Annotated in this window: 62 protein-coding genes (2 of these 62 cut by a window edge); 35 read left to right on the plus strand and 27 right to left on the minus strand. The window is 30.9% G+C overall.

What is annotated here, in order from left to right:
* From WHD54_RS05970 to WHD54_RS05980, 3 genes are all read right to left on the minus strand, one after another.
* Window positions 1–182 carry the 5' end (the start) of a hypothetical protein gene (locus WHD54_RS05970; protein ID WP_088324317.1) on the minus strand. 493 nt of this gene lie to the left of the window's left edge, so only the first 182 of its 675 coding nucleotides appear in the window; it begins with the start codon at window positions 180–182; its stop codon lies beyond the left edge, outside the window.
* A 111-nt stretch (window positions 183–293) separates the two neighbouring features.
* Window positions 294–1,130 (minus strand): ZIP family metal transporter, encoded by an 837-nt coding sequence (locus tag WHD54_RS05975; RefSeq protein WP_088324316.1) that lies wholly within the window; start codon window positions 1,128–1,130, stop codon window positions 294–296.
* Complete coding sequence (locus WHD54_RS05980) at window positions 1,127–1,783, minus strand: metal-dependent transcriptional regulator (RefSeq protein ID WP_088324315.1); 657 nt, start codon at window positions 1,781–1,783, stop codon at window positions 1,127–1,129. Before WHD54_RS05980 ends, WHD54_RS05975 begins: the two co-directional genes overlap by 4 nt.
* A gap of 112 nt (window positions 1,784–1,895) precedes the next feature.
* Between WHD54_RS05980 and WHD54_RS05985 the strand changes: the two genes are divergently transcribed.
* The 4 genes from WHD54_RS05985 to WHD54_RS06000 all read left to right on the plus strand — a co-directional run bounded on the left by WHD54_RS05985 (window position 1,896) and on the right by WHD54_RS06000 (window position 9,006).
* Window positions 1,896–4,130 carry a TonB-dependent receptor gene (locus tag WHD54_RS05985; RefSeq protein ID WP_088324314.1) on the plus strand — a complete coding sequence of 745 codons (2,235 nt, stop codon included), beginning with the start codon at window positions 1,896–1,898 and terminating at the stop codon, window positions 4,128–4,130.
* Window positions 4,131–4,134: 4 nt separating this feature from the next.
* On the plus strand, window positions 4,135–4,617 hold the full coding sequence (locus WHD54_RS05990) for a thioredoxin family protein (RefSeq protein WP_088324313.1): 483 nt from the start codon (window positions 4,135–4,137) through the stop codon (window positions 4,615–4,617).
* Between the two features lie 107 nt (window positions 4,618–4,724).
* Complete coding sequence (mfd, locus tag WHD54_RS05995) at window positions 4,725–8,069, plus strand: transcription-repair coupling factor (protein WP_088324312.1); 3,345 nt, start codon at window positions 4,725–4,727, stop codon at window positions 8,067–8,069.
* A gap of 76 nt (window positions 8,070–8,145) precedes the next feature.
* A complete protein-coding gene (locus tag WHD54_RS06000; protein ID WP_088324311.1) occupies window positions 8,146–9,006 on the plus strand; it encodes a DMT family transporter in 861 nt (286 codons plus the stop codon).
* 12 nt (window positions 9,007–9,018) lie between these two features.
* Here the strand turns inward: WHD54_RS06000 and WHD54_RS06005 are convergent, their stop codons facing one another.
* Entirely contained in the window at window positions 9,019–10,086 is a 1,068-nt protein-coding gene (locus WHD54_RS06005; RefSeq protein ID WP_088324310.1) for a hypothetical protein, read from the minus strand.
* A 34-nt stretch (window positions 10,087–10,120) separates the two neighbouring features.
* Window positions 10,121–11,221, minus strand: a complete 1,101-nt coding sequence (dprA, locus tag WHD54_RS06010; RefSeq protein WP_088324309.1) for a DNA-processing protein DprA — start codon at window positions 11,219–11,221, stop codon at window positions 10,121–10,123.
* A 95-nt stretch (window positions 11,222–11,316) separates the two neighbouring features.
* On the opposite strand from dprA, the gene WHD54_RS06015 reads away from it, so the two are divergent.
* The 3 genes from WHD54_RS06015 (at window position 11,317) to WHD54_RS06025 (ending at window position 13,392) form a co-directional block, all read left to right on the plus strand.
* Window positions 11,317–12,213 (plus strand): SPOR domain-containing protein, encoded by an 897-nt coding sequence (locus WHD54_RS06015; protein ID WP_088324308.1) that lies wholly within the window; start codon window positions 11,317–11,319, stop codon window positions 12,211–12,213.
* Window positions 12,214–12,367: 154 nt separating this feature from the next.
* Complete coding sequence (locus WHD54_RS06020) at window positions 12,368–12,877, plus strand: acyl-CoA thioesterase (protein ID WP_088324307.1); 510 nt, start codon at window positions 12,368–12,370, stop codon at window positions 12,875–12,877.
* 11 nt (window positions 12,878–12,888) lie between these two features.
* Window positions 12,889–13,392, plus strand: coding sequence for a mechanosensitive ion channel domain-containing protein (locus WHD54_RS06025; protein WP_088324306.1), 504 nt, complete (start codon window positions 12,889–12,891; stop codon window positions 13,390–13,392).
* Window positions 13,393–13,399: 7 nt separating this feature from the next.
* On the opposite strand, the gene WHD54_RS06030 is transcribed toward WHD54_RS06025, so the two are convergent.
* From WHD54_RS06030 to WHD54_RS06045, 4 genes are all read right to left on the minus strand, one after another.
* Window positions 13,400–14,605 carry a murein hydrolase activator EnvC family protein gene (locus WHD54_RS06030; protein WP_088324305.1) on the minus strand — a complete coding sequence of 402 codons (1,206 nt, stop codon included), beginning with the start codon at window positions 14,603–14,605 and terminating at the stop codon, window positions 13,400–13,402.
* A gap of 26 nt (window positions 14,606–14,631) precedes the next feature.
* Window positions 14,632–15,402: a DUF4292 domain-containing protein gene (locus WHD54_RS06035; RefSeq protein WP_088324304.1), complete on the minus strand. Its 771-nt coding sequence runs from the start codon at window positions 15,400–15,402 to the stop codon at window positions 14,632–14,634.
* Window position 15,403: 1 nt separating this feature from the next.
* Window positions 15,404–16,306, minus strand: coding sequence for a tetratricopeptide repeat protein (locus WHD54_RS06040; protein WP_143744264.1), 903 nt, complete (start codon window positions 16,304–16,306; stop codon window positions 15,404–15,406).
* 76 nt (window positions 16,307–16,382) lie between these two features.
* Complete coding sequence (locus tag WHD54_RS06045) at window positions 16,383–17,399, minus strand: sugar nucleotidyltransferase (protein WP_340766471.1); 1,017 nt, start codon at window positions 17,397–17,399, stop codon at window positions 16,383–16,385.
* A 156-nt stretch (window positions 17,400–17,555) separates the two neighbouring features.
* Between WHD54_RS06045 and WHD54_RS06050 the strand changes: the two genes are divergently transcribed.
* Window positions 17,556–19,430, plus strand: a complete 1,875-nt coding sequence (locus tag WHD54_RS06050; protein WP_088324301.1) for an ABC-F family ATP-binding cassette domain-containing protein — start codon at window positions 17,556–17,558, stop codon at window positions 19,428–19,430.
* A gap of 72 nt (window positions 19,431–19,502) precedes the next feature.
* Here WHD54_RS06050 and pyk read toward each other — a convergent pair whose 3' ends face one another.
* From pyk to WHD54_RS06075, 5 genes are all read right to left on the minus strand, one after another.
* Entirely contained in the window at window positions 19,503–20,930 is a 1,428-nt protein-coding gene (gene pyk, locus WHD54_RS06055; RefSeq protein ID WP_088324300.1) for a pyruvate kinase, read from the minus strand.
* Window positions 20,931–20,932: 2 nt separating this feature from the next.
* Window positions 20,933–21,403: an IPExxxVDY family protein gene (locus WHD54_RS06060; protein WP_088324299.1), complete on the minus strand. Its 471-nt coding sequence runs from the start codon at window positions 21,401–21,403 to the stop codon at window positions 20,933–20,935.
* Window positions 21,404–21,494: 91 nt separating this feature from the next.
* Window positions 21,495–22,232: a ribonuclease III gene (gene rnc / locus WHD54_RS06065; RefSeq protein WP_088324298.1), complete on the minus strand. Its 738-nt coding sequence runs from the start codon at window positions 22,230–22,232 to the stop codon at window positions 21,495–21,497.
* Window positions 22,233–22,235: 3 nt separating this feature from the next.
* On the minus strand, window positions 22,236–23,489 hold the full coding sequence (gene fabF / locus WHD54_RS06070) for a beta-ketoacyl-ACP synthase II (protein ID WP_088324297.1): 1,254 nt from the start codon (window positions 23,487–23,489) through the stop codon (window positions 22,236–22,238).
* A 7-nt stretch (window positions 23,490–23,496) separates the two neighbouring features.
* Window positions 23,497–23,733, minus strand: a complete 237-nt coding sequence (locus tag WHD54_RS06075) for an acyl carrier protein (protein WP_004569249.1) — start codon at window positions 23,731–23,733, stop codon at window positions 23,497–23,499.
* A gap of 170 nt (window positions 23,734–23,903) precedes the next feature.
* On the opposite strand from WHD54_RS06075, the gene WHD54_RS06080 reads away from it, so the two are divergent.
* The 15 genes from WHD54_RS06080 (at window position 23,904) to tsaB (ending at window position 36,393) form a co-directional block, all read left to right on the plus strand.
* Complete coding sequence (locus WHD54_RS06080; RefSeq protein ID WP_088324296.1) at window positions 23,904–24,476, plus strand: phosphoribosylglycinamide formyltransferase; 573 nt, start codon at window positions 23,904–23,906, stop codon at window positions 24,474–24,476.
* Complete coding sequence (locus WHD54_RS06085; protein ID WP_088324295.1) at window positions 24,469–25,104, plus strand: viroplasmin family protein; 636 nt, start codon at window positions 24,469–24,471, stop codon at window positions 25,102–25,104. Before WHD54_RS06080 ends, WHD54_RS06085 begins: the two co-directional genes overlap by 8 nt.
* 151 nt (window positions 25,105–25,255) lie before the next feature.
* Complete coding sequence (gene deoC / locus WHD54_RS06090; RefSeq protein ID WP_317043154.1) at window positions 25,256–26,044, plus strand: deoxyribose-phosphate aldolase; 789 nt, start codon at window positions 25,256–25,258, stop codon at window positions 26,042–26,044.
* Window positions 26,045–26,046: 2 nt separating this feature from the next.
* Complete coding sequence (locus WHD54_RS06095; RefSeq protein WP_088324293.1) at window positions 26,047–26,628, plus strand: acyltransferase; 582 nt, start codon at window positions 26,047–26,049, stop codon at window positions 26,626–26,628.
* Entirely contained in the window at window positions 26,621–28,699 is a 2,079-nt protein-coding gene (locus WHD54_RS06100; RefSeq protein WP_088324292.1) for a gliding motility protein RemB, read from the plus strand. Before WHD54_RS06095 ends, WHD54_RS06100 begins: the two co-directional genes overlap by 8 nt.
* Before the next feature lie 408 nt (window positions 28,700–29,107).
* On the plus strand, window positions 29,108–30,010 hold the full coding sequence (cyoE, locus tag WHD54_RS06105; RefSeq protein WP_088324291.1) for a heme o synthase: 903 nt from the start codon (window positions 29,108–29,110) through the stop codon (window positions 30,008–30,010).
* Window positions 30,011–30,021: 11 nt separating this feature from the next.
* A complete protein-coding gene (locus tag WHD54_RS06110) occupies window positions 30,022–30,624 on the plus strand; it encodes a cytochrome c oxidase subunit 3 (RefSeq protein ID WP_088324290.1) in 603 nt (200 codons plus the stop codon).
* A 58-nt stretch (window positions 30,625–30,682) separates the two neighbouring features.
* A complete protein-coding gene (locus WHD54_RS06115; RefSeq protein WP_088324289.1) occupies window positions 30,683–31,666 on the plus strand; it encodes a cytochrome c oxidase subunit 3 in 984 nt (327 codons plus the stop codon).
* A gap of 19 nt (window positions 31,667–31,685) precedes the next feature.
* Entirely contained in the window at window positions 31,686–32,027 is a 342-nt protein-coding gene (locus WHD54_RS06120) for a cytochrome C oxidase subunit IV family protein (protein WP_088324288.1), read from the plus strand.
* 80 nt (window positions 32,028–32,107) lie between these two features.
* Complete coding sequence (locus WHD54_RS06125) at window positions 32,108–32,761, plus strand: hypothetical protein (protein WP_088324287.1); 654 nt, start codon at window positions 32,108–32,110, stop codon at window positions 32,759–32,761.
* A gap of 5 nt (window positions 32,762–32,766) precedes the next feature.
* Window positions 32,767–33,411, plus strand: a complete 645-nt coding sequence (locus WHD54_RS06130) for an SCO family protein (protein ID WP_088324286.1) — start codon at window positions 32,767–32,769, stop codon at window positions 33,409–33,411.
* On the plus strand, window positions 33,404–33,946 hold the full coding sequence (locus WHD54_RS06135; protein ID WP_088324285.1) for a DUF420 domain-containing protein: 543 nt from the start codon (window positions 33,404–33,406) through the stop codon (window positions 33,944–33,946). Before WHD54_RS06130 ends, WHD54_RS06135 begins: the two co-directional genes overlap by 8 nt.
* Entirely contained in the window at window positions 33,939–34,172 is a 234-nt protein-coding gene (locus WHD54_RS06140) for a hypothetical protein (protein ID WP_088324284.1), read from the plus strand. Before WHD54_RS06135 ends, WHD54_RS06140 begins: the two co-directional genes overlap by 8 nt.
* A 115-nt stretch (window positions 34,173–34,287) precedes the next feature.
* A complete protein-coding gene (locus WHD54_RS06145; protein WP_088324283.1) occupies window positions 34,288–35,619 on the plus strand; it encodes a TolC family protein in 1,332 nt (443 codons plus the stop codon).
* A gap of 87 nt (window positions 35,620–35,706) precedes the next feature.
* A complete protein-coding gene (gene tsaB, locus WHD54_RS06150; protein ID WP_088324282.1) occupies window positions 35,707–36,393 on the plus strand; it encodes a tRNA (adenosine(37)-N6)-threonylcarbamoyltransferase complex dimerization subunit type 1 TsaB in 687 nt (228 codons plus the stop codon).
* Here tsaB and WHD54_RS06155 read toward each other — a convergent pair.
* The 3 genes from WHD54_RS06155 to WHD54_RS06165 form a co-directional block, all read right to left on the minus strand.
* Window positions 36,383–37,183 (minus strand): mechanosensitive ion channel family protein, encoded by an 801-nt coding sequence (locus tag WHD54_RS06155; protein WP_088324281.1) that lies wholly within the window; start codon window positions 37,181–37,183, stop codon window positions 36,383–36,385. The two genes, tsaB and WHD54_RS06155, sit on opposite strands and share 11 nt — an antisense overlap.
* A gap of 108 nt (window positions 37,184–37,291) precedes the next feature.
* On the minus strand, window positions 37,292–38,044 hold the full coding sequence (locus WHD54_RS06160; protein ID WP_088324280.1) for an energy transducer TonB: 753 nt from the start codon (window positions 38,042–38,044) through the stop codon (window positions 37,292–37,294).
* Between the two features lie 101 nt (window positions 38,045–38,145).
* On the minus strand, window positions 38,146–38,721 hold the full coding sequence (locus WHD54_RS06165) for a DUF3109 family protein (RefSeq protein ID WP_088324279.1): 576 nt from the start codon (window positions 38,719–38,721) through the stop codon (window positions 38,146–38,148).
* An 85-nt stretch (window positions 38,722–38,806) separates the two neighbouring features.
* On the opposite strand from WHD54_RS06165, the gene WHD54_RS06170 reads away from it, so the two are divergent.
* The 3 genes from WHD54_RS06170 (at window position 38,807) to WHD54_RS06180 (ending at window position 40,255) form a co-directional block, all read left to right on the plus strand.
* A complete protein-coding gene (locus WHD54_RS06170) occupies window positions 38,807–39,394 on the plus strand; it encodes a MarC family protein (protein ID WP_088324278.1) in 588 nt (195 codons plus the stop codon).
* A gap of 1 nt (window position 39,395) precedes the next feature.
* Window positions 39,396–40,013 carry an FAD-dependent oxidoreductase gene (locus tag WHD54_RS06175; protein ID WP_088324277.1) on the plus strand — a complete coding sequence of 206 codons (618 nt, stop codon included), beginning with the start codon at window positions 39,396–39,398 and terminating at the stop codon, window positions 40,011–40,013.
* Window positions 40,014–40,096: 83 nt separating this feature from the next.
* Window positions 40,097–40,255, plus strand: a complete 159-nt coding sequence (locus WHD54_RS06180) for a hypothetical protein (RefSeq protein WP_158211822.1) — start codon at window positions 40,097–40,099, stop codon at window positions 40,253–40,255.
* Between the two features lie 137 nt (window positions 40,256–40,392).
* Here WHD54_RS06180 and WHD54_RS06185 read toward each other — a convergent pair whose 3' ends face one another.
* On the minus strand, window positions 40,393–41,049 hold the full coding sequence (locus WHD54_RS06185; RefSeq protein ID WP_088324276.1) for a hypothetical protein: 657 nt from the start codon (window positions 41,047–41,049) through the stop codon (window positions 40,393–40,395).
* Between the two features lie 437 nt (window positions 41,050–41,486).
* On the opposite strand from WHD54_RS06185, the gene WHD54_RS06190 reads away from it, so the two are divergent.
* Window positions 41,487–42,239 (plus strand): hypothetical protein, encoded by a 753-nt coding sequence (locus tag WHD54_RS06190; protein WP_088324275.1) that lies wholly within the window; start codon window positions 41,487–41,489, stop codon window positions 42,237–42,239.
* A gap of 159 nt (window positions 42,240–42,398) precedes the next feature.
* Here the strand turns inward: WHD54_RS06190 and WHD54_RS06195 are convergent, their stop codons facing one another.
* The 6 genes from WHD54_RS06195 to WHD54_RS06220 all read right to left on the minus strand — a co-directional run bounded on the left by WHD54_RS06195 (window position 42,399) and on the right by WHD54_RS06220 (window position 47,825).
* Window positions 42,399–42,584: a helix-turn-helix domain-containing protein gene (locus tag WHD54_RS06195; RefSeq protein ID WP_088324274.1), complete on the minus strand. Its 186-nt coding sequence runs from the start codon at window positions 42,582–42,584 to the stop codon at window positions 42,399–42,401.
* Entirely contained in the window at window positions 42,569–42,781 is a 213-nt protein-coding gene (locus tag WHD54_RS06200) for a hypothetical protein (protein WP_088324273.1), read from the minus strand. The genes WHD54_RS06195 and WHD54_RS06200 overlap by 16 nt, the downstream gene beginning before the upstream one ends.
* 412 nt (window positions 42,782–43,193) lie before the next feature.
* Entirely contained in the window at window positions 43,194–43,523 is a 330-nt protein-coding gene (locus WHD54_RS06205; RefSeq protein WP_088324272.1) for a hypothetical protein, read from the minus strand.
* 2 nt (window positions 43,524–43,525) lie between these two features.
* Window positions 43,526–45,382, minus strand: a complete 1,857-nt coding sequence (gene glmS / locus WHD54_RS06210) for a glutamine--fructose-6-phosphate transaminase (isomerizing) (protein ID WP_088324271.1) — start codon at window positions 45,380–45,382, stop codon at window positions 43,526–43,528.
* Between the two features lie 27 nt (window positions 45,383–45,409).
* Window positions 45,410–47,005, minus strand: coding sequence for a DUF4270 family protein (locus WHD54_RS06215; protein WP_158211821.1), 1,596 nt, complete (start codon window positions 47,003–47,005; stop codon window positions 45,410–45,412).
* Between the two features lie 10 nt (window positions 47,006–47,015).
* A complete protein-coding gene (locus WHD54_RS06220) occupies window positions 47,016–47,825 on the minus strand; it encodes a glycogen/starch synthase (protein WP_088324269.1) in 810 nt (269 codons plus the stop codon).
* Between the two features lie 97 nt (window positions 47,826–47,922).
* On the opposite strand from WHD54_RS06220, the gene panC reads away from it, so the two are divergent.
* The 4 genes from panC to radA all read left to right on the plus strand — a co-directional run bounded on the left by panC (window position 47,923) and on the right by radA (window position 51,561).
* Window positions 47,923–48,777, plus strand: coding sequence for a pantoate--beta-alanine ligase (panC, locus tag WHD54_RS06225; protein WP_088324268.1), 855 nt, complete (start codon window positions 47,923–47,925; stop codon window positions 48,775–48,777).
* Window positions 48,778–48,797: 20 nt separating this feature from the next.
* Window positions 48,798–49,148 carry an aspartate 1-decarboxylase gene (gene panD / locus WHD54_RS06230; RefSeq protein ID WP_088324267.1) on the plus strand — a complete coding sequence of 117 codons (351 nt, stop codon included), beginning with the start codon at window positions 48,798–48,800 and terminating at the stop codon, window positions 49,146–49,148.
* A gap of 32 nt (window positions 49,149–49,180) precedes the next feature.
* Window positions 49,181–50,092, plus strand: coding sequence for a lysylphosphatidylglycerol synthase transmembrane domain-containing protein (locus tag WHD54_RS06235; protein WP_233131004.1), 912 nt, complete (start codon window positions 49,181–49,183; stop codon window positions 50,090–50,092).
* A 107-nt stretch (window positions 50,093–50,199) separates the two neighbouring features.
* Window positions 50,200–51,561 carry a DNA repair protein RadA gene (radA, locus tag WHD54_RS06240; RefSeq protein WP_088324265.1) on the plus strand — a complete coding sequence of 454 codons (1,362 nt, stop codon included), beginning with the start codon at window positions 50,200–50,202 and terminating at the stop codon, window positions 51,559–51,561.
* Window positions 51,562–51,674: 113 nt separating this feature from the next.
* Here radA and WHD54_RS06245 read toward each other — a convergent pair whose 3' ends face one another.
* Window positions 51,675–52,421, minus strand: coding sequence for a uroporphyrinogen-III synthase (locus WHD54_RS06245; RefSeq protein ID WP_088324264.1), 747 nt, complete (start codon window positions 52,419–52,421; stop codon window positions 51,675–51,677).
* Between the two features lie 18 nt (window positions 52,422–52,439).
* Entirely contained in the window at window positions 52,440–53,060 is a 621-nt protein-coding gene (locus WHD54_RS11865) for a DUF4271 domain-containing protein (protein WP_143744263.1), read from the minus strand.
* 100 nt (window positions 53,061–53,160) lie between these two features.
* On the opposite strand from WHD54_RS11865, the gene WHD54_RS06250 reads away from it, so the two are divergent.
* The 3 genes from WHD54_RS06250 to WHD54_RS06260 are packed head-to-tail and all read left to right on the plus strand — an operon-like array spanning window position 53,161 to window position 55,684.
* A complete protein-coding gene (locus WHD54_RS06250; RefSeq protein ID WP_088324262.1) occupies window positions 53,161–53,889 on the plus strand; it encodes a polyprenol monophosphomannose synthase in 729 nt (242 codons plus the stop codon).
* Window positions 53,889–55,226: a dihydroorotase gene (locus WHD54_RS06255; RefSeq protein WP_088324261.1), complete on the plus strand. Its 1,338-nt coding sequence runs from the start codon at window positions 53,889–53,891 to the stop codon at window positions 55,224–55,226. The genes WHD54_RS06250 and WHD54_RS06255 overlap by 1 nt, the downstream gene beginning before the upstream one ends.
* A 2-nt stretch (window positions 55,227–55,228) precedes the next feature.
* Window positions 55,229–55,684, plus strand: a complete 456-nt coding sequence (locus tag WHD54_RS06260; RefSeq protein WP_088324260.1) for a DUF4296 domain-containing protein — start codon at window positions 55,229–55,231, stop codon at window positions 55,682–55,684.
* Window positions 55,685–55,689: 5 nt separating this feature from the next.
* Here WHD54_RS06260 and WHD54_RS06265 read toward each other — a convergent pair whose 3' ends face one another.
* The gene (locus WHD54_RS06265; RefSeq protein ID WP_088324259.1) at window positions 55,690–56,682 is read right to left on the minus strand and encodes an NAD-dependent epimerase/dehydratase family protein; all 993 of its coding nucleotides are present in this window, start codon (window positions 56,680–56,682) and stop codon (window positions 55,690–55,692) included.
* Window positions 56,683–56,782: 100 nt separating this feature from the next.
* Between WHD54_RS06265 and tyrS the strand changes: the two genes are divergently transcribed.
* Window positions 56,783–57,671 carry the 5' portion of a tyrosine--tRNA ligase gene (gene tyrS, locus WHD54_RS06270; protein WP_088324258.1) on the plus strand. Its footprint extends 404 nt past the window's final position, so only the first 889 of its 1,293 coding nucleotides appear in the window; its start codon is at window positions 56,783–56,785; its stop codon lies beyond the right edge, outside the window.

Raw genomic sequence — 57,671 nt, forward strand, 5'->3', positions numbered from 1 at the left:
GCGGTAATTATATCTGCACCATCACTTAATACAATTCCGCCCGAAACTGCGGATGTAAAAGTAATATTAGAAATTGAATAGGTTCCTACTGTTGGAAGGCTTTGTACTGGATCTAATCCACCACAAGATGTTAAAACTGCAAATAAAAATGCAGCAACTAATTTTAAAGTTGTTCTTTTCATAATAATAGTTTTTTTTTACAAAACTACTATTTTATTTCAAAAAACACATATGAAAAAGTCTGAATCTAAAAGGTGAAAAACACCTAATCTACAATATACAACTACTAATTATTAACCCAAACCAACATCTAAGCACATCATTACTATAAAACCTCCAATAAAACCTAATGTTGCAATGTCTGTGTATTTATCTCTTTGTGTTTCTGGAATAACTTCTTCTACTACCACAAAAATCATAGCGCCTGCTGCAAACGCAAGTGCATAAGGTAAAATTGGGGTAAAAAACGATACTGCTAAAGCCCCTAAAACTGCTGCTACAGGTTCTACAATTGCAGATAATTGTCCGTACCAAAAACTCTTAAACCTACTAACACCTTGTCTTCTTAAAGGCATTGCTACTGCAAAACCCTCTGGAAAATTCTGAATACCAATACCAATTGCTAAAGAAATTGCTGCTACAATCATTTCGGTTTGCTCTACGCCTACTAGTGTAGAAGCAGCCCCAAAAAGCACCCCAACTGCCAATCCTTCTGGAATATTATGTAAAGTAATTGCTAAAACCAATAACGTGGTTTTATGCCATGCTGTTTGAACTCCCTCTACTTCACTTTCTTTAAAATTGATATGTAAATGTGGTAGAATTTTATCCAATCCGAATAAAGACAATGCTCCTAAAGCAAAACCAATAGCAGCCGGAATTACTTTGATAAACCCTTCTCCAGGACTGTTTTCTATTGCTGGAGATAATAAACTCCAAAAACTTGCTGCAACCATTACACCTCCAGTAAAACCTAGCATACCGTCTAAAACTGCTCTATTAGCCTTTTTGAAAAAAAACACTAAAGCGGCGCCTGCCGCAGTTAAACCCCAGGTAAAAAGTGATGCAAATAGAGCCGCCCAAATAGGGTATTCTTTTGCAAATTCTACTAATTGATTAAATGTACTCATGCTTTTTTAATGTATAAATTATTAGCAATTTTATGTGAAATCGTTAATTTTTTTTCTCCTACTAAAATGATTAATGAAGCATCGAAATCTTCTTTTTCTATAACAGTTATTTTTTTGCCTAAAGTAATGCCCTTTTTGTCTAAAAACTGTAAAAATTCAGACGAAGAATCATTGACTCCAACACAAACTCCATGTTCATTGCTGGTTAAAGTAGATAATAAACTTTTGTCTATAGTATTTAAATTACCCTCTTTATCTGGTATAGGATCTCCATGAGGATCGTGTGTTGGAAATCCTAAAAATTGATCTAATTGATTGATTAATTTCTGTGATTTAATATGTTCTAGCTGCTCTGCAACATCATGCACCTCATCCCAAGAGAAGTTTAATTTATCTACTAAAAACACTTCCCATAAACGATGTTTTCTTACAATATTAGCGGCAGTTTTCTTACCTAGCTCGGTAAGTACTACACCTTTGTACTTTTTATAATTTAACACTTGTTTATCCGATAGCTTTTTTATCATATCTGAAACCGAAGAGGCTTTTGTGGCTAGTTTCTCTGCAATAGCATTGGTACTTATTCCTTTATTAGTCTCGTGTTCTAAATGATAAATTGTCTTTAAATAATTCTCTTCTGAGAGTGTAAACATACCCTAATATTTAGTCTTACAAATATATACTATTTATTTTTATAAAACATATTTTTAGACAAGTCTAAAAATATGTTTTATATTTGCAAAAAAGTATTATCAACTAATGTAAATGTTCAAAAAAACGATTCTTCTTTTGTTTGTTGTTACTAGTGTTTTTAGTCAAAACAATAGTATTTCTGGTACATTAACTGCCAACAATACAGTACTTCCTTTTGCTAATGTATATTTTAAAAATACACGTGTTGGAACAACAACAGACCAAAACGGATTTTATCAACTGAAAAATATCCCTCCTGGAAAATACACGTTAGTATTTAGTAGTATTGGTTTTAAAAAACTTGCTTTTGATATTACTATTGTAGCTAATGAACAAATAACAAAAAATGCTGATTTAAAAGGACAAGATTCTTTAAAAGAGATCGTAATTACTGGAACTCTAAGACCTGTTTCAAAAACAGACAGTCCTGTACCTGTAGAGGTTTACAGTAAAACTTTTTTTAAAAAAAACCCTACACCATCTATTTTCGAATCATTACAAAATATAAATGGAGTTCGCCCACAATTAAACTGTAATATTTGCAACACTGGTGATATTCATATAAACGGATTGGAAGGACCTTATACTTTTGTTTTAATAGACGGAATGCCCATTGTTAGTGGTCTTTCTACTGTGTATGGCCTTACGGGAATTCCGCAAGCATTAATAGAACGTGTAGAAATTGTTAAAGGACCTGCATCTACTTTGTATGGTTCTGAAGCTGTGGGAGGTATCATTAATATTATCACCAAAAAAACAACAAACGCCCCGATAATTTCTACAGATAATATGATAAGTTCTTGGAGTGAAACGAATACAGATGTAAGTCTTAGATATAACGTTTCTAAGAAAGTAAATGCCCTTTTAGGCATCAACTATTTTAGGTATCAGAATAGCATCGATAATAATCATGATAATTTTACCGATGTAACGCTACAGCAAAGAATTTCTATTTTTCATAAAATGAATTTCCAACGAAAAAGCAAGAAACTATTTTCTATAGCTACCAGGTATGTATACGAAGACCGATGGGGTGGAGAAATGAATTGGGAAAAAAAATACAGAGGAACAAATAGTGTATATGGAGAAAGTATTTACACGAATAGATGGGAAACTTTTGGTACCTACGAATTTCCATCAACAGAAAATATTAGGTTCCAATTTAGTGCAAATGGCCATTATCAAGATTCTTTTTATGGAACTGTTAATTATGATGCAAAACAACTAATAGGTTTTGGTCAATTGGTGTACAACAAACAAATTGGCAATAAACATAACATCTTATTCGGTGTAGCCTATAGATATACTTTTTATGATGATAGTACTTTTGCAACAGCTAAAAAAAATGGTATTACCAACAACCCGTCTGTAGTTCACTTACCAGGAATTTTTATACAAGATGAAATTGCTATAAATAAACAACATACACTTTTGTTGGGTGGTAGATGGGACTATAATAGCATACATGGCACAATTGTATCGCCTAGAATAAACTACAAGTGGAACTCTAAAGATAACAAAAATATTGTACGCCTAAGTGTAGGAAATGGTTTTCGAGTTGCCAATGTTTTTACAGAAGATCATGCGGCTTTAACAGGAGCAAGAACAGTAGAATTTGATGGTAAATTAGCACCTGAAACTTCATGGAACACAAACCTAAACTACGTAAAAAAGGTAACTACAGAAAACGTGTTTATAAATATAGATGCCAGCGCATTTTACACACATTTTAGCAATAGAATTTTACCAGATTATGAAACAGACACAAATAAAATAATCTACGCAAACCTAAAGGGATACTCCGTTTCTAAAGGTATTTCTTTACAAACAGACCTTACATTTACCAACGGTTTAAATATAAACGCAGGGGCTACATTAATGGATGTTTCTATTACCGAAAACAACCAAAAGATTCGACAAATATTAACAGAACGTTTTAGTGGAGTGTGGTCTATTTCATATCGGTTAAATAATAATATAACCATCGATTATACCGGCAATTTATATGGCCCGATGCGATTACCTTTATTGGGTGAAAAAGATGTTAGAAAAGAATTTTCGCCTTGGTTTAGCATTCAAAATATTCAGGTATCAAAAAAATTTTCAAACAGTTGGGAACTATATGGCGGTATCAAAAACATTTTAAATTATACGCCTCCTGACAATAGTATTAATAGCGCCAACAACCCATTTGATATAGGTGTAGATACTACAAAAAATCCTGAACTTGCCTTCGACCCAACTTATATGTTTGCTTCTAACCAAGGTATTAGAATGTTTTTAGGATTGCGTTACACATTATTTTAAAGGAATGAAAAAAGCTATTTATATACTATTTCTATTGTCGTGGTTAAATAACTACAGTCAATCTGAATCGCCTCAACTTAAAATTCATACTTTTTCTGAACTTGAACAAAAATATAAAATGCAACAAAAACCAGTCATTATTTTTGTTTACACAGATTGGTGCAAAGTATGCTTTGCGATGAAAAATACCACTTTAAAAAACAAGAAGTTAGTATCACTTTTAAACAATCAGTTTTACTTTAGCATGCTTAATGGTGAGTCTAAAAAAAATATCACTTTTTTAAATAAAAAATATACATACATTGCCACTGGAGATAATACTGGTATTCATGAACTAGCAAATGAACTGGCAGCTAAAAACCGAATAATTGCCTATCCAACCACCATTTTTTTAAATAAAAGATTAGAAATAGAAACACAAATAGTTGGATTTTCAAAATCGAAAAAAATGATACAAATGCTTAAAAAAATGCTCCTTTTAAATTAAATAATTACTACCAAAAACAAATAGATATTACCACAACTATAAGAAAATAAAATTGTTGATGGGTTTTTATTGATATACGTGTTACATTTGCATAAAATTTTAGTAGCTTGAGCAAGCAGAACATTGTAAATTATTACCAAAAATCTGCCTTAATATCGCAGATAAACACACAACTTAAAACAGAAAAAAACCATTTTCAACTATCGAATTTGGTAGGTTCTTCTTTATCTTTTGTTATTTCAGAGAGCTTTAAAAACACTAACAAACCCTATCTTTTAATTTTTAATGACAAAGAAGAAGCTGCCTATTATTTAAACGATTTAGAACAGCTTTTAGGAGATAAAAATGTACTTTTTTATCCGGGTTCATATCGTAGACCATACCAAATAGATGAAACAGACAATGCCAATGTTTTACTTCGTTCGGAGGTTTTAAATAGAATAAACTCTCGAAAAAAGCCAGCTATAATTGTAACCTATCCAACGGCTCTCTTTGAAAAAGTAGTTACAAAAAAAGAACTAGAAAAAAATACCTTAAAAATAACTGTTGGAGAAAACGTTTCATTAGACTTTGTAAATGAAGTATTGTTCGAATATAAATTTAAACGCGTAGATTTTGTAACAGAGCCTGGCGATTTTTCTGTTCGTGGTGGAATTATAGATGTCTTTTCTTTTTCTAATGATGAACCCTATAGAATAGAGTTTTTTGGAGACGAAATAGAAAGTATTCGTTCTTTTGATGTAGAAACACAACTCTCTAAAGAAAAACTAAAAAAAATTGCAATTATGCCAAATGTCGAGAACAAGGCATTGCAAGAAAATAGAGAAAGTTTTCTTAAATATATTGCAAGTGATACGGTAATTTTTACCAAAAATATTGCTGTTTTAGAAGGAAATCTCAATAAATTTTTTGACAAAGCATTAGATGCATACAACAACTTATCAAAAGAAATAAAACACGCAACACCAGAAGAGCTATTCTGTAACGGTAGCTTCATACTCGAAGAAATGAAGCATTTCTCTGTGGTTTATTTTGGTAATCATTCAACAAAAAACAGCCCCAATACAAGTACCGATATTGTTTTTAATACCTTACCACAGCCCTCTTTTAATAAACAATTTAGCTTACTTATAAATAATTTAGACGAATACCACAAAGCAGGTTTTACAAACTACATTTTTTGCTCGAATGAACAGCAAGCAAAAAGATTTCATGATATTTTTGACGATGCAGAAACTACTGTACACTACGAAACAGTAGTTTTTCCATTATACCAAGGTTTTGTAGATGTAAATAATAAATTGGTTTGTTATACAGATCATCAGATTTTTGAAAGATATTATAAATTTCGACTCAAAAATGGATATGCTAAAAAACAAGCCATAACTTTACAAGAGTTAAATAAATTAGAAATTGGTGATTATGTAACGCACATGGATCACGGTATTGGAAAATTTGGTGGTTTACAAAAAATTGATGTTCAAGGAAAAAAACAAGAAGCTATAAAATTAGTATACGGAGAACGAGATATTTTATATGTAAGCATACACTCGCTACATAAAATATCTAAGTTTAATGGCAAAGATGGAAAAGCTCCCAAAATATACAAATTAGGCTCTGGCGCTTGGAAAAAAATTAAACAAAAAACAAAAGCAAGAGTTAAACATATAGCTTTTAATCTAATTCAACTATACGCCAAAAGAAAACTGCAAAAGGGAGTCGCTTTTGGTCCAGACACCCATATACAACACGAGTTAGAAGGTAGTTTTATGTATGAAGATACACCCGATCAATTTACCGCTACACAAGAAGTAAAAAAGGATATGGAAAAAGACCAACCTATGGACAGATTGGTATGTGGCGATGTAGGTTTTGGGAAAACAGAAGTTGCCGTAAGAGCCGCATTTAAGGCAGTAGACAATGGCAAACAAGTTGCTATTTTAGTACCTACAACCATTTTAGCTTTTCAACATTACAAAACATTTTCCGAACGCTTAAAAGACTTTCCTATAAGAATAGATTATTTAAATAGGTTTAGAACAGTCAAACAAAAAGCTGCTGCTATAGAAGGTGTTAATTCGGGTGCTGTAGATATTATTATTGGAACTCATCAACTCACCAATAAAAAAATTCAGTTTAAAGATTTAGGGCTGTTAATTATTGATGAAGAACAAAAGTTTGGTGTTGCAGTAAAAGATAAGTTAAAAACGTTAAAAGAAAATGTAGATACTTTAACGCTAACTGCCACCCCAATTCCTAGAACTTTACAATTTAGCTTAATGGCTGCTAGAGATTTATCTGTAATAAAAACACCTCCACCAAACAGACATCCTATAGAAAGTAATGTAATTCGTTTTTCGGAAGAGGTAATTAGAGATGCCATTTCTTATGAAATTTCTAGAGGCGGACAAGTATTTTTTATTCATAATAGAATAGAAAACATTAAAGAGGTTGCAGGTTTACTACAAAGATTAGTGCCAAATGCAAAAATTGGCGTTGGTCACGGACAAATGGAAGGTAAAAAGCTAGAAGATTTAATGCTTGGCTTTATGAATAATGATTTTGATGTTTTGGTTTCTACAACAATTATAGAAAGCGGTTTAGATGTACCAAATGCAAATACTATTTTTATAAATAATGCCAATAATTTTGGGCTTTCAGACTTGCATCAAATGAGAGGTAGAGTAGGACGTTCCAACAAAAAAGCATTTTGCTATTTTATTACACCACCTTATCATATGATGACAGATGATGCCAGAAAAAGAATAGAAGCTTTGGTATTATTTTCTGATTTAGGAAGTGGTATAAATATTGCCATGAAAGATTTAGAAATTCGTGGTGCTGGAGATTTATTGGGTGGCGAACAAAGTGGTTTTATAAATGATATTGGTTTTGATACTTATCAGAAAATATTACAAGAAGCAATAGAAGAATTAAAAGAAAATGAATTTGCAGATTTGTACCCAACAGATACTTCTAAACCAAAAGAATATGTTAAAGAAGTACAAATAGATACCGATTTCGAAATTCTCTTTCCAGACGATTATGTAAATTCAGTTACCGAACGCCTTAGTTTATACAACAAACTGTCTGACATAGAAACCGAAGAAGCACTTCAAAAATTTGAATTAGAAATAATAGATAGATTTGGAGCTATACCTACACAAGTAGAAGATTTATTAAACTCGGTACGTATAAAATGGTTAGCAAAAAAACTTGGCCTAGAAAAAATTATTCTAAAACAAAAAAGAATGATTGGCTACTTTGTATCTGATCAGCAAAGTAATTTTTATCAAACTACTGCTTTTACTAATATGCTAAAACATGTACAAGAGAATGGCAAAAGTTGTGTAATGAAAGAAAAAGAAACCAAAAAAGGACTTCGACTATTGGTAACATTTATTAAAATAGATAGTGTAAAAAAAGCCCTAGAAACACTGCAGAGAATTTAAAAAATAACCGTCAATTTACTAGATTAAAAGTATCGTTTTTTTCTAAAACAGCTGATTTATAATATCACAAAAAAACATGGGAAATTTACACTTCAAAAATTTATCTCTATTACTATTAGCAACGCTTTTTATTAGTACTTCTGGGGTTTTGGGCAAATACATAAACATGCCTGCAGAGGTAATTATATGGTTTCGTGGTTTTTTTGGAGCTCTTTTTATTTATGGTTTTTGTAAAATTAAAGGTACTAGTTTAAAGATTTCGTCTAAAAAAGATTTCTACTCTTTTATTGTAAGTGGTTTTTTCTTAGGCCTGCACTGGGTAACTTACTTTTATGCCTTAAAACTGTCTAACGTAGCACTTGGTATGTTGTCTATGTATACTTTTCCGGTGATGACTGCCTTCCTAGAGCCCTTTTTTTCTAAACAAAAACTAAGTGGTATGCATATTTTACTTGGTATTTTGGTACTTGTCGGTGTTGCTATTTTAGTGCCTGAAATATCATTAGAAAATGAAGAAGCTAAAGGGATATTATTGGGTGTTTTTTCTGCTCTTTGTTACGCTTTGAGAAACTTAACCACAAAAAAGCATGTGCAAAAATATAACGGGAGTACATTAATGCTGTATCAACTTATTATAGTTACACTTTTATTGATTCCGGTTTTATTGGTAGATGAAAATTTAGCAAATTTTAGTAATCAGTTTCCTTTACTAATTTTAATTGCTTTATTAACCACTGCAATTGGTCATACCATGATGGTAAATTCTCTGCAACATTTTACTGTAGCAACTGCTAGTATTATAAGCAGTGTACAACCTATATTCGGTATTATTATTGCCTTTATTTTTGTTAATGAAGTGCCAACTACAAATACCTACATTGGTGGAACTTTAATTTTAGCAACCGTAATAATAGAAAGTATTAGAAGTAAGAAATAAGCATTTAAAAAGTTAAAACAACTCTTTATTGCTAATATCCAAATAATTACGCTTTACAAAAGCTAATATAGTCTCTAAAATTTCGCCCATATTTTTACAATCCTTAAACTTTACATCTCCAACATATTTTATAAGATGTTCTTTTAATAAAGCTATATTTTCTGGAGAAGAAATAGTATCTGCTTTCATACACTTTATTAATCGAGTAGTTCTTCTGGGAGCAGTAATCATTCTTTTTGCCATAAAAGAACGTTCCTCTATTTTATATTGACGTATAGAATCATTTTCGAGCTTTTTACCAACCATTTCAATCATTTTAAAATTCTCTTTCATAAATTGAAGATTGTACACTTTTAAATTTCCTTCAAAAGATTGTTGGTCGAAATCGATGGCTCTAATTTTATAAACTATACTATCAAAATCGTGGGTAGGTGTAATTACATAATTATAAGAGCGCATATCTCCTAACAAACGAACCAAACAACGTTCTTTAAATTTTACAAACTCTTTGGCTATTTGCGATTTTTCTAACTCGGTACACTTTGGCAAAAAATCTCTAATAAAATCGTCTCCAGGAATTCCGGCAATATGCTCTTCTATTAAAGTATCTTTATATACCAAGAAATTCATGTTATGCGGAGACAAAATATGTTCTAATTCTAAACCATAAATTCTAGAGGCATCTGCTTTTTTTACATAAAAATAAGTAGCGTTGTCATTTAAAATATTTCTAATTTTTACTCGAAAGGGTTTCGAATTTCCAAAAGTACAATAGTCTATGGCATCGACACTTAAAAACGGAATGCCATCGTCATTCCCATCGGAATGCAACATTGTGTATACTTTTTTTAAACTTCTATCAATTTCTTGTCTGTCGTATTCAGAATAATATGTTCGTACCCAAAGCGTATCTTCCTCATCTTTATCGTATACCGTTACTGAACCCTGAAAACGAAGTAAATCATCATAAAAAATAGGTATTTTTATATTCCTGTTATAGTTTTTTAAATACGCATTTAGCATATCATTTACAGGAAATGTAGGTTTTTTTTTAGACATCAATTTTTTCTCTACCGCCATCTTTTCTGTTGATTTTTATCAAAAGTAAGAATAATTATGCGAGTTCAAACATCTTTCCTGGCAAAGGTTTTGTAATTCCTTTTAATTCCATTTGTAACATTAAAGATGCCAATTGATATATTGGAATGTTACACTCCAAAGAAATCATATCTAACAATTGTGCTCCTTTTTGATGTAATAAATCATACACTTTCTGCTCCTTTTCACTTAAAATTAAAAACAATTCTTTCTGAATTATTTTTAGTTTTTTTGGGGTATCCCAATTAAGCATTTTTACTATTTCATCTGCCGAATTTAATAAGAAGGCTTTGTTGTTTTTAATTAAATTATTACATCCTTTGCTATAAATATCTGTAGTTCTTCCTGGCACTGCAAATACATCTTTATCGTAAGAATTAGCAATATCTGCAGTTACTAAAGAACCTCCTTTGCTAGCAGATTCTATAACCACTGTAGCACTTGAAATACCAGCTACAATCCTGTTACGCTTTAAAAAATTTTCTCTTAATGGTGCTTCACGATGCCAAAATTCTGTAATAAAACCCCCATTTTCTAATACATGTGGCATATATTTTTTATGAGCTTTTGGGTATATTTCGTTAAAACCATGTGCCAATACAGCCACAGTTTGTAGCTTATTTTTTATGGCTGCCTTATGTGCACAAATATCCACTCCGTATGCAAATCCACTAACAATAATCGGACTGTAAATTGATAAATCTGCAATAAGTTTTTCGCAAAAATCTCTACCATAAGAACTCATATTTCTTGTACCAACAATAGAAATAATTTTAGAATTAGAAAAATCTATTTTTCCGTCTTTAAAAAATAATATTGGACTATCAATACAGTGTTGTAAATTGGTTGGATACTCATTATCTAAAAAATAAGAATAAGAAATGTTATTATCTTTTATATATTGAAGTTCTTTTTGAGCTAATGTAATGTTTTCCTTATCAAAAAGATGCCTAAGTATGTGGTTGCCAATTCCGTTTATTTTAGATAATGTAGTTTGCTTTTCTTTAAATATTTGCGCCACATCTCCTACATTTACAATGAGTTTCTTTGCTAGAATATCTCCAATAGCCTTACTTTTTTGCAAACGTAAGATTGCCAATAATTTTTCTTCTTCCAAGGGATAACAATTTGAATAACAATATATAAAAAATTTGTTGATAATTATTAGAGAACTTTTTATAATAATACTGTTAAAATTATATATTTGTTATTATGATTTTAGAGCGCTACATTAACGATTTATTATATAGGTACGAATGTGTAATTGTTCCTGATTTTGGGGGTTTTGTAACCAACAAAATTGGTGCGAGGTTGCAAAAAGATACTCATACTTTTTATGCTCCTTCTAAACAAATAACATTTAATAGTCATCTAAAACATAACGACGGTTTGTTGGCAAATTATATTGCTGCTTCAGAAAATATCTCATTCGAAAAAGCAGCTACTGCAATTTCTTTAAGTGTCATACAATGGCAAAATCAATTGCAATCGTCTCAAGTTGCTTTAGAAAATCTTGGTATCCTTTCTTTAAATTCAGCTAAAAAAATAATTTTTGAACCGAATGAAAGTACCAACTTTTTAACATCATCTTTTGGTCTTTCTAATGTTACATCACCTGTAATTAACAACTATAAACAAGTAGTAAAACCTTTAGAAACAAGTACTTCTAAGAAAAAAGTTCCTGCCTTTATTAAATATGCAGCTACGGCAGCAATTTTACTAACTTTAGGAGTAGCAGCTTACAGCAACTACAAAGTAAATGAGCAAAAAGTAACCATTGCTCAACAAGAAATTGCACTCCAAAAAAAGATTGAAACAGCTACTTTTGTAATTCCAAATCCACTACCTACATTAGAACTAAATGTAGTTAAAAAAACAGCTAAACCTTTTCATTTGGTAGCAGGCTCTTTTCAATTTAGAAAAAATGCAGAAAAAAAAGTAGCTCAATTAAAACAAAAAGGTTTTAATGCCTTTATTATTGGACTTAATAAATGGGGTTTAACCCAAGTTGCTTTTACTAGTTATGCAAATAAAAACGATGCTATAAACCATCTTCATAAAATAAAAAGAACCATTAGCAAAGAGGCTTGGCTCTTAGTAAAAGAGTAACGTTTTAAGTATCTTTTAAGGCCTCTAATTTTCTAACTTATTTTGTTATAGAATCTAACAATAAAACTACTGTTGTAAAAGTAGTCTGTTCTTTTTTTAGACTTCTAAAATTTTGATAAAATGATTGCCTATCTTTGCAAAAAATTTAAAAGCAATGAATGCTAAAACTCCCAAAGAATCATTAACAATATTAACAGACCTAGTTTTACCGGGTGAAACCAACTATTTAGATAACCTTTTTGGTGGAGAATTACTAGCTAGAATGGACAGAGCTTGTAGTATTGCCGCCAGAAGACACTCAAGAAGAATTGTAGTAACGGCCTCTGTAAATCATGTGGCGTTTAATAAATCTGTACCTGTTGGAAGCGTAGTAACGGTAGAAGCCAAAGTTTCTAGAGCTTTTAAATCGTCTATGGAAGTGTATGTAGATGTATGGATAGAAGACAGACAATCTAGACACAGAACAAAAGTAAACGAAGGTATTTATACTTTTGTTGCTGTAGATGAAACAGGAAAACCAGTTCAAATTCCGCAATTGTTACCAGAAACAGAATTGGAAATAGAACGTTTTGAAGGAGCCTTAAGAAGAAAGCAACTAAGCCTTGTTTTAGCAGGAAAAATGAAACCTAATGAGGCTACAGAACTAAAAGCATTGTTTAACTAAACACCTATAAAATGACAGATTTATTTGGAATAAAAATAATATGGTCTTTAGGATTTATATTATTTGCCATATTAATACGAATTATTATCATTAACTCATTAAAGAAAATTCAAACAAAATTTGGTTTTCAAAAATCGAGAATATTAGTAACCAATAAAATAATTACAATTTTAATTTACTCTACCATTATTGTGCTAATAGCCTTTCTTTGGGGAGTAGACCAAAAACAACTATTGGTATATATTTCTTCTTTTTTAACAGTATTAGGAATTGCTTTTTTTGCGCAATGGTCTATACTTTCGAATATTACAGCGGGTTTAATATTATTTATAAATTATCCTGTAAAAATTGGCGATACTATTACAGTGTTAGAAAAAGACAACAATGTTACAGGTCAAATAAAAGATATTGGAGCTTTTTTTATTACACTAAAAACTCCCGAAAAAGAATTAATAACCATGCCTAATTCGGTAATTCTACAAAAGAATATTAAATATTTTCCGCAACCAGATTAGCTTTTAATTATCTTTTTAAAAGCCAAACAGCTGGGTTTAATTTTGTGGTATTTTTGTAAAGTACAAAAATTAAAGTCGTTTTTCCGGAAACCTTATCTGTAAAAATATGACCTATATTTTGACCAGTTTTTACAACATCGCCCTTTCTAACATATAATTTATCTAAATTATTGTAGGAAGAAATATAGTTACCATGTTGTATTAATACATTTCTTCTTCCTTCTGCAGAAACCAAAACATTTAAAACTGTACCATTAAAAATAGCCAAAGCATTGTTATTTTGATTGGTTACGATATGTAAACCCGTTCCGTTTATTTCGATACCAGGAAAAGTTGGATGGCGCTGTTTACCAAACCTTCTAACCACCACACCCTCTTTTACGGGCCATGGCAACTTACCTCTATTAAGTTCAAAATTTGCCGCTAATTCTTTTGCTTCCGGACTCAGTATAAATTCGTTTCTCTTGCTTGTTTTAGGTGTAGATTTTAATTTTTTTGCAGCCAATCTATTTGCCTTTTCAATGGCTGCCTTAATAATTTTATCTAACTTTTGTGCCACTCTTTTCTCTTCTGCAATTTTCTTTTGAAGATTTCTTTTGTAAGCACTTTCTTTCTTTTTAATTTTTGCTAGTAGCAATTCTTGACGCTTCTTATCTAACTCTATTTGTTTTTTTTGATCTTTCTCAGAAACAATTAAACTATCTTTTGATTGTTTTTTATAGGTGAGAGAATCTATAAGTTGCTGCACTACTAGTGCTTGTTTTCCAATTTCTTCTCCTTGTTTTTTTCTAAATGATGTATATTGTTCTAAGTAAGAAACCCTTTTATAAGCTTGATAAAAACTTTGTGAAGACAATAAAAACATTAACCTACTTTGTTTAGAACGGCTTTTGTACGATTTAAAAATCATAGCTGCATAATCTGCCTTTAAAGCCTCGAGCTCTTTTTCTAAAACTGCAATCTTTCGGGTGTTTTTATCAATTGTTTTAGACAATAAAGCAGCCTCTAAATTTATGGTATTTATAAGCTCTTGTCTAACCGCTATTTTCTGCTGAATATCGCTTAAATCTTCTAAAACATTTTTCTCTTTTTTTTGTTCTTTAAAAAGCAAAGAGTTTACCTGCCTTATTTCTGCCTTTAGCTTTTTTCGCTGTGCTTCTAACTCTTTTTTAGTTTGACTAAACGTAGTTAAACTACAAAAAAAGTATAGCATAAAAATTTGTAAACGAGTCTTTATCACTATAATTTTATACGTTTATATCCGCTAGGAATTTTAAATGATGTATTTAAATCACTATTAAAAATAACAGATTTTAAATTAAAATCTATAGTTGTTTGCTTAGTATTATCTTTTGCTAAAATTACCATTTTAGAAGGAAAAATCTCCTTTTTTTGTGTAAAATAATCCGAATAAGAAATATCTAACCGTTGTTTTTTTTCAATATTAACAATAGACTGGCCCAATAATTTAAAATGAGAAGGTTGTACTTTAAAGAAAGTATCGAATAATATATTTTGTGTTTTAGGAGATAGTACATACACATTATTTTCTATACTAACTTCTTGTTTTTCTTTTTTCAAGTCTAAAATAGCCTGACCTAAAAACAGGTTTTGTAACTGATCGAAATTAATAGGAGTTCCTAATATTTCTTCTAATAAAGAAAAATCTCCATCGAAGTAAGTTCTATCTAACGGTGAATAAAAAAGCACTTTATTTGGTGTTATTTTGGCTTTAAAAACATTAATAAACTTAGTTCCCTTTAACCAAATTACTTTATCTATTTCTATTTTTATATTTACAGATATACGTTGTTTTATATTTTCTCCCTCGTAGTTTACCGAATATTTTGCATCTAATGTTTCTTTAGAAAAATTTGCAGCAATGTGTTTTTTAACTACACGCCTTGCAGACATTTTAGTGGCAATAGCACTTTTATCTATAGCAATACTTTTAGACTTACAAGCAGCAAATACTAAGACTAAAAAAAACAGATATATTATATTTTTCATACTATTTCTTTAGTTTCTGTAGTTTTAATTTCAGTTTTTCTACCTCTTTTTTATTTCCCATTTTTTTATGATTAATCATCAATTCCTTGTAAAAAGTAATTTCTACAGTTGTTTCTATTACAAAATCCAAACCATTATTTAATGTTTCTATAGCTTTTGTGTACTGTTTGTTAGCATGTAGGGCTTTTGCATGAGATAAATATACAAAAGGTTGCGCAGGAAAAAGTATCATTCCCTCCGAACTATACAGCAATAATTGCTCTAGGGTATTTGAAGGGTTCTCTAAAATAGTTTTTAATAATGAATATGATTTTGTTGCTGTAAACTGTTTTTTTAAACTTTCTAAATCGGTATTATTTTGAGTATTCACAGGTGTTTCCGATTTAGTTCGATTTTTTAACGAAGCTTTATAACGCTTATAATTAGAGGGTAAGACTTGTTCTTTCTCTAAAACATCCATTAAAGAAATAGCATTTTTGGTATCGTTATTTTGTATAAATAATCGAATTAAATTAACACGTTCTTTCGTGTCGATTTCTACCACTTTTTTTTGAGCTTTAATGGCTTCGGTAAAATTGCGTTCTTTTACAAAAATTGCTACTAAATGTTTAAGCATCCATATATTATCGGAGTCTTTTTGTAAGGCTCTCTGTAAATATTCTCTTGCTAAAATTGTATTATTAAGCTGATAATAATTTTTAGAAAACTCAAAAAAAACAGCTACATCATTTGGTATTATTTGATGACAACTTTCTAGGTTTTCTATGGCTTGCTGATACTTACCAATAGCTTTTTGAGATAGTGCTTCAAAAAAATACTCTTGAAACGCTAGCTCTTTATCCTCTGTAAAATCGGCAGCTAACGGAATACTGTCTTGTGCGCTAAAATTATTGGAAATCAACATAAAAAAGAAAATACAACCGTATAAAAAACTACTATTAGTTGTAAATTTTTGCAGTATGTATTTTCTTCTAAACATCTTAACTAAGCTCTGTATAATCTCCAATACTTACAGAGGTAAATTTACCATTAAAAACAGCATGGTTACCAATCATTGCATTGTCTAAATTGGCATTTGTAATGGTAACATTTGTTTGAATAAGTGAGTTGGTAATGGTACTGTTTTCTACAACACTATTCTCTCCAATAGAAACAAAAGGACCTATTTTAGTGTTTTTAAGCACCACATTTTTTCCGATATAACAAGGCTGAATAATTTCTGAATTTTCTAAAATTACTTCTTCAGAAACTAAATTATTTCCGGCTTGGTGCTCAAATTGTAAAACTTGCTTATTGGTGTCTACGGTCGGGTCTTTTTTACCACAATCCATCCAAATATTTACCGTACCAGGTATAAATTTTGCTCCATCACTTTTTAACGTTTCCAACACATTTGTAAGTTGATACTCATTATTTTCTCGTAAATCATTATCAATTAAATATTGAATTTCTTCTCTTACTCTATCTCCATCTTTAAAGTAATAAATTCCAATAATTGCTAAATCAGATACAAATTTGGTTGGTTTTTCTATAAAGTCTGTTATAAAACCTTCTTCTAACTTTACTACACCAAAAGCACTAGGATCTGCAACTTGCTTTACCCAAATTGCCCCATCGGCATTGGCATCTAGTTTAAAATCTGCTTTAAACAAAGTATCCGCATAAGCCACAACACAAGGGCCACTTAAAGATTCTTTTGCACAAAATAATGCATGTGCTGTTCCTAAGGCCTCTTCTTGAACGTATACAGAACCTTTTGCCCCCAATTCTTTGGCAATTTGTAATAAAGTTGCCTCGGTATTGGCAGGAAAACCTTTTTTTGCAGGACCGATAATAAAAGCAATTTCGTTTATGCTTTGGTCAATTACGCTAGCAATATCTTCTACAAGTCTTTGCACAATTGGTTTACCAGCAATTACTGTTAATGGTTTTGGAACGGTTAAAGTATGTGGTCTTAAACGAGAACCTATTCCCGCCATTGGAACAATTATTTTCATAAATTTTATCAATTTTATAAGTCGCAATATAACACTAATTAAGAGATTGTAAAAAATGAGCAATGGTAAAAATAAGTGGTATTTTTTTAAATTAAATAGACTAAAAATCAAAGGCTTTGCTAGGGTTTTTCGTTTCTTTGTAAAAATTTTTAACACGTGAACTATTTATCAGTAGAAAATATCTCTAAGGCTTACGGAGATAGAGTATTGTTTGAAGACATTTCTTTTGGAATTAATAAAGACCAAAAAGTGGCTTTTGTTGCAAAAAATGGAAGTGGAAAAACTTCCATTTTAAATATTATTGCCAATTTAGATGTTCCAGACACTGGCCAAGTAGTTAGCAGAAAGGGTATTTCTATTGCTTATTTAGCTCAAAAAGACGACATTAATCCAGCATTAACCATAGAAGAAACCATTTTTGCTACTGATAATAAAATACTTTCTATTGTAAACAAATACGAAAAAGCATTAAAAAATCTTGATGATACAGAAGCGTACCAAGCCGCTTTCGATTTAATGGATCAGCACAATGCATGGGATTTTGAAACACAATACAGGCAAATATTATCGAAATTGAAACTCGACGATTTAAGCTTAAAAGTTGGAGCGCTTTCTGGCGGACAACGAAAGCGACTTTCTCTAGCCATTGTTCTTATTAATAAACCTGATTTATTAATTTTAGATGAGCCAACAAATCATTTAGATTTAGAAATGATAGAATGGCTTGAAGCATTTTTTGCCAAAGAAAAAATTACTCTTTTTATGGTTACTCACGACCGCTATTTTTTAGAACGTGTATGTAATGAAATCTTAGAGTTAGACGAAGGAAAAATATATAAATACAAAGGAAACTATTCTTACTATCTTCAAAATAAAGAGGAAAGGCTCGCTTTAGAAGCTACCAATTTAGGAAAAGCAAAAAGCTTGTTTAAAAAAGAACTCGATTGGATGCGAAGACAGCCAAAAGCAAGAACTACAAAATCTAAGTCTAGAACAGACGATTTTTACAAAATAAAAGAGCAAGCGCACCAACGAAGAAAAGACCATCAAATTCAGTTAGAAATAAATATGGAACGTTTAGGAAGTAAAATTCTTGAGCTACATAAAGTTACAAAATCATTTGGTGATAAAAAGATTTTAGAAAATTTCGATTATGTTTTTAAACGTGGTGAGCGTATTGGTATTATTGGTAAAAACGGTACAGGAAAATCTTCCTTTTTAAATATTATAACAGAGAAATCTCCTTTAGATAGTGGAAAAGTTATCTTGGGTGAAACCGTAAAATTTGGCTATTACACACAAGCTGGTATTAACATTAAAGAAGGACAAAAAGTTATTGAAGTAATAAAAGAATTCGGAGAGTTTATACCACTTACAAAAGGTAGAAAAATTTCTGCATCACAATTATTAGAACGTTTTTTATTTGATAAAAAGAAGCAATATGATTTTGTTGAAAAACTTTCTGGAGGCGAGCAAAAAAGACTCTATTTGTGTGCTGTTTTAATTCAGAATCCAAATTTTTTAATTTTAGATGAGCCTACAAATGATTTAGATGTAGTTACTCTAAACGTGCTAGAAAATTTCTTATTAGATTACCCTGGCAATCTTTTGGTGGTTTCGCACGATAGGTATTTTATGGATAAAATTGTAGATGCTTTGTTTGTTTTTAGAGGTAATGGAGTGGTGGAAAATTTTCCTGGAAACTACTCAGACTTTAGAACATATGATAGCTCAAACGACAAAGAAGAAGAAATAGCAGAAAAATCTGCTTCAAAAAAAGTAGAAAAACCGTTAAAGAAAACGTCTAAAAAAACCCTATCTTTTGATGAAAAAAGAGAGTTTGGTGCTTTAGAAGTAGAGATTGAACGTTTACAAAAAAGAAAAGCAGCTATAGAAACCGACTTTTTAAATGTAGCTATTGCCCCAGAAGATATTCCAAAAAAATCGAAAGAACTACAAGAAATCAATACTCAACTAGAAGTTAAGGAAGAAAGATGGTTAACACTTTCTATGAAATTGGAAGACTCATAATTGTATTGAAAATTTAAAAGTAAAAAAGGCATTCTATAACAGAATGCCTTTTTTTATATAATAAAATATGTGTTAATTTATCTGAGAAACACGTAATGTATTCACCATTCCTTTTGCCTCAACTGGCATAGAGGTTAAATTAATTATAAAGTCTCCTTGGTTTACAAAGCCTTTGTCTTTAGATATATTGTTAATTTCTACAACCGTATCATCGGTACTTAAATTTTTATCGTAATAAAAAGCTTTCACGCCCCAAAGTAAATTTAGTTTTCCTAAAATTCTTCTTTCAGAAGAAAAAGCCAATATTTTCGATTTTGGTCTCCATGCAGAAATTTGAAATGCTGTATAACCACTATTTGTAAGGGTAGAAATTGCTGCGGCATCTATATTATTTGCCATTAATGCTGCATGATGACAAATTGCTTTGGTAATAAAACGGTTTGTTCTAATATGTGGTGCTTGATGTGGTACTTTAATTAAATCAGAATTTTCTACACTTACAATAATTTCCCTCATTTTTCGAATTACTCTTATTGGATGTTTTCCAACAGATGTTTCTCCAGAGAGCATTACTGCATCTGCACCATCCATAATAGAGTTCGCAACGTCGTTTACTTCTGCTCTTGTTGGTACAGAATTCTCTATCATTGTTTCCATCATTTGAGTAGCAATAATAACGGGTATTCTAGCTTTTTTAGCTCTTTCTACCAACATTTTTTGAATTAGTGGTACTTCTTGCATTGGTATTTCTACACCTAAATCTCCTCGAGCCACCATTAATCCATCGCAATAAGGTATTAAAGAATCTATATTGGCAACTGCCTCTGGTTTTTCTATTTTAGCAATCACTGGCACTCTATAAGTAGAATGCTCATCTATTAAATCGCGCAACATTCGTAAATCTTCTGGCGTTCTAACAAAAGAAAGTGCCATCCAATCTACATCTAAACCTAACGCAAAAATGGCATCTTCTTTATCTTTTTCAGTTAAAGCTGGTAAAGAAATTGCTGTGTTTGGTAAATTAACCCCTTTTTTAGATTTTAATGCACCACCAACAATAGTTTTTACCACTACTTTTTTGTCTTTATCTGTAGATACAACCTCGAAAAGTAATTTCCCATCGTCTACTAATATTTGTTCTCCAACTTTAACATCTTTTGGAAAACGTTGATATGTCATGAACGCCTTTTCTTTGGTACCGATACATTTTTCTGTAGTAAAGGTAAAAAGGTCGCCATCTTCTAAAACCACATCATCTTCCATAACTCCTACACGTAGTTTAGGACCTTGTAAATCTGCTAAAATGGCAACATTAAAACCATTTTCTTCATTTATTTCTCTTATTGTTTTTACTGTTTTTGTAACATTCTCGTAATCTGCATGCGAAAAATTAATTCGAAATACATTTACACCTTCTTTAGCAAGATTGGTTAAAATTTCTTTAGAGCCTGTGGCAGGACCTAATGTGGCTACTATTTTTGTTTTTTTGTATGGCTTCATTCTTAAAATATTAAAAAGTCTTTAGACTTTAGTGTGTTTTTATCTATTGAATAAGAAGTGACTACTTGCTCAATATTATTAATTTTTTGTACTGTATTTTCTACAAAATTAAAAACTCCTTCGCCAGAAATTTTTAAAAAAAAATCTACTTTTTTTTTCTCTGGAATTAAGTAAGTCTTCGTTTCGGTAGAAAGTAGTAACTCGTTAGATGCTAATTGATTTTCTCTTTTAAAGCTATTTTCAATCAAAAACCACTCGAAGCTATATTCTTCACTAGAGAAATTGTAGAGAGAAAACGATGCATTAATACGTTCGATTTCAAATTCTAAATCTTTGATTGATTTAGAAAAGCGAGTGTTTAAATTTTTGTTAAGCAAATATGCCAGTTTATAATCTTCTAATGCTGTATGAATACCAATTAGTGCGTATTCTTCTTCGCCAAAATCGTCTAAACCTAAAGCATGAATTTGCATAAATTGTAAATTAACTTTTAGTGATTTTAATCTTGCTAAATTACTAATTGTTTGCGAGATTATATTTTATTTTCACGAAAACGTTATCGCTTTAATCTAACGATATTTCATTCTGAAATGCAAAATATACTCTTTTGGCAGCCATTTCTTCTGCTTTTTTCTTAGAAGTTGCTCTCCCTTTGGCTATTTGATTACCATCTATACTTATCTTAACGCTAAAATGTTTTATTTGCTCGTTACCAGAATCTTCATAAGTATCAAAAGAATATTGTTTTTTTTGCTTCTGGCACCATTCTATTATCAATCCTTTATAGCTTGTAATTTTACCTTCTAACTTTTGTATATCTACGTAAGGTACAATTACATTTTTATGAATAAACTTCTGACAAAAGTTATACCCTTTATCTAAGTATATTGCGCCAATTAAAGCTTCAAAAATGTTTCCATGAATATTGTCTCCCACATTTGCTTGGTCTATATTACTTTTTACAAACTGAATAAGATTTAAGTCTTTTCCGAGTTCGTTTAGATGGTCTCTACTCACAATTTTAGAACGCATTTGTGTGAGATAACCTTCTGTGCCTTTGGGCACTTTTTTATATAAATAAGCGGCAATTACAGAACCCAGAATAGAATCTCCTAAAAACTCTAAACGTTCGTAATTTACAGGATTACCTTTGCTATCTGTCATCTGCACAGAACGGTGTGTAAATGCTTTTTGATAATAGGTAATTTTTTTGGGAGAAAAGTTTAGTAATTTTTTTAATTCGCCATAAAATACGGATTCTTCAGGAGAATGCGATTTTACTATTTTGCGAATAAAGTTCATAGACTACTCGTCTAATTTCTTAAAAGCAACACATGCATTGTGGCCACCAAAACCGAAAGTATTACTCATGGCTACCTTAATATCTCTTTTTTGAGCTTTGTTTAAGGTTAAGTTTAACTCAGGGTTTATATTTTCATCTACATTTTGATGATTTATTGTTGGCGGAACAATACCATGTTTCATTGCCAAAATAGAGGCGATAGATTCTATAGCACCAGCTGCACCCAATAAATGACCGGTCATAGATTTTGTAGAATTAATGTTGATGTTTTTGGCATGATTTCCAAAAACAGCAGAAATAGCTTTTAATTCAGCTACATCACCTAAAGGAGTAGAAGTACCATGGGTATTAATATGGTCTACTTCTTCGGGTTTAATTCCTGCATTTTCTAGGCAGTTTTTCATTACAGCAACCACACCAACTCCTTCAGGATGTGGCGCAGTAATATGGTAGGCATCCGAAGACATTCCACCACCAATTACCTCTGCATAAATTTTTGCACCTCTGGCTTTTGCATGCTCGTAACTTTCTAGAACAATAGCTCCTGCACCTTCGCCTAATACAAAACCATCACGTTCTGCATCAAAAGGTCTAGAGGCTGTTTTAGGATCATCGTTTCTAGATGATAATGCGTGCATAGAACTAAAACCACCCATACCTGCAATTGTAACAGCCGCTTCAGAACCACCAGTAACAATAACATCACAAGTGCCTAAACGAATATAATTCATGGCATCTATCATTGCATTTGCAGAAGAAGCACAGGCAGAAACAGTTGTATAATTTGGGCCCATAAATCCGTTTTTAATAGAAATATGACCTGGAGCAATATCGGCAATCATTTTTGGGATAAAGAAAGGATTAAATCTTGGAGTTCCGTCTCCTTCTGCAAAGTTTAAAACTTCGTTTTGAAAGGTTTCTAAACCACCAATACCTGCTCCCCAAATTACGCCCACACGTAATTTGTTGATTTTTTCTAAATCTAAATTCGCATCTGCGATTGCTTCATCAGAAGCCACCATTGCATATTGCGTAAAGCGATCCATTCTTCGAGCTTCTTTTCTGTCTATAAAATCTGTGACATTAAAGTTTTTTAGCTCACAAGCAAAACGAGTTTTGAACTTGGCAGCATCATAATATGTAACAGGTGCTGCTCCGCTAACTCCGTTAACTAAAGCGTTCCAATATTCTTCTATATTATTACCAATTGGCGTTAATGCGCCAAGTCCAGTGACTACAACTCGTTTTAATTGCATATAAATGTTACTTTTTTGCTTCTTCTATATAGCTAACTGCTTGACCTACAGTACCAATGTTTTCTGCTTGATCATCTGGAATTTGAATATCAAATTCTTTCTCGAATTCCATAATTAACTCAACAGTATCTAAAGAATCTGCTCCTAAATCGTTTGTGAAGCTCGCTTCTGTTGTTACCTCGTTATCGTCAACGCCTAATTTGTCTACGATAATCGCTTTTACTCTTGATGCAATGTCTGACATAATTTTTTAATTTTAAATTTTAAATCTGGGCAAAAATACAAATCTTATTAATTATAACTAATTTTTGTCCAAAAAATGATGCTTAAAAGTAAAGAAAATAATTTAATCTTCACTTAATAGTATCGGTTTGTTAATAATTATTCTTTTTTTTGTAGCTTAGAAAGATAGATATGAAGCGTATTATTATTTTTGCATCTGGTTCTGGTTCGAATGCAGAGAACATTATTTCTTATTTTAATCACACTAAAACCGCTAAGGTTACTAATGTGCTGTGTAACAATGAGCATGCCAAAGTTTTTGAACGTTGTAAAAAACTAAACACCAAGTGTATTCATTTTACAAAAAACGATTTTTTTACAACAGACAACATTTTAAACCTACTTAAAGAAGAGGCAGATTTTATTGTATTAGCTGGTTTCTTATGGAAAATTCCAGAAAAAATAGTAACGGCTTTTCCTAACAAAATTATAAATATTCATCCGGCATTATTGCCAAAATATGGCGGAAAAGGAATGTATGGAATGCATGTACACAAAGCAGTAAAAGCAAATAATGAAACCGAAACGGGCATTACCATTCATTATGTAAATGAAAATTATGATGAAGGCGCCATTATTTTTCAGAAAGAAACCGCTTTAACAAACCAAGACACTCCTACAACTATAGCAGCAAAAATTCATCTTTTAGAGCAGCGTTATTTTCCGAAAGTATTAGAAGAAGTAATTGTAAGTATTAATGAGTAAAAAAAAGTTTTACGTAGTTTGGAACGGACGAAAAAAAGGTGTTTTTACTTCTTGGAATGTTTGTAAAAAACAAATAGAAGGTTTTGAAAATGCCCAATACAAAAGTTTTTCGAATTTAGAAGAAGCCGAAGTTGCTTTCTCTAAAAAATACGAGGAATATAAGGGTAAAAATACCACAAAACCTGTGCTTTCAGCAAAAGAAAAAGCGTCTTTTGGCACCCCTATTTTAGAGAGCATTGCTGTAGATGCTGCTTGTTCAGGAAACCCTGGTGCAATGGAATATAGAGGTGTTTTTACACACAACAAAAAAGAAATTTTTAAAAAAGGACCTTTTAAAAACGGCACCAATAATATTGGAGAATTTTTAGCTTTAGTACATGGAATTGCACTTTTAAAGGGTAAAAATAAAGAAGACATTCCTATTTATTCAGATTCTAAAATTGCCATGAGTTGGATAAAGCAAAAACGTTGTAAAACAAATATTCATTTTAACGATACTAACAAAGATTTGCTAGAGTTAATTAAAAGAGCCGAAAATTGGCTAAAAGAAAATACGATTAAAAATCCGATTTTAAAATGGGAAACAAAAGCTTGGGGAGAAATTCCTGCTGATTTTGGTAGAAAATAACGTGATGTATTCATTTACTATATCGGTTATTTTGTAACATAATAGCAAAATAGTTTTTTAAGTATATGAATGTAATTGTTTTACTTAATAATAATTGAACTCTTATTTTTAATTGATATGAAACCTCATATTATACCTACTAATATGGAATTTGAAATTTGTATTTTATAATATGTATTTTCCTTCTAAAAACTTACCAATAGCTAATTATTTAGATGCTACCTATTTAAAAACTCCTAGTCAAGCAAATATTAGTAGTGCCGATACAAAAAAGCAAATTATCGCTTTGGCAGAAGAGGCAAACACTTACAATTATAAACTAGTAATGGTTAGGCCTTTGTATATTACGTTGCTAAAAAGAACACTAAAAAAATCGGTTCTTATTGGAACTGTTATTGATTTTCCTGAAGGAAAAGCTCCTGTTAACCAAAAACTAAAAGAAGCCAAAAAAGCAATTGATTTAGGTGCTAACGAACTAGATTTTGTAGTAAACTACAGCGCTTTTAAAAACGGAAATATCGATTTAATAAAAGAAGAAGTGACTAAAGGCACTGCTATTTGTCTAAAGAATAACAAAGTTGTGAAATGGATAATTGAAGTAGCTGCTTTATCAAATGAAGAAATAATTGTAATTTCACGTTTAATAAAACAAATTGTGCTAGATAATTTCGGAGAAAAAAACACCAAAAATGTGTTTGTGAAATCTTCTACCGGCTTTTACAAAACAAAAACAAATAAACCTAATGGTGCTACTATAGAAAATATGCGTCTAATTGTAGAAAATGCAAAACCGTTAAAAATAAAAGCAGCAGGTGGTATTAAAAATTACGAAACAGCACAAAAATTTATTTCTTTTGGGGTAGATAGAATTGGTACTTCTTCTGCAAAAGAAATAGTAACAAAAAAAGAAAATAAAAACCTAAATAACCTAGAATATTAATTTTGAAAAATTACTTTGCACACCAAACAGCAGTTATAGACGAAGGCTGCCAAATAGGAAAAGGAACAAAAATATGGCATTTTAGCCATGTTATGACAGAGGCAATTATTAGCGAAAACTGTAATATTGGGCAAAATGTTGTGGTATCTCCTAAAGTATTTTTAGGTAAAAATGTAAAGGTGCAAAATAACGTATCTATATACACCGGCGTAATTTGCCAAGAAGATGTTTTTTTAGGACCCTCTATGGTTTTTACCAATATTACAAACCCTAGAAGTGCTATTATTAGACAAGATAAATATATAGAAACCCTGGTAGAAAAAGGGGCAAGTATTGGTGCAAATGCTACTATTATTTGTGGTAATACTATAGGTAAGTATGCCCTTGTTGGTGCTGGAGCAGTAGTTACAAAAAATGTTGCACCATACGCATTAGTTGTAGGCAATCCGTCGAAACAAATTGGCTGGGTTAGCGAGTACGGACATCGCCTAAATTTTGATAATAATGGTCTGGCAACTTGTAAAGAAAGCAACGAAACCTATCAATTAAAAAATAATATTGTTATAAAATTACACAATGACTAAAAAATTCACATTTTTATTTCTCTTTATAACTGCTCTCAGTTTTTCACAATCTGAAGTATATCCTCAGTTTGATTCTTGCAAAGAAAAAAAAGTTGTAAATGCAAAAGATTGTTTTTTATCTACTACTAAAAAAGAGTTTTTCAAAATTTTTAAAGTTCCTGAAATAGTCTTTAGAGAAAATTATACAGATACTATAAACGCACAATTTGTGGTGAACAAAGAAGGTAACTTTAAACTTATTTATGTAAACACACCTTACCAAGAAATTAAAGACGCAATTGCAAAAACATTTTTAAAACTACCAAAGGTTATTGCTGCAAAATATAATAACAATTCTATAGAAATGCAGTTTCAGTTACCTATCTCTTTCCCATTACAAACAGACAGAACTGCCATATCAAGTACAAAAGAACCAATAGAAAATAAAGAAAGTAAAAAACGTAGTTTATTTGATGTGGTTGAAAAAAATAAAATAGCTAATGCCTCATTTCTAGAGCATGAAAGTCAGCTTAATATTCCTTTTACACATCAAAGATATGTAGATTATGAATTTGCATTACACAAAGCTAAGGGAACGCATACAGCCTCTAAACCTTATGTTTTTAATGAAATAAATACCTATATTGATTTAACCTCTGAAAAAGAAAAGTTTTTAAAACCATCAAAAAAATCATGGGTTGGCAAAAAAATTTGGAATGAGCATTTACTTCAAATTAAAGAAAAAGATTTTTGGTTAACAGTAGATTTTTTGGTGGATGTACAAGTAGGTAAAGACAATTCTGATGTTCCTTACACCTATAATAATTCAAGAATAATAACTGTAAATGGTGGCTTAGGAAATAAGTTTTCGTATTCTGCTACAGTTTTTGAAAGTCAAGCTAGGTTTGCAAACTACATAAATACAGCTACCTTTAACAATTCTTTATTAACTAGACCCAAAAACTCGGAAGGTTTAGTTCCTGGAAGGGGAAAAGCAAAAAGATTTAAAGAAGATGGTTTTGATTACCCAGTTGCAGAGGGTTATTTAGCGTACCAACCTAATAAATTTATGCAGTTTCAATTTGGAAATGGCAGAAATTTTATTGGAGATGGATATCGATCTTTTATACTTTCGGATGTTTCTGCACCTACCACTTACTTAAAAATGAAAGTAGATTTCTGGAAAATACAATATACCAATATTTGGATGTGGAACACAGAACCTTCTCTAGCCTCTGCTATTAACCCAAATGAACACCAAAGAAAATACATTGCAGCCCATTACCTTAGTTTAAATATTACAGATAAACTAAATATAGGTCTATTTGAAACAGCTATTTCTACTGGAGAAAATGGCTTTGACGCTGGTTTTTTAAATCCTGTTCTTTTTTATAGATCTGTAGAATTTAATCGTGGTGAAGATGCCGGTAACGCAATTATTGGACTCACAGGAAAATATAAATTAACAAATAATATTTCTCTATACTCACAATTAATGGTAGATGAGTTTTCGGTAGGAAACTTAAATGACTTAAGCGATTGGAGAAATAAATTTGCCTATCAATTAGGAGCAAAATACTTTGATGCATTTAATGTAAAAGACCTTTTTTTACAACTAGAGTACAACTATGCTAGGCCCTACACATTTGCGCATAAATCGCCCATTTTAAATTACGGAAATTACAGCCAGCCAATGGGCCATTTGTGGGGTGCAAATTTTTATGAAGCAATAGCCATTGCCAGATATAAAAAAGACAGATGGAGTTTTAATGCAAAAATAATAGCTGGTAAAAAAGGATTTGATTTTGCAGATGAAGCAATTAGTTATGGTGGAAATATTTACCAATCTTATGATGATAGATTTGCAGATGTTGGCAATAATTTGACGCAAGGAAACACTGCAAACATATTTTTAGCAGACTTACAAGGCAATTATTTACTAAATCCATCAAATAATTTAAGTCTTTTTGCTGGTTTAACATTTAGAAGATTTTCTCCAAAAACTGCTACAACTCCTTTCCCTGCTGGGAATACTGTATGGTTTTCTGCAGGAATAAGAGCCGATTTATTTAATTGGTACTTAGATTTCTAAAAAAACAATAAAAGTTTTTTTATATTAAAATAAAGTATATCTTTGTAGTGTAGTCCTTTCTTAGGATTACACTTTTTCTTTTTCATAGCAATTTTCCCACTCAATTTATTGAGTGGGTTTTTTTATGTGTTTAAATTTAAAAATTTATGCCCATTAATTCTTCAGTCCATTAACCAAATACAAAATAATTTACGATTGCATTTTTCAATATAAATAGTTAGTTTATTTTCATTATAAGACTTGTGTTTACATTTAACTTGCAACAACAACTAACTTTAAACAACCTATTAAGGTTTAAATAATCTTTCAAAAATTACCAATATTTTTCTATTGAAAGCAAACAAAAGGAGTTAAAAGCTATGGTAAATTCAGATTTATCAAATATCTTTGCAAACTAACCGTGGTAAAATGGATACAGCAGTTATTTCAGATCGTAAAATGTCTATACAACGTATTTTTTCAGACTTTAAACAACTTACCAAAGTTGGTTTATCGTTAAGTGTTGTTTTTACATCCCTTACCGGATATCTTCTTGCGGTAGAAACTGTTAATTACTTTACCTTATTTTTATTAGCTATAGGTGGTTTTTTTATGGTTGGCGCTTCAAATGCATACAACCAAATAATAGAAAAAGATACCGATGCTATTATGAAACGTACTCAAAACAGACCACTACCAACAGGTAGAATGTCTGTAAACACTGCACTAACTGTAGCTATTCTTTTTACAATTTCTGGAATAGCAATTTTATATAGCATCAATCCTAAATCGGCTTTGTTTGGAGCCATTTCTATCTTTTTATATGCCTGTGTTTACACTCCTTTAAAAGCAATTACACCATTAACGGTTTTTGTAGGTGCAATACCAGGTGCCATACCATTTATGTTAGGTTGGGTGGCTGCAACTAATAACTTCGGAATTGAAGCTGGGTTTTTATTTATGATTCAATTTTTTTGGCAGTTTCCACACTTTTGGGCTATTGGTTGGTTACAATTCGAAGAATACAAAAAAGCCGGATTTAACATGCTGCCAATGGGAACTAAAGATACCGGTGCTGTAAAGCAAATTATTTTTTATACAATAGTGATGATTTTAGTTTCAGTTGCTCCCGTTTTAAAAGTATCTGGTGCCTTTTATATTTATCCAACAACTGCTATAATAGTGGCACTTTTAGGTGTGCTAATGTTATATTATGGAGTAAAATTGTACAAAAGCAAAGAAAACAAAGATGCTAGAAAATTAATGCTAGCAAGTATTTTATATATAACATTAGTTCCAATAATTTATGTTATTGATAAGTTTTTACATTAATAGATTTTTACATTAAATTTATAAAAATGATTACAGAACAAACATTACAAGAAGAGAAAATTGCCGCCAAACGAAAGTCTGCAAAACCAATGCTTTGGGTTTCTATGATTAGCATGGTAATGTTTTTTGCCGGCCTTACAAGTGCATATGTAGTAAGTACAAAAAGAGAAGATTGGGTAACTTTCGATTTACCAAATGGCTTTTACATTAGTACTCTTTTAATAATTGCAAGTAGTATTTTTCTAATAATCTCTCAGAAACTATTACAACAAGACAAAAGACAACTATCGTTGGTAACAGTGGTCATTACACTAATTTTAGGTATTGGTTTTATCTGGCAACAATACGAGGGTTTTAATCAACTAAAAAGCAGTGGTTTGTATTTTACAGGACCCGAAAGTACCGTATCTACATCCTTTATTATTGGCATAACATTTTTACATGTTTTACACCTATTAGCAGGACTGATAGTGCTTTTAGTTGTTATTTATAATCATTTTAAATATAAGTACAAACCAAATGATTTACTAGGGTTTGAACTTGGTGCTCTCTTTTGGCATTTTGTAGATATACTATGGATTTATCTATTTTTCTTTTTCTATTTTATTAGATGATGAAAAATGATTATTTTTGCAAGACTATTTTTAATATTCAATTAATAGAAAAACATTTATGGAAGCAAATATTGCTGTACCAACTGACAAGAAAAATACCTGGGGTGGTGGAAACGGAATAAAACCATTCGGTGCTAGTTATGGTAAAATGATGATGTGGTTTTTTATCCTATCAGATGCATTAACTTTTACAGGATTCTTAGTAGCATACGGTTTAACACGTTTTAAATTCATCGACTCTTGGCCAATTGCAGATGAGGTTTTTACTCACGTACCTTTTATTCATGGAGAATTTCCGATGATATACGTAGCAATCATGACGTTTATCTTAATATTTTCTTCGGTAACAATGGTATTAGCGGTTGATGCTGGCCACCAAATGAAAAAAACAAAAGTTGCATGGTACATGTTTGCAACCATTATTGGTGGTATTATATTTGTTGGCTCTCAAGCATGGGAGTGGAACACTTTTATCAAAGGCTCTTATGGTGCTGTTAAAACTACAGATGGTAAAGTTTTACAATTTGTAAAAGACGGCAAACAAATTGCACTTTCAGACTTTGTTGTGAGTAATCCTGCAGAAGAAAGAGTTGAGCATACAAAGAAAAACGGTTTGTGGTACCAGGAAGAGGCTTCAATAGCGAACTATTCTGTTGCCGAAGTAATTGCAGCTTATGAAGCAAACCCAGATGTACAGGTTCGTACAGAATTGATAGATTTATCTACCAAGAAAAAAACAATCCTTTCTAGAGAAGAAGGGACCCTTCAATTAGCAAAAACAAAAATGGTTGTAGAGGGTGCTAACCTTAAAGTAAACGAATACGGAAATACTATTTTTGCAGATTTCTTTTTCTTTATTACTGGTTTTCATGGTTTTCACGTTCTTTCTGGTATTATTTTAAATATTATCGTTTTCTTTAATGTTATTTTAGGAACTTACGAGAAAAGAGGACACTACGAAATGGTAGAAAAAGTAGGTTTATATTGGCACTTTGTAGATTTAGTTTGGGTGTTTGTATTTACCTTCTTCTACTTAGTATAATTAAAATAAAAAGATAGAAATGGCAGGACACGCACACGAATCGAACGCAAAAAGAATATGGATTGTATTTGGTATTCTTTCAGTAATAACTTTAGTAGAAGTATACTTAGGAATTATTAAACCTAGTGCACTTCATTTACATGGACCAGGAACAAGTTGGTTAAACTGGATATTTATTATTTTAACCTTAGCAAAAGCTTACGGAATTGCATGGGTTTTTATGCACTTAGAAGGAGAAAAAAAATGGTTTAGACGAGCTATTGTTTGGTCTGGTGTATTTCTAATGATATATATGGTAACTCTCTTCTTACTAGAAGGAGAATATATTTACGATACATTATCGCCACTTGTAAGATGGTAAGATAAAATTTTAAAGGTGGTTTAAACCACCTTTTTTTTTGCTTTAAATTTGTTAAATATTGGTTAAAAACTTAAAATAAAATGAAATTTATCACAAAAAAAAGAGTGGTATTGTTTTTACTATTCATATCTCCACTTTTGTTTTACTTACTACTCTCGTCAGGTATTAACAATTTCGCAAAATTGCCTGTTGTAACAAAAAATGTTGCCGATATTCAACTAATAACAAAAACTAAAAAAATAAGTTTTAAAAATAAAATATCTATTGTTTGTTTTTTAGGGGATGATATTGAAAACATACAAGGAGCAGTATTTAATTTAAATCAAAAAATATACAAACCTTTCTACGGTTTTAAAGATTTTCAAATGATTGCTATATATCCGAAAGAAAAAGAAATCGAAGTAAGCAAATTAGAAAAAGAAGTAGGTGCATTTACCGATATGGCAAAATGGCAATTTATAGCAAGCTCTAAGGAAGAAATAAACGCTTTATACGATAGTTTTAATACCAATAAGCAATTAGTTGATGGTCAAATTTCTGAAGCTTACATTATAGATAAAGAAGTAAACTTAAGAGGTAGAACAGACGATAAGGATTCGAAAAATGGATTAATTATGGGGTATAACATGAACTCTGTAGCTGTATTAAAAAATAAAATGAAAGATGATGTAAAAGTTCTTTTAGCAGAGTATCGTTTGGCACTTAAAAAAAATAACGCAGATAGAGATATTTAAAAATTATGAATAAAAAATACTCATACATAGGCATATCATTGGTTATTTTATTGTTCGGTATTTACACAGTTCATAAAGTTGTAAATAAATTTAAAAAAACCGATTTAGTTACTTTTAATAAAGTACCAGAATTTGAATTTATAAATCAGGAAGGAGAAAAAATTACAAATAAAACATACATTGGTAAAGTATATGTTGTTGAATTCTTTTTTAGTACATGTCCAACAATTTGTCCTATCATGAATGCAAAGATGCTGACTATTCAAAATGAGTTTTTTGGGAATCGTAATTTTGGCATTGCCTCCATTTCTATCACACCAGAAATTGATACTCCAGAGGTATTAAAAGAATATGCAAAAGCAAACGGAATAAACCATAAAAACTGGCATTTATTAACTGGTAAAGAAGAATCTGTAGTATACAATTTGTCTAACAAAGGTTTTAAACTTTATGCTGGTAAAGGAGATGCAGAACACGGTGGCTTTGAACACTCTGGGTTGTTTGCTCTAGTAGACAAAAACGGATATATAAGGTCTCGTAAAGATGAATACGGAAACCCAATAATGTACTACAGAGCAATCGAAGAACAAGGTTTTGAAGATCAAATAAAAGAACTGAAAGAAGATATTAAAAAATTATTAAATGAATAACATAGAAACTAAAGAAGCAAAATATAAAAAAATAATTATAGCACTATCTATAATTATTCCGCTAGCAGTAGCAGCGTTATTTGGTATCAACTTAAAGGAACTAGGTTTTAATGTAGAGCCTTTAACCTTTTTACCTCCAATATATGCAAGTATAAACGGTCTTACAGCTATTCTTCTTATTGCTGCTGTTATTGCAATTAAAAAAGGAAATAAGAAATTGCACGAACAATTAAATACTTTAGCAATAATATGTTCCTTACTTTTTTTAGTAATGTATATTGGATATCATATGACCAGCGATTCTACTAAATTTGGAGGTGAAGGTGTGATAAAATACATTTATTATTTTATTCTTTTTACGCACATTATACTCTCAATTATTGTAATTCCTTTTGTTTTAATTACATATATGAGAGCAAAACTAGGAAAGTTTGAGGCTCATAAAAAAATTGCTAAAAAAACATTTCCGCTGTGGCTATATGTTGCTGTAACCGGTGTAATAGTGTATATAATGATATCTCCTTATTATGTGTAAAAAAATAAAAACTGGCATATCGTTACTTTTTATACTTGCTGCAAATAATGCAATAGCACAATGTGCCATGTGTAAGGCCGTTGTAGAAAACGGAGATGTTGCAATGGCAGAAGGTATAAATAGTGGTATTACTTATTTAATGGTATTTCCCTACATATTAGTTGGTATCCTTTTCTATACAATCTACAGATACAATAAAAAAAAAGAAGATTTAATACTAAAATAAGCTAGGTTAATTTGTAACAAAATTTAATTACAAGCGTCTTATTAAAACACTATACGAATATCTATCGTGAATGATTAGCGTTTTTTAAAAATAAAATCAACCAAAAAAAAATATTTTGAAAACTAAACTTTTATTATGTGCTGCATTTTTTACATCAATTGCCGCATTTTCTCAAAAACAATGGACTTTAAAGGAAGCTGTTGACCAAGCTTTAACAAAAAATATTTCTATACAACAAAATAAACTGAGTGTAGAATTAGCAAAGAAAGACGTAGAAATTGCCAAAGGTAATTTTTTACCAAACTTATCTGGATCTTCATCTGGCAGATACAATGTAGGTCTTTCTCCTAACGAACAAGGTATTTTATCGAACACAAAAAACTTAAACGCATCATTTAATATAACAAGTGGTGGTACCATTTTTAATGGATTTAGAAATACAAACACCTATAAACAAGCTAAACTTGGCGTAGAAACTAGTTTGCTTAACTTAAAGCAAATGGAAAATGATATTTCTTTAAGAGTAGTAAACAGCTATTTAAATGTATTGTTTGCAAAAGAAAATTTAGAAGTTGCTAAAGTACAAGCAGAAATTAGTAAAAAGCAAATAGAAGCAGCCAAAGCTAGGTTTAATGCCGGATCTATTGCAAAAGGAGAGCTATTAAATTTTCAATCTACAGCGGCTAATGACGTACAAAATGTAATTTTACAAGAAAACGCCTTAGATTTAGCTATTTTAAACCTTGCTCAATTATTGCAAGAACCTGCAGAAAACTTTGATGTTGCTCCAATTAATGTAGAAAACCCGAGTGCAGAGTTGTTCTACAATAATTCGTCTTCTGTATATGAGAAATCCTTAGATTTTATGCCTCAAATAACAAGAGCTAAATTAGATATAGAAAATGCCGATTTTAATATTGCATTAGCAAAAGGTGCTTTTTTACCAAGTTTAACCTACTCTATTGGTCTTGGATCTTCTTATTTTCATCAATTTAATAATTTAAGACCAGGGCAAACTAATATAAGTTTCTTCGAGTTTTTAAATGATCGTTTTAATTACGGAGCAGGAATTTCTTTAAATATTCCAATATTTAATAGATTTCAAACAAAAAATAGAGTTACACAGTCTTTAATCAATAAAGAAATATCTCAAACAAGATTAGAAAACCAAAAGCTACAACTAAAACAAACTATAGAGCAAGCATTTTTAGATGTAAAATCGGCTTTAAAAACATTTGAGGCTGCAAAAATATCTTTAGCTGCACAAAAAGAAGCGTTTAAAAACGCGCAAGAAAGATATAATTACGGTGCAATGACATTGTTTGACTTCGATTTGGTAAGAACCCGTTTGGTAAATGCTGAAGGTGCCATGATACGTTCTAAATACGACTATGTGTTTAAAACTAAAGTGTTGCAATTTTACTCAGGTGAACTAATTTTAGAATAAAAGAAATAACATCTTTTTCAACCTCACAGTTATAAAATTCTGTGAGGTTTTCTTTTTTGAAATAGTATCTTTGTAAAAAAAATCGAATTGGCAATTATTTTAAATATAGAAACTACCACAAAAAACTGCTCTGTTAGCATAGCAAAAAACGGAGAAACTATTGCCATTAAAGAACTAAATAATGGTAATTACTCTCATGCAGAAGTTTTACACACATACATAGAATCGGTTATAAAGGAAGCTAGAATTGATGTAAAAGAAATAAGTGCAATTGCCGTGAGTAAAGGACCTGGTTCTTATACTGGATTAAGAATTGGTGTATCTGCAGCAAAGGGATTCTGTTTTGCACTAGATAAACCATTAATATCTGTAGATACTCTTAAAGCATTATCGATAGCTATAAAAATAGAAAGCGGACATATAATACCTATGTTAGATGCCAGAAGAATGGAGGTGTACAGTGCTGTTTTTAACCATAAATATGAACAAGTTAGCAAAACAGCGGCAGTAGTAATTACAGAAGACTCCTTTTTAGAATTTTTAGATAAAGGCCTTGTTTACTTTATAGGCGATGGTGCAAAAAAATGCAAAGAAACAATTACGCACAAAAATGCAATATTTATAGATGATGTATTTCCTTCTGCGAAGCAAATGAGTACTTTATCTTTTGAAAAGCACAAAAAAAACGACATCGAAGATGTCGCTTATTTTGAACCTTTTTATTTAAAAGATTTTATAGTAATTCCAGAAAAGAAAAAGAAACCTACTTTTTAATTTCTACTTGATGTGGATAAGGAATTTCTATACCTGCCTTGTCTAAAGCAAGTTTAGTGTTTTCTGTAACATCAAAAAATACGGTCCAATAATCTTCTGTTTTACACCAAGGTCTTACAGCAAAATTAACAGAACTATCTGCCAATTCAGATACTGTTACTGCTGGTGCAGGTGTTTGTAAAACTTTAGGATGCGTTGTTAGAACCTGCATTAATACCTCTTTAGTTTCTTTAATATCTGCATCATAAGAAACCCCGAAAGTTAAGTCTACTCTTCTAGTACCTTCTGTACTATAATTAATAATGTTTCCGTTAGATAAAGAACCATTCGGAATAATAATTTCTCGATTAGACAAGCCTGTAAATTTAGTTGTAAAAATTTCTATTTCTTTTACAACACCTATTTCTCCTTGTGCTTCTACCAAATCTCCAATTTTAAAAGGCTTAAAAATCATAATTAAAACACCTCCAGCAAAATTTGCTAAAGAGCCTTGTAATGCTAAACCTACCGCCAAACCTGCTGCTGCTAAAATGGCCGCAAAAGATGCCGTTTCTACACCTAACTTAGCAATTACAGAAATAAATAATAATATTCTTAAAATCCAACCTAAAAGATTGCCCAAAAACTTCTGTAAAGTAACATCTACATTTCTTTTTCTAAGTATTTTTTGAGTGGTATTAATAATTATTTTAATTACTATTAAACCAATTATAAGCATTACCAAAGCCATAACTACTTTAGGTGCATATTGTACAATTAAGCTTTCAAATTTTGTAAGATATTCTTCCATTTTTATAATAGGGTTTTGTGTTCATATAAAATTATACACCACAAAGTTAGTCTTTTTCACAGAAAAGCAATGAAAACATCATGATTATTAAAAATCAATAAAAAGCATTTAATATTCCACTTTAAAAGCAATTGGCATTGTATAACGAACCCGAACTGGTGTATTTCTTTGTTTACCTGGTGTAAACTTTGGAAGCTTATTTATTAATAGTTCAGTCTCTTTCTTTAAACGAACATGAGGTGCTCTAATTTTAACATCTACAACATTACCGTTTGCATCTATTAAAAACTGAGTTTGAATTTTATGAACTCCAGCCTGTAAACCTAGTTCGCTTCCTAGGTTAGCATCGAAATTTCGCTGCACAAATTCTTTCATTTTTCTATCAAAACAGCGTTTATTTTCTTTTTTAGACAAACCTTCACATCCTTTAAAAACAGGTGCATCTTCTATGTTTATAAAGGCAACATCATTTTCAATTGGGTCTTCTTCTGGTATATCTACCTCAATAATACTATTAGGATCTACCAAAACCATTGGTGCATCGGGCTCATCTATTAAAACCTTTTCTTCGATAGTATTATCTCCTTTTTCAATTTTTTCATCTAAAATAAGCCTAGTTACTTTATCTACAGGAGAAGAAGGAGTAATCGTTTTCTTTTCTCTTTTAAAAACAGGAATTTCATGGGGTAAAAGAACATATACATTCGAATTTACTTGTGCCAAATGTTGTACCGTTTTTTTTGACGTTTTGTGTTCTAACGAAATATAAACCACAAATAGCACCAAAACAAGTCCTAATTGTGTAAAAATAGTAGAGAACTTCTCTAATTGTTTTGTGGGTACTTTTTTTAAGTTTTTCATAATCAGAAAGTTTATATGTTAAGATTATACAAAACCAAAGAACGTGCCATAAAAAAACAGCATTATTAAAATGCTGTTTTATAGATAGTTATAATAAAATATTACTCTGTAGCTCGATGTTTTTCTGCTACTTTTTCTAATTGATTATACCAGTTTTCTCCAAACTTTCTAATAAGTGCTTGTTTTACAAATTTATAAACCGGCACTTGCAGCTCTTTTCCAAGAGAACAAGCATCGTCACAAATTTCCCATTTATGATAATTTACTGCAGAAAACTCGCTATAGGATTTTACACGAATAGGATATAAATGGCAAGAAATAGGTTTTTTCCAGTCTATTGCACCCGAATTATAAGCTTCTTCTATGCCACAAAGTGCTGTTTTTTTCTCATCAAAAATTACATAAGCACAATCTGCATTGTTAATAAGGGGCGTTTCTAACTCTCCCCATTCACTAGTTACCCAAGTACCCTCTTTTTCAATAACTGCAATACCTTCTTTTCTTAAAAAGGGTTTTACTTTTGGGTATATTTTTTCTAAAATTTTGGTTTCTTCTTTATCTAAAGGTGCACCTGCTTCGCCATCTATACAACAAGCTCCTTTGCATGCAGAAATATTACATACAAAGTCTTTTTCGATAATATCTTCTGAAACGATTGTTTTTCCTAATTGAAACATGTGGCAAAAATAAGACATTTTTTTTCTTTAATTTTACATGAAACTAAACTTAGTTGAGTAATTTTGCACAAAAAATAATCGTAAAATGAATTTTAATTTTAAAGAAATTGCAACGGCATTTATGGTGTTGTTTGCCGTAATTGATATTGTTGGAAACATACCTATTATAATAGATTTACGTAAAAAAGCAGGTCATATTCAGTCTGGTAAAGCCTCTATAATTGCTGGTATAATTATGATTTTTTTCTTGTTTCTAGGTCAGAGTTTACTTGGATTAATAGGTATAGATGTAAACTCCTTTGCTGTTGCCGGTTCTTTTATTTTGTTTTTTATTGCACTAGAAATGATACTAGGTATTACTCTTTACAAAGACAACGAAGGTGATGTAAATGCCATTACGGCCTCTGTATTTCCATTGGCTTTTCCACTAATTGCAGGACCAGGAAGTTTAACAACCTTGCTCTCTTTAAGAGCCGAATTTTATATAGAAAATATTATAACTGCGGTGTTACTAAACGTATTGTTAATATTTGTTGTGTTAAAAACCTCTTCTAAAATAGAAAGAATTATTGGCCCCAACGGAATACAAATTATTAGAAAAGTTTTTGGTGTTATCTTATTAGCAATTTCTGTAAAACTATTTACAGCAAATATTAAAGCGCTATTTTTATAAAATGACTTCTTTTGATGCTCTTATTATTGGTGGTGGTGTTGCAGGAATGCAGTGTGCACTTGTCTTAGGCTCTGCAAAAAATAAACCTTTTGCAAAAAGTAAAAAAATGGGTATTATAATGCATCAAAAGGCATCGCATTTACAAAACGCACTTTTTAATAATGTATTGGGAATTTCTCCGAAAACTCTAGGTAAAGATATTTTATTAGATGGAAAACTACAATTATCTCGTTTATATCCAGAAGTATTACAAATAGAACATGAAAAAGTACTTGAAATTATAACTAATAAAGAAAACTATACCATAGTAACTACTAAAAGTAGGTACCTAGCAACTACGCTAGTAATCGCTTTAAATTACTCAAAACCTTTTACTATTAAAGGATTAGAGAACTTTTTAGTACCTCATAAAAGAGCAAATCCTACAAAAGATAGAATTGAGCTTAAAAACCGTAACTATAAAATACGTAAAAATTTATATTGCTGTGGAACTATTGCAGGTATTCGAAGTCAGTTTGCAATTGCAGCGGGAAGTGGTGCAAGTGTAGCTACCGATATTTTAACGGAATGGAACAACCATGTACCTACTAAAATACACGATAAAATTGGCACTCATTAAATATTTTTGAAGATGAAAAAAGTATTTCAAAATATCTCTATTGCTACATTAATGCTGTTTATTATATTGTTTTAGCCAACAAATTGAATATTAATATTCCTTACAACTCCTCTGATGTTCAAAGTTTAGTAGTTCTTATTTACTTATTTACAAGAATGAAATACAACCAACTGGAAATAAATGAAAAAGAGCAAACTATTAAAGAATTAAATAAGAAACTTAAAAGGTTAGAAAGTAAATAAATGCAAAATATAGCCTTTTATAAACAACAAAAAATGCAGCTTTTTAGCTGCATTTTTTTGTAATATTAAAAATATTAACTTATTCTACCGTTACCAGATGTCAACATCTCAACTAAAAGTCAGGTAACTACCAACCATTAGATTGTTTCCATCAATTGATTTTGTTCTTCTTCAATGATTGATTTAGTTGGGTTCACACCGAATTCTCCTAATGTTTTTACATAGAATTCAATGAAGTTATCTCCCTTACCACTATACTCATTGTAGGTTTTCCAATACAGTTGTCCATCACCATATGTTTTTGAGAGATATTGAAACCCATCCATAGGATTGTTTTCGGTTTTTAGGTTTCTTTCATAGATAATGTTGTTTTTTGGATTCAACCACCACTTCATACACACATAACCAATTCCTTTTGAGATGTAATCACCTACATACTTCTTTGAGAATGATTCCCAACTTTCAGTTTGGATTACTAATGGGGTGATTTGGAATTGTTCTTCACCATACTTATCCCACATCATATCTGAGATATCTTTCATTGAATTGATTTCATCTACATCAACATATCCTAACTCATTCACATATAATTTTCTTCCAATACTGAAATAATATTTTAGAAGGTTATCTCTGAATTCTTCAACAGTTATTGGAGTTTTAATTGAAGTGAAATCAACTTTTCTATTGTGAATTCCAATTAGTGTTTTTTGTAATTTTGATTTCAGATTTGGATTTTTTTTGTTCACTTTCTTTCTGAAATTCTTCGTGTTTCTTTTGTTTTGTTTTTTACTCATTTCTAATAAATTTTAATTGTTTTTAATTTTATTTAATTCCGATTCTCACTTAATAGAGGAGGAGAATCTTACCCTCTCAAACTTTGTTACATATACATTATAATCCTAAGTTACCAGATGTCAACATCTCAACTAAAAGTCAGGTAACCTCTTAGTAATAGAGAAGAGTTTCTTCATCATAATCCTCTTCCCAAACCCCATACATTATGTTGTTAAGGTGTTTGTTTGATTCCATTTCTGAGAATCTGATTTCTGAATTTGTTTCCATAATTTTTAATTTTATTTAATTCCGATTCTCACTTTATGGAGGTGGAGAACCTTGACCTCTCAAACTTTGTTACACTAATAGTATAATGGGGTATTACCAGATGTCAACCTTTTAGAAAAAGTCAGGTAACTTTTATAACTTTACAGTTCAATTAGAATGAACAAATCGGATGGATGATAAATACCGAATAAAAAAAGTTGGAGATGGTTGGGAGTTCCTTCCAAAAGAGGAACGAGATAGGAAAAGGAAGTATGAAAATCTCACAATCAAAATTAGAAGAAGAGAAAAGAAGATTGAGAGAATAAAGGTTCAACTGAAAAAGGAGAAGGAAGAACTTACAGAGTGGAAAGGTGAAATGAGGGAAGGATACAATGAGATGGTTAAATACCACAAAACCCTTACACCTACATTTTCTACATCAATCAGTAAAAACCCCAAACACAAACAAAAAGATACACTAACTGGTGATTATAAAACCAAAGGAAATCGTAGTTGGACAATAACTGTAAGAGTTATTGGGAAAAGAAAACCAATCTACTTAGGTACGATGGAAAAGGTTGGTGAAATGATTGATTTGATTGAAGGTAAAAGTGAATTTTGGAGTAAGAAGAGAGTTGATACTAACTACAAACACGAAGTTCAAACGATTAAAAAAATTGAATACTTAGTCTATCCATTAATTAAAAGAGATTTGATTAAATGTTTAGAATCTGAGGGAAGTTTAGAACCTTTTATGAATAGTACTGTAAAGGGTATGGATTACTTAAATGAATTGTATTTGAACTCTGAATTTTATGAGGAACCTAAAGTCATAGAAAAAAAGGAATCAAAAGGATTCTTCTTAGGTTATCTTCCAAATGGTAAACCAATTTATGGTAAGAAGAAATCTAAAAAAGAAAAAGGTAATGAGGAGGGTAAATAAACAGTAATAATTGATATCAAATTCAATAAATAAAAGGACTACATCAATCAACAAAGAAACACTTTTTCATTAACTGATATAGTAATCACAATTCTTTTATTCTTTATATTATATCAAATAGTGATTCAATCTTATTTTGATACTGTAATTATTTTTGAATTACACTAAGGTGTGATTTTGTTTCATTTGATTTTCCCACTCTAATAAATCCGTTTTCCTGATATACTTTTTATGAGATGAAATTTCTATCATAGGTAAACCAAACCTTTTTCTCCATTCTTCTATGGTGGTTCTGTTTACATTGTACATCTTCATTAGTTGTTGTTTTGTTATTCTTTCTTCCATTGTTTTTCTTCTTCTTTTTTTAATAATTCTTTGAATAGTTTTTGATATCCTTCTTTATCTTTCTTTATTCGATAGGGTTCAAGTTCATCTGAGAAGTTCTTAATCAATTCTGATTTTCTGATTAACTCCTCTGTGAATTCTTTTGGATTTTCTTTAATCCAGTTTAATGTTTCAATATTTAATTTAGTTTGTTTCATCTTTAAACAGTTATTATAAATAGGATAAACCATTATTTTATTTTGATTGAATTTTTAACTCTTAGAGTATAATCAGTATTAGATACACCAATCCCCTTTAAGAATTTCACCTCTTTTTTGAATCAATTATAAATTTCCTCAGACCAGTTCGATTGAATCACCCATATCTGATTTATAGTATAATCATTTTTGATACTATCGGAGAAACCTCTTCCGTTATGTTTAGATATTATTTCAATCTTACAGAATACTATCCGACGTCTAACCCACTAACTATTCCTCAGAACCCTCGTGGGTGGTTGGTATTTTACCCTATGATGGATACCAGTATCTAATATAAGTATCACGAAGTGTAGGAAAACGTAAAAAAAGTGAAGTATTTTTATCTAGAAGGGTAAGAAAAAAGTTAGTATTACCTTATTTCCTCAATAATCGGAACAGAAACCTCAACAATATCCTTTCTATTAATTCTCTCTTCTCTTATCTTTCCCTTCTTATAAATGGAATGAATATGGTTGTTTTTAAATACATTACCACGAGGTGTTTTTAACCCTTCCTCATTTAGAATTTGAGATATCTTTCTGTATCCAATAGGGGTAAGGATATCTTCTTTATACTTACAAATTCTATTGAATAAATATTGTTGATATTCAGTATAATTAGATTCCCAAAGATGTGTGGTTGTAATTGATATTGAGAAACTTAACATCCATTTTATGGAGTAAGGATTACCAACACACATATCTACTCCACTGTAACAGATTTAGCCAAGTTTCTAGGCTGATCTACATTTTTACCTAACATTACAGCAATATGATATGACAATAATTGCAACGGAATAGTAGTTAATAATGGGGTTAAAGCCTCTTCAGTTTCTGGGATTTCTATAACGTGATCTGCAATTTTTCGAACTTGTGTATCACCTTGTGTAACTATAGCAATAATTTTACCTGATCTAGACTTTATCTCCTGAATATTGCTAACCACCTTTTCGTAATGCCCTTTGTTAGTAGCTATTACAAAAATTGGCATATTTTCATCAATTAGAGCAATTGGTCCATGTTTCATCTCTGCTGCCGGATATCCCTCTGCATGAATATAAGAGATTTCCTTTAACTTTAAAGCACCTTCTAATGCTACCGGAAAATTAAATCCTCTACCTAAATACAAACAATTAGGAGCATCTTTGTAAACGGCTGCAATTTCTTTTACTTTATCATCTATTTTTAACAAGTCTGCTACTTTATTCGGAATTAGCTGCATATTTTGCAAATACATTCTAAATGCCGAGTTAGATAATGTTCCTTTAGACTTTGCTAACTTTAAAGAAATAAGAGTAAGTAGTGTTATTTGAGTAGTAAATGCTTTGGTAGAGGCAACTCCTATTTCGGGCCCTGCATGTGTATACGCACCTGCATGAGTTTCTCTAGCAATAGAAGAACCTACAACGTTACATATACCAAAAACAAAGGCGCCTTTAGATTTTGCTAATTTAATAGCCGCTAATGTGTCTGCTGTTTCTCCAGATTGAGAAATTGCAATTACAACATCATTTGCAGTAACAATAGGATTTCTGTATCTAAATTCTGAAGCATATTCTACCTCTACAGGAATCCTAGCCATATCTTCTAAAAGATACTCTCCCACCAAACCTGCATGCCAAGAAGTACCACAAGCCACAATAATTATTCTATTGGCATTTAAAAACTTCTGTAAATGATCGTCTATTCCAGACATTTTAATAAGTCCTTCGTCAGGTAACATTCTACCTCTAAAAGTATCTGTGATTGCCTTTGGTTGCTCGTAAATTTCTTTGAGCATAAAATGATCATACCCTCCTTTTTCTATTTGCTCTAAACTTAATTTTAACTTCTGAATATTGGCATCTACAAGAGAATCGTCTTTAATTTTACGAACTTTAATCCCTTTATTCAACTTAATTATTGCTAATTCTTCATCTTCTAAATAAATAGCATTTTTGGTATATTCTATAAAAGGAGAGGCGTCTGAAGCAATAAAAAACTCAGAGTTTCCTTCTCCAACTCCAATAGCAATGGGGCTTCCTAAACGTGCAACAACAATTTCGTCTGGTTTAGTTTTGTCGAAAACAGCAATAGCATATGCACCAATAACATTGTTTAACGCCAATTGTACTGCTTTACCTAATTTACAGTTCTCTTCTTTTTTTACTTCTTCTATAAGATTGATAAGAACTTCGGTATCGGTATCACTTTTAAAAGTATATCCTCTAGTTATTAATTCTTTCTTTAAAGAATCGTAGTTTTCTATTATTCCGTTATGAACAATTACTAAGTCGGATGATTTTGATAAATGTGGATGCGAATTTACATCATTTGGCACACCATGTGTTGCCCAGCGTGTGTGACCTATACCTATGTTTCCTTTTTTTCTTTCTTCTTCTTTATTGGTAATAACCTCTAAATCCGAAACTTTCCCCTTTGTTTTTGTAAGCTGAATATTTTTTCCATCATAAATCATTATCCCAGCACTGTCATAGCCACGATATTCCAATCTTTTTAATCCGTTTACTACAATTGGATAGGCGTCTCTATTACCTATATATCCTGTAATTCCACACATAATATTGCAATTTTATTGATTGATTTTTTAATTCTTAACCGTGTAGGAAATCTTAAGCTTAGCTCTTCTTTCTCCGTTTAAAGTTTCATCACCATTTAAAATAGAAACTGCTTTGGGGTTCCAGTTGTAATTTGTAAAAATAGTATCTGTAATTTGCGTATCTGAACTGTTATAAACTTTTAATCTTAATGGTGGATTGTAACTTGTTGCACCACTTAAAATATCTGATAAATAATCTGATATGCCAAAAATATACCTATCTTTCTTATTGTTTTCTCTTCTTAACCTTCCATCAAAAGAAACAATTCCTTCACTTAAAATATCTTTCACATGGCTAGCTACAATCTTTCCGTTTGCATCCTCGCCTCTTTTATATAAATACAATTGATTTGCTACATTACTAGTATCCGATGCCTGATTGATGTAAAACGTAAGTTCTGCATCATTTATCAGCCAATTTTTACTTCTTAACGCAGCAATTTGAGCAGTTGATAAAATTTCTACTTTTGCCTCTGAACCTGCAGCTCCTTGCAATACAACTTGATTGTTTGCAGGATAAGTTTTATGGTTCATTTTGTAGCTATTATTTATAATTCCGCCCAACTGAAAAGTATGCTTTTGCTTTATAACTGTATCTATTTGGCTAGAATTTGCCTTAAAGTAAGTGTTTGTATAATAAACTTCTATAAGTGGCCTTAAACTTTCTGAACTTGAGTTTCTTAAATTAAATGAAATTAAAGAACCACCTCTTTTACCTGAAGCATGTGTTTTTTCTTTTGCCTCTAAAATAATTCCTCTAAAATAATTATTAAAAGCATCTTGAGATGCAAAATTTGGGGTGTTATAATTGTCTAAAAAAACTTCTTTTACAAAAGTTTCTTTTAACGGAATTATTGCCATTGGAAATGGCAAATCTGAACTTGTTGTATATTTTATAGTATCTGTATCGTGTAAATCTCCCAAACTATTTCTACGCTTAATTATTACCAAAGTATCATTAGGATTAGGCATAAAATCCATGTTATCTACCGCTGTTAAAGAAGTATTTTTTGTTTGATATACCTCATCTGTTGCAAAATAATTTACCTTAGATGGATCTAAAGGATTTAAATTATTTAAGTACGTTTCTAGCTCGTAGATATTTAGAGTAAATGGCAAAGAAGTATCGCCAATTACAGAGTCTAATTTAAAGACAGGTCTTGTAGTTCTAGACTCTAAAGTTACTTGGTAAGGCAATTTAATAAAAGCAGTATCGATACTTGTTTGTACCGATAAATTGTCTGGATTGGCATAACTTGTAAGCGATAAATCTGGATTAATATTTACTTGAGACACTATAGATGCCTCTATATTTTCATACGAATCACTTATGTAAGTACCTAACAAATATTGCCCTTGAAAACCAAAAAACGGTGTTTGGTTTAAAGCCAAACCATCTGCACGCAAACGCTCTATTGGTGCGTTGGTAACCACTACATCTAAAATAGTATCGTTAGTAGTAAATTTAGTATTGGTAACAACACCAGAATTTATATTTGTAAAATCTTCTTCGCAAGAAACAATACTTGCCAACCCCAATAACAAAACACCTAAATAGGTGCTTTTTCTTAATATTTTTCTCACTGTAAAATAATTATTGCGCTGCAACTAAATCAGCATAAAAATTTAAATAACTTTCTTTAAAATTTTCTTCTTGAAATCCTAAAACCGGAATTTCTTTAGACTCAATAAAAGAAACCAATTCTTCTGAAATATCTTCACTACCATGAATTATTGCATCAGAATTTTCGATGGCACTCTTTAAAATATTAGTATGGCTAGGGACTTTTACAGTTTCAATTTTGTTATTTTTATGAAGATCGAAAGTTAATTTATCTGCTAACTTTTCATCTAAATTACCTTCAAATGGATTGTTATATATAGACGTAATTATTTTACTTTCTGTAAACAATGGCTCTTCATTGTAAAACTCTCTTAAATAAAGTGGTAGCAAAGAGGCCATCCAACCATGAACATGAATAATATCTGGCGCCCAATTTAACTTTTTAACAGTTTCTACAACTCCTTTTGCAAAAAATATTGCACGCTCATCATTATCTTCAAACAATGCATCATCTTCATCTGTAAAAACAGCCTTTCTTTTAAAATACTCTTCGTTATCTATAAAGTAAACTTGCATTCTTTCCTTTGGAATAGAGGCTACTTTAATAATCAATGGCATATCCATGTCATTTACAACCAAATTCATCCCAGATAAACGAATTACTTCATGTAACTGGTGCCTTCTTTCGTTAATTACACCAAACCTTGGCATAAAAATTCTGGTTTGTACTCCTTTAGAATGCGCGTTTTTAGCCGCATTAAATGCGGTTGATGATAACTCTGTTTCCGGTAAATAGGGAACTACTTCTGAGGAAACATATAATATTCTCTTGTCCTTCATTAAATCAAACTCTTTTATGAGATTGCCAAAAGTACAAATTTTTATGCTAATATCGTGTTAAAATGGTAAGTTTGCACTCCTTATCAACATTTTTAGAATGAAAATTTTTAATACAAAAAAAGACATAACAAACTGTCTTTTAGAATATAAAACAAAAAAACAACCCATTGGCTTTGTGCCAACTATGGGAGCTTTACACCAAGGGCACTTGTCTTTAATAAAAGAGGCAAAGGCAGAAAATGAAGTGGTTGTAGTGAGTATTTTTGTAAATCCGACACAGTTCGATAATTCGAGCGATTTAGAAAAATATCCTAAAACCCTAGAAAAAGATATTGAGCTGTTAAAAAGTATAAATTGCGATTTCTTATTTGCTCCTACTGTTGATGAAATATATGCAGAAAATATAATATCTGAAAGCTTTAATTTTGATGGTTTAGAGCATCAAATGGAAGGAGAATTTAGAACTGGACATTTTAATGGTGTTGGAACCATAGTAAAAGCACTATTTCAAATAATAATGCCAAATAACGCATATTTTGGTGAAAAAGATTTTCAGCAATTACAAATTGTAAAAAAAATGACTGAACAACAAAAGTTACCAGTTGTTGTGAAAGGTTGTGAAATTTACAGAGAAAAAGACGGACTAGCAATGAGTTCTAGAAATGTAAGACTTACAAAAGAACATAGAAAAGCAGCTCCATTTATATACAAAACCCTGCTACAAGTTCAAACATTATTTACTCAAAAAAGTATTTTAGAAATTAATAGCTGGGTAAAAAAAGAATTTGAAAAACAGCCTTTGCTAAAATTAGAATATTTTTGCATTGCAAACACCCAAACTTTGCAAGCTGCAACAAATAAAAAGCAAGACACCGAATACCGTGCATTTATGGCAGTTTTTGCAGGAGAAATTAGACTTATAGACAATATTAAATTAGAGAATTGTAACTAAAAAATTCCTATTTTTACCAAATGTTAGTACAAGTAGTAAAATCTAAAATCCACCGTGTAAAAGTTACAGGTGCAGATTTAAATTACATAGGAAGCATAACCATTGATGAAGACTTAATGGATGCTGCCAATATTATTGAAGGCGAACGCGTTCAAATTGTAAATAATAACAACGGAGAACGTTTAGAAACCTATGCAATTCCGGGTCCAAGAGGCAGCGGTGAAATCACTTTAAACGGCGCCGCGGCAAGAAAAGTTGCCAAAGGTGATGTATTAATTTTAATAGTTTATGGCTTTATGGAGTTAGAAGAAGCCAAAAACTTTAAACCTTCATTGGTTTTTCCTAATGAAGAAGACAATACCTTAACTTAATTTTGAACATTAAAAAAATATTAAAACTTATCGTGCCCCTTTTAATAGGTGGTTTTTTGGTATGGTATTCAATTGCAGATATCTCTCTAGAAATACTTGCCAATTATTTTAAAGAAGCAAATTACGGATTCGTCTTTTTAGGACTGCTTTTTGGTATATTAAGTCATTTATCGAGAGCCTACAGATGGAAATTTATGCTTGCTCCGTTGGGGTATACTCCAAAATTTGGCAATAGCGTTTTAGCAGTTTTAGTAGGCTATTTAGTAAACCTAGCGATACCAAGAGCAGGAGAAATTTCTAGAGCAACAGTAATGACAAATTATGAGAAAATTCCTTTCGAAAAAGGATTCGGAACTATTGTTGCAGAACGAATTGCCGACCTTGTAATGATGCTCTTGATTTTGGCAATTACACTTTTTGTTCAGTTCGATTTTATATATAACCTTTTATCGAAAAACTTTAATCCAACAAAAATTGGTATTGGAATAGTTTTTTTAATAATTGGTTTTTTAATATTTACCAATTTTGTTAAAAAAGCAAACAGTGGATTTCTACTAAAAATTAAAACTTTTGTAATAGGATTAATAGAAGGTATTACAAGTATTTTTAGAATGGAAAATAAATGGCCTTTTATTTTTCATACCCTTTTTATTTGGTTAATGTATATTGCTATGTTTTGGGCAACAATACCAGCCATTAATAATTTAACAGTGCCTTTTGGTGGGGTTTTAATAGGTTTTATTGCGGGTGGGTTTGCAATTGCTGCTACTAATGGCGGCATTGGTTTGTATCCAATTGCTGTGGCAAGCGCCTTAGCATTATTCGATATTTCTGAAGAAATGGCCACCGCTTTTGGGTGGATTATGTGGACTGCGCAAACAGTAATGGTTATAGTATTTGGTGGCTTGGCCTTTTTAATACTCCCTATTTACAACAAGAAATAAATTGTTTTATCATTTAAAATGTATGCTATTAAGTACTATTTATAGTAGTCATTTTCTAACATTAAAACTTTGTAACTTTGCATTTATCAAATTAAAAACCACTAAAAATGGCTAAAACTAAAACGACTTTTTTCTGTCAGAACTGTGGTACTCAACATGCAAAATGGGTAGGACAATGTGGCGCTTGTAAAGAATGGAATACTATCGTTGAAGAAATTATTCAAAAAGAAGAAAAAAGAGTTTGGAAACAGTCTACCTCTGCAAAACAGCATATAAACAAACCTCTTAAAATTGCAGATATTGTTCTTAATCCAGAAGAGAGAATTATAACTAATAATAAAGAATTAGACACTGTTTTAGGTGGTGGCTTAGTAAAAGGTTCTGTTACCCTTTTGGGAGGTGAGCCAGGTATTGGAAAATCTACATTATTGCTTCAAGTAGCCCTAAATATTAGTCAGAAAGTTTTGTATGTTTCTGGAGAGGAAAGTCAGTCTCAAATAAAAATGAGAGCCGAAAGATTAGACGATAAAAACTCTAATTGTTTAATACTTACAGAAACAAATACACAGCAAATTTTTAAAAATATTGAAGAAACAGCTCCAGAAGTTTTAGTTATAGACTCTATACAAACACTCCATACAAATAACATCGAGGCTTCTCCTGGAAGCATTTCTCAAATTAGAGAAACAAGTGCAGAATTGATAAAATTTGCTAAAGAAACGGCAACTCCTGTTTTATTAATTGGTCATATTAATAAAGAAGGTAACATTGCTGGACCAAAAATTTTAGAACATATGGTAGATGTAGTTTTACAGTTTGAAGGAGATAGAAATCATACCTATAGAATTTTAAGAAGTCAGAAAAACCGATTCGGTTCAACATCTGAACTAGGTATTTACGAAATGTTATCTAACGGACTAAGAGAAATTTCTAATCCTTCTGAAATATTAATTTCTAAGAAGGATGCCGATTTAAGTGGAACGGCTATTGCCTCTACTTTAGAAGGGATAAGACCTCTAATGATAGAAATTCAATCTTTAGTTTCTACCGCAGTTTATGGGACTCCGCAACGCTCTACAACAGGTTATAATTTAAAACGGTTAAATATGATATTGGCAGTTTTAGAAAAAAGAGCAGGTTTTAAATTGGGTGCAAAAGATGTTTTTTTAAATATTACTGGTGGTATAAATGTAGATGATCCTGCGATAGATTTGGCTGTAGTTGCAGCTATTTTATCTTCAAACCAAGATATTGCCATTAATCCAAACGTATGCTTTGCTGCAGAAGTAGGTTTGGCAGGTGAAATAAGACCGGTTTCTAAAATTGACCAACGAATACTAGAGGCCGAAAAACTAGGTTATAAAACTTTTGTAGCCTCTAAATACAACAAAATAAGTGCTAAAAATTTAGCTATTAAATTAGTACTAGTAGGTAAAATTGAAGAGGCTTTTGCTACATTATTTGCTTAAAAAAAACTAGTTACATAACAATAAAACACATCTCCTTAAAACAATCGTTTTTTAAAAAACAAAAAAGCCAAACATTTGTAAATGCTTGGCTTTACTGTATATTTATTATTATTTTATTTTTTATTAACTGATTTGATATATTTTTCTAGAGCCATAGTCATAGAAGGAGTTTCTGGAGTAGGCGCCTCTATATCGCATCTTAAACCGGCATCAGTAACTGCTTTGACGGTAGAGTTTCCGAAGGCAGCAATTCTAGTATTATTTTGTTTAAAATCTGGAAAATTTTGAAGTAAAGATTCTATTCCCGACGGACTAAAGAAAACTAATATGTCATAAAACACATTTTCTAAATCAGACAAATCACTTACCACAGTTCTGTACAAGTCTAAACGCTGCCATTTAACACCTAACTTGTCCAATTCTTCTGGAATTAATGGTTTTAATTTATCTGAAGATGGAAGTAAAAAGTTTTCAGTTTTATGCTTTTTTATAAGCTTGGTAAGATCTGGAAAAGTTCTATTTCCTACATAAATTTTACGCTTTCTATACACCACATATTTTTGCAAATAATAGGCAACAGCTTCAGACTGACAAAAATATTTCATATCGTCTGGTACCTTAAAACGCATTTCTTCTGCAATTTTAAAGAAGAAGTCAACGGCATTTCTACTTGTTAAAATAATAGCAGAAAAATCTTTTAGATCAATTTTTTCTGCACGAACTTCCTTTACAGGAATTCCTTCTACATGTATAAAAGACCGAAAATCAATCTTTACTTTTTGTTTATCAGACAAATCAAAATAGGGGGAAGTTTCTGTCTTGGGTGCAGGTTGCGATACTAAAATCGTTTTCACTTTCATACGCTTTGGTTTTTAAAGTTAAAGCATCAATTTAAACAGTATTAATAGCGGTGCTATTTCAAGGGTGCAAATGTACAAAATAAAATAAAACAACTTACTAAAAATCAGCTTTTTGTTATGGAATACCTGTAAAATAAATCTTACAAAAAATAAAAACACGGTACAAAAGTATAGTACAAAAGGACTTAGTTTACTGAAAAAAGTAATTGTAAAGAGAATAAAAAGCCAAAAACATAGAGCATAAAAATAGGCTGCTTTAGAAACCAAGTAAAATTGGACGTCTTTCTGAATAAAAAAAAGCTTAGAAATGGCTAATTCTATCAAACTTTTAAACAAAAAGTATAAAAAAACAACCAATAGTATTTTAAAATAACAACCCTTATCAAAAGTAAAATTATAATTGGTATTGGCTAAAAACAACAACAGTACAAGTGATAATACACTTATAGAAAAAAGAAAAAGTAAAGCGTTAAAAAATCGAAAATAAGTTCGCTCTTCTTCGACTTCTTTTTCAATGAAGCTTTTTGTAAAAAAGGCGAAAAAAAATCCTTTTAACCTTTCGGCATCTGTAGATTTTAAAACAACAATAATACCAATTAGTACTACTATCAAAATAGTTGTCCAGTTTGTATTTATCATTGTTTTTTCGAGTGCCTGCACTTTGTTTGTTTGCTATATTTTTACAAAATTAGTAATTAAAAAATGTATATTTGTATTCTTACCTCATGAAATTCAATTTATGTCAGAAGCGTTAGTAATTATCCCCACATACAACGAAAAGGAAAATATTGCGGCTATTATAAAAGCTGTTTTTAATCAAGACAAAGCATTTGATATTTTAGTAGTTGATGACAATTCTCCTGATGGTACCGCTTTGATAGTTGAAAAACTAATGGTTACATTTCCTGAAAAATTATTTTTAGAAAAAAGGAAAGGTAAAAACGGATTAGGTACTGCGTATATTCATGGTTTTAAGTGGGCACTATCGAGAGAGTATGAATATATTATTGAAATGGATGCAGATTTTTCTCACAACCCAGCAGATTTAGTGCGCTTATACGATGCTTGTAGTACTGGAAATGGTGATGTTTCTGTGGGTTCTAGATACCTAAACAACAAAGTAAATGTTGTAAATTGGGATATTAAAAGACTTTTACTTTCTTACTTTGCCTCTAAATACGTTCGCTTTATTACAAGAATACCTCTGTATGACACCACCGCAGGATTTGTTTGCTGGAAACGTAAAGTTTTAGAAACCATAAATTTAGAACAAATTAAATTTGTAGGTTATGCTTTTCAAATAGAAATGAAATTTAAGGCATGGAAACATCAATTTAAAATAAAAGAAGTTTCTGTAGTTTTTACAGACCGAAACTTAGGGGTTTCTAAAATGAGTGGAAATATTATTTCTGAAGCCTTATTCGGAGTTATAAAAATGAAATTAAACGGATTACCAAAAAATAAATAATGAGTACTTTCTTAATAAAAAATGCTAAAATAGTTACCGAAAACAAGACTTTTAAAGGAGATGTTTTAATCGAAAATAATTTTATAAAGAAAGTTGCAACTGCCATTACTGCACCTGAAAACACTACTGTTATAAATGCCAATGGCAACTATCTAATACCCGGTTTTATAGATGATCAGGTACATTTTAGAGAACCCGGTCTTACACACAAAGCAACTATTGCCACAGAGAGTAAAGCGGCTGTTGCTGGAGGAATTACCACGTTTATAGAAATGCCAAACACTGTGCCACAAGCAACTACACAACAGTTGTTAGAAGAAAAATTTAAAATTGCAGCGAAAGATTCGTACGCAAATTACTCTTTTATGTTTGGTGGCACAAATGATAATTTAGAAGAATTGCTAAAGACCGATCCAAAGAAAGTAGCAGGAATTAAGCTTTTCTTGGGCTCATCTACCGGAAATATGTTGGTCGATAACCAAGAAGTTTTAGAAAAAATATTTTCATCTACAAAAATGATTATCTCTGTGCATTGTGAAGATGAAGCCACAATTCGAGAGAATACTGCGAAATTTAAAGAAAAGTACGGAGAAAATATTCCTATAAAATACCATCCTATTATTAGAAGTGAAGAGGCATGTTACATATCTTCCTCTAAAGCCATAGAACTGGCAAAAAAAACAGGGGCGAGATTGCATGTTTTTCATTTATCTACTGCCAAGGAAACTCAGTTGTTTAGAAATGATATTCCGTTAGAAGAAAAACAAATTACTGCAGAGGTTTGTATACATCACCTGTGGTTTAACGATCGAGATTATGATACAAAAGGAACGCATATTAAATGGAATCCAGCTGTAAAAACAGAACAAGATAGACTTGGTTTGTGGGAAGCTCTTTTAGATGACAGAATAGATGTTTTAGCTACCGATCATGCGCCTCATACGTTGGCTGAAAAAAATAACAATTACTTAAATGCTCCTAGTGGCGGACCTCTTGTACAACATGCCGTTATTGCCCTGTTGGAAAAAGTAAAAGAAGGTGTTATTTCTATTGAAAAATTAGTAGAAAAAATGAGCCATAATCCTGCAAAATTATTTCAAATTGAAAAAAGAGGCTTTATAAAAGAAGGTTTTTATGCCGATTTAGTTTTAATAGATACCAATAAGCCACAAACTGTTTCTAAAGAAAACTTACTATATAAATGTGGTTGGTCTCCATTTGAAGGTACCACATTTTCATCTACCATAACCCATACATTTGTAAACGGCCACCTAGTATATAATGACGGTACTTTTAATGAAACAGTAAAAGGAAAACGTATTACATTTAATAGATAATAATGAAAAAAGAGCTATTTTTTTTACTCACCTTTGTACTATTATATTCTTGTACGAGCAATACTATTTTCGAAAAACCAAAAGATTTAATACCTAAAGATACAATGCAAATGCTGTTACAAGAAATGGTAATAGCTTCTAGCGCAAAATATATTAAAACTAAAAATCAGCAAAAAAATATTAATTATATGCCTTTTGTTTATGAAAAGTATAAAATTGATAGTACGCGTTTTAACAGTAGTAACTTTTACTATATGTCTAAAATTGATTTGTATCAAGAAATTCTAGAAGCTAGTAAAAATAGCTTAGAAAAAAGAAATAAAGTTTTTAAAAGAGAAAAATTGGTGTTAGACTCAATTAGAAAAGACTCTGTAGATAAAGCTAGGGTCGAAATAAAAAGACTAGATAGTTTAAAAAGGATACAAATATTAGACAGTTTAAAAAGAATTAAAAAATAAACTGTTTACCATTTTCTACAAATTTCTTTTATTACATTGTCTATGCTTTCAAACTTAAAAGACAATTGCTCTTCTATTTTTTGAGATGAATATTTAGAAACTGAATGAGCACTTTGTGCAGAATATTTTGATAGTATAGGAGTTTTTTTTGTAAAAAAAGAAGTTACCATAGCAACCCTCCAAAGCAAAGAAGTAACCCAAGGTTTTATTTTTATAGAAGGTCTTTTTTTTCCCAAACCGTCTGCAATGGCAAAAAATATTTCTTTGTAAGATTTGTTCTCGGAAACTACAATAAATCGTTCATTTTCAATAGAAGAATTCATTAATAAATACATTGCTTTAACCACATCATTTACCCCTACAAAACCAGTAACGCCTTCAGTATAATATTTCAAGCCTTTATGTATTTGACTAAACAATTTACCAGAACCTGATTTAAAAAAGCCACTGCCTAAAATTACACCAGGATTTACTATGACTACAGCAACGTTTTCTTGACTGGCGCGCCACATTTCCATCTCTGCACCAAATTTAGTAATCGAATATCCACTATTATCTGCCTCTTTATTCCATTCATTTTCTTCGGTAATTAAATCCGTTTTTAACGCATCGCCAACAGCAGCAATAGAACTTACAAAACAAATTTTTTCTACTTTGGCATCTATTGCCAAGTTTGCAATAATAGCAGAACCATGAATATTTACTTTTCTCATTTCTTTGTAATCTTTCGGATCAAAAGAAATAAAAGCAGCACAATGGTACACTTTTGTAATACCAACAAAAGCAGGAATCATAGCAGGAACCTCTGTAATATCTGCTTTAAACCACTCTATTTTAGAGAATAATAATGAGGCATCTTTGTCTTGAGAAAAGATTTTTTTTACGGCAGTAATCTTTTCTTCAGTTCTATAAATAGCCCGAATATGTTCATTTTGCTTTGTTAAATAGTATAACAAATGAGCACCTACCAAACCTGTTCCTCCTGTAACTAAAATCATACTGCTAATTTATGGTTTTTTCGTTGATAAGTTTATCTTTGTTGCAATTATAAAGACCTTATAAATAAAAACCTTTTTTGGTTTAAAAGACCTATTTACAATGACAAATTTTGTTGAAGAATTACGCTGGCGAGGATTATTACATGATATTATGCCAGATACAGAATCTTATTTATTAGAAAATAAAACCGCAGGTTATATTGGTTTCGACCCAACTGCAGATTCTTTGCATATTGGTAGTTTAGTACAAATTTTTATACTTAAACATTTTCAAAATGCTGGCCACAGACCCATTGCTTTAATTGGTGGTGCTACAGGAATGGTGGGTGATCCTTCTGGAAAATCTGCAGAACGTAATTTATTAGATGAAGAAACATTAGCAAAAAATATTGCGGGTGTTCGAGAAAACTTAGAACGCTTTTTAGACTTTGATGCTACTGCAGATAATAAGGCAGAACTAGTAAATAATTACGATTGGATGAAAGATATTTCTCTAATAGATTTTGTTCGAGACACCGGAAAACATATTACCGTAAATTATATGATGGCAAAAGATTCTGTAAAAAAACGATTAAGTTCAGAATCTTCTGTAGGAATGAGTTTTACAGAATTTACCTATCAATTATTTCAGGGTTATGACTTTTACCACCTATACAAAGAAAAAAACTGTATGTTGCAAATGGGAGGTTCAGACCAATGGGGTAATATTACTACAGGTACAGAATTGATAAGAAGAAAAGCACAAGGAAAAGCATATGCCATTACTGTACCTCTGGTAACCAAAGCAGATGGCACGAAATTTGGTAAAACAGAAGGCGGTAATGTTTGGTTAAATGCTAACAGAACTTCTCCGTACAAGTTTTACCAATATTGGTTAAATTCTTCGGATGAAGATGCAGAAAATTTTATTAAAAAATTTACTTTTCTTGATAAAGAAACTATAGAAAATCTAATAATAGCCCATAAAGAGAGTCCACATTTACGATTAT

It is taken from the genome of Polaribacter tangerinus, assembly GCF_038024095.1.
Lineage (GTDB): Bacteria > Bacteroidota > Bacteroidia > Flavobacteriales > Flavobacteriaceae > Polaribacter > Polaribacter tangerinus.

What these genes read in the sequence shown, in the direction of transcription:
- WHD54_RS05975 (WP_088324316.1), bottom strand. Translation starts at nt 1,130, where the DNA reads ATGAGTACATTTAATCAATTAGTAGAATTTGCAAAAGAATACCCTATT.
- WHD54_RS05980 (WP_088324315.1), bottom strand. Translation starts at nt 1,783, where the DNA reads ATGTTTACACTCTCAGAAGAGAATTATTTAAAGACAATTTATCATTTA.
- WHD54_RS05985 (WP_088324314.1), top strand. Translation starts at nt 1,896, where the DNA reads ATGTTCAAAAAAACGATTCTTCTTTTGTTTGTTGTTACTAGTGTTTTT.
- WHD54_RS05990 (WP_088324313.1), top strand. Translation starts at nt 4,135, where the DNA reads ATGAAAAAAGCTATTTATATACTATTTCTATTGTCGTGGTTAAATAAC.
- WHD54_RS06000 (WP_088324311.1), top strand. Translation starts at nt 8,146, where the DNA reads ATGGGAAATTTACACTTCAAAAATTTATCTCTATTACTATTAGCAACG.
- WHD54_RS06005 (WP_088324310.1), bottom strand. Translation starts at nt 10,086, where the DNA reads ATGGCGGTAGAGAAAAAATTGATGTCTAAAAAAAAACCTACATTTCCT.
- WHD54_RS06015 (WP_088324308.1), top strand. Translation starts at nt 11,317, where the DNA reads ATGATTTTAGAGCGCTACATTAACGATTTATTATATAGGTACGAATGT.
- WHD54_RS06020 (WP_088324307.1), top strand. Translation starts at nt 12,368, where the DNA reads ATGAATGCTAAAACTCCCAAAGAATCATTAACAATATTAACAGACCTA.
- WHD54_RS06025 (WP_088324306.1), top strand. Translation starts at nt 12,889, where the DNA reads ATGACAGATTTATTTGGAATAAAAATAATATGGTCTTTAGGATTTATA.
- WHD54_RS06030 (WP_088324305.1), bottom strand. Translation starts at nt 14,605, where the DNA reads ATGCTATACTTTTTTTGTAGTTTAACTACGTTTAGTCAAACTAAAAAA.
- WHD54_RS06035 (WP_088324304.1), bottom strand. Translation starts at nt 15,402, where the DNA reads ATGAAAAATATAATATATCTGTTTTTTTTAGTCTTAGTATTTGCTGCT.
- WHD54_RS06040 (WP_143744264.1), bottom strand. Translation starts at nt 16,306, where the DNA reads ATGTTGATTTCCAATAATTTTAGCGCACAAGACAGTATTCCGTTAGCT.
- WHD54_RS06045 (WP_340766471.1), bottom strand. Translation starts at nt 17,399, where the DNA reads ATGAAAATAATTGTTCCAATGGCGGGAATAGGTTCTCGTTTAAGACCA.
- pyk (WP_088324300.1), bottom strand. Translation starts at nt 20,930, where the DNA reads ATGAAGCCATACAAAAAAACAAAAATAGTAGCCACATTAGGTCCTGCC.
- WHD54_RS06060 (WP_088324299.1), bottom strand. Translation starts at nt 21,403, where the DNA reads ATGCAAATTCATGCTTTAGGTTTAGACGATTTTGGCGAAGAAGAATAC.
- rnc (WP_088324298.1), bottom strand. Translation starts at nt 22,232, where the DNA reads ATGAACTTTATTCGCAAAATAGTAAAATCGCATTCTCCTGAAGAATCC.
- fabF (WP_088324297.1), bottom strand. Translation starts at nt 23,489, where the DNA reads ATGCAATTAAAACGAGTTGTAGTCACTGGACTTGGCGCATTAACGCCA.
- WHD54_RS06075 (WP_004569249.1), bottom strand. Translation starts at nt 23,733, where the DNA reads ATGTCAGACATTGCATCAAGAGTAAAAGCGATTATCGTAGACAAATTA.
- WHD54_RS06080 (WP_088324296.1), top strand. Translation starts at nt 23,904, where the DNA reads ATGAAGCGTATTATTATTTTTGCATCTGGTTCTGGTTCGAATGCAGAG.
- WHD54_RS06085 (WP_088324295.1), top strand. Translation starts at nt 24,469, where the DNA reads ATGAGTAAAAAAAAGTTTTACGTAGTTTGGAACGGACGAAAAAAAGGT.
- WHD54_RS06100 (WP_088324292.1), top strand. Translation starts at nt 26,621, where the DNA reads ATGACTAAAAAATTCACATTTTTATTTCTCTTTATAACTGCTCTCAGT.
- cyoE (WP_088324291.1), top strand. Translation starts at nt 29,108, where the DNA reads ATGGATACAGCAGTTATTTCAGATCGTAAAATGTCTATACAACGTATT.
- WHD54_RS06115 (WP_088324289.1), top strand. Translation starts at nt 30,683, where the DNA reads ATGGAAGCAAATATTGCTGTACCAACTGACAAGAAAAATACCTGGGGT.
- WHD54_RS06120 (WP_088324288.1), top strand. Translation starts at nt 31,686, where the DNA reads ATGGCAGGACACGCACACGAATCGAACGCAAAAAGAATATGGATTGTA.
- WHD54_RS06125 (WP_088324287.1), top strand. Translation starts at nt 32,108, where the DNA reads ATGAAATTTATCACAAAAAAAAGAGTGGTATTGTTTTTACTATTCATA.
- WHD54_RS06130 (WP_088324286.1), top strand. Translation starts at nt 32,767, where the DNA reads ATGAATAAAAAATACTCATACATAGGCATATCATTGGTTATTTTATTG.
- WHD54_RS06135 (WP_088324285.1), top strand. Translation starts at nt 33,404, where the DNA reads ATGAATAACATAGAAACTAAAGAAGCAAAATATAAAAAAATAATTATA.
- WHD54_RS06140 (WP_088324284.1), top strand. Translation starts at nt 33,939, where the DNA reads ATGTGTAAAAAAATAAAAACTGGCATATCGTTACTTTTTATACTTGCT.
- WHD54_RS06155 (WP_088324281.1), bottom strand. Translation starts at nt 37,183, where the DNA reads ATGGAAGAATATCTTACAAAATTTGAAAGCTTAATTGTACAATATGCA.
- WHD54_RS06160 (WP_088324280.1), bottom strand. Translation starts at nt 38,044, where the DNA reads ATGAAAAACTTAAAAAAAGTACCCACAAAACAATTAGAGAAGTTCTCT.
- WHD54_RS06165 (WP_088324279.1), bottom strand. Translation starts at nt 38,721, where the DNA reads ATGTTTCAATTAGGAAAAACAATCGTTTCAGAAGATATTATCGAAAAA.
- WHD54_RS06170 (WP_088324278.1), top strand. Translation starts at nt 38,807, where the DNA reads ATGAATTTTAATTTTAAAGAAATTGCAACGGCATTTATGGTGTTGTTT.
- WHD54_RS06175 (WP_088324277.1), top strand. Translation starts at nt 39,396, where the DNA reads ATGACTTCTTTTGATGCTCTTATTATTGGTGGTGGTGTTGCAGGAATG.
- WHD54_RS06185 (WP_088324276.1), bottom strand. Translation starts at nt 41,049, where the DNA reads ATGAGTAAAAAACAAAACAAAAGAAACACGAAGAATTTCAGAAAGAAA.
- WHD54_RS06190 (WP_088324275.1), top strand. Translation starts at nt 41,487, where the DNA reads ATGGATGATAAATACCGAATAAAAAAAGTTGGAGATGGTTGGGAGTTC.
- WHD54_RS06195 (WP_088324274.1), bottom strand. Translation starts at nt 42,584, where the DNA reads ATGGAAGAAAGAATAACAAAACAACAACTAATGAAGATGTACAATGTA.
- WHD54_RS06200 (WP_088324273.1), bottom strand. Translation starts at nt 42,781, where the DNA reads ATGAAACAAACTAAATTAAATATTGAAACATTAAACTGGATTAAAGAA.
- WHD54_RS06205 (WP_088324272.1), bottom strand. Translation starts at nt 43,523, where the DNA reads ATGTGTGTTGGTAATCCTTACTCCATAAAATGGATGTTAAGTTTCTCA.
- glmS (WP_088324271.1), bottom strand. Translation starts at nt 45,382, where the DNA reads ATGTGTGGAATTACAGGATATATAGGTAATAGAGACGCCTATCCAATT.
- WHD54_RS06220 (WP_088324269.1), bottom strand. Translation starts at nt 47,825, where the DNA reads ATGAAGGACAAGAGAATATTATATGTTTCCTCAGAAGTAGTTCCCTAT.
- panC (WP_088324268.1), top strand. Translation starts at nt 47,923, where the DNA reads ATGAAAATTTTTAATACAAAAAAAGACATAACAAACTGTCTTTTAGAA.
- panD (WP_088324267.1), top strand. Translation starts at nt 48,798, where the DNA reads ATGTTAGTACAAGTAGTAAAATCTAAAATCCACCGTGTAAAAGTTACA.
- radA (WP_088324265.1), top strand. Translation starts at nt 50,200, where the DNA reads ATGGCTAAAACTAAAACGACTTTTTTCTGTCAGAACTGTGGTACTCAA.
- WHD54_RS06245 (WP_088324264.1), bottom strand. Translation starts at nt 52,421, where the DNA reads ATGAAAGTGAAAACGATTTTAGTATCGCAACCTGCACCCAAGACAGAA.
- WHD54_RS11865 (WP_143744263.1), bottom strand. Translation starts at nt 53,060, where the DNA reads ATGATAAATACAAACTGGACAACTATTTTGATAGTAGTACTAATTGGT.
- WHD54_RS06250 (WP_088324262.1), top strand. Translation starts at nt 53,161, where the DNA reads ATGTCAGAAGCGTTAGTAATTATCCCCACATACAACGAAAAGGAAAAT.
- WHD54_RS06255 (WP_088324261.1), top strand. Translation starts at nt 53,889, where the DNA reads ATGAGTACTTTCTTAATAAAAAATGCTAAAATAGTTACCGAAAACAAG.
- WHD54_RS06260 (WP_088324260.1), top strand. Translation starts at nt 55,229, where the DNA reads ATGAAAAAAGAGCTATTTTTTTTACTCACCTTTGTACTATTATATTCT.
- WHD54_RS06265 (WP_088324259.1), bottom strand. Translation starts at nt 56,682, where the DNA reads ATGATTTTAGTTACAGGAGGAACAGGTTTGGTAGGTGCTCATTTGTTA.